The 53,655-nt window shown below is 70.0% G+C and carries 43 protein-coding genes, 2 tRNA genes and 1 pseudogene; 28 read left to right on the top strand and 18 right to left on the bottom strand.

Annotated features, from left to right (window positions below; all coding sequences use genetic code 11):
• The 6 genes and pseudogenes from WDW90_RS19560 to WDW90_RS19535 all read left to right on the top strand — a co-directional run.
• On the top strand, positions 1 to 259 hold a 259-nt coding region (locus WDW90_RS19560; RefSeq protein ID WP_336489125.1), incomplete at its 5' end, for an SDR family oxidoreductase.
• 10 nt (positions 260 to 269) lie between these two features.
• The gene (locus tag WDW90_RS19555) at positions 270 to 1,280 is read left to right on the top strand and encodes an alcohol dehydrogenase catalytic domain-containing protein (protein WP_336489124.1); all 1,011 of its coding nucleotides are present in this window, start codon (positions 270 to 272) and stop codon (positions 1,278 to 1,280) included.
• A 226-nt stretch (positions 1,281 to 1,506) separates the two neighbouring features.
• Positions 1,507 to 2,217 (top strand): ImuA family protein, encoded by a 711-nt coding sequence (locus WDW90_RS19550; RefSeq protein WP_336489123.1) that lies wholly within the window; start codon positions 1,507 to 1,509, stop codon positions 2,215 to 2,217.
• Positions 2,207 to 3,667, top strand: a complete 1,461-nt coding sequence (locus tag WDW90_RS19545) for a Y-family DNA polymerase (protein ID WP_336489122.1) — start codon at positions 2,207 to 2,209, stop codon at positions 3,665 to 3,667. The genes WDW90_RS19550 and WDW90_RS19545 overlap by 11 nt, the downstream gene beginning before the upstream one ends.
• A complete protein-coding gene (locus WDW90_RS19540; protein WP_336489121.1) occupies positions 3,664 to 7,032 on the top strand; it encodes an error-prone DNA polymerase in 3,369 nt (1,122 codons plus the stop codon). Before WDW90_RS19545 ends, WDW90_RS19540 begins: the two co-directional genes overlap by 4 nt.
• Before the next feature lie 167 nt (positions 7,033 to 7,199).
• Positions 7,200 to 7,274, top strand: a pseudogene (locus WDW90_RS19535) (IS5/IS1182 family transposase); the annotation flags it as partial.
• Between the two features lie 402 nt (positions 7,275 to 7,676).
• Here the strand turns inward: WDW90_RS19535 and WDW90_RS19530 are convergent.
• Positions 7,677 to 7,753, bottom strand: a tRNA-Arg gene (locus WDW90_RS19530).
• A 397-nt stretch (positions 7,754 to 8,150) separates the two neighbouring features.
• Here WDW90_RS19530 and WDW90_RS19525 point away from each other — a divergent pair.
• From WDW90_RS19525 to WDW90_RS19515, 3 genes are all read left to right on the top strand, one after another.
• Positions 8,151 to 8,615, top strand: a complete 465-nt coding sequence (locus WDW90_RS19525; protein ID WP_336489126.1) for a MarR family winged helix-turn-helix transcriptional regulator — start codon at positions 8,151 to 8,153, stop codon at positions 8,613 to 8,615.
• Positions 8,616 to 8,931: 316 nt separating this feature from the next.
• Positions 8,932 to 9,390, top strand: a complete 459-nt coding sequence (locus WDW90_RS19520) for an NUDIX hydrolase (protein WP_336489120.1) — start codon at positions 8,932 to 8,934, stop codon at positions 9,388 to 9,390.
• 141 nt (positions 9,391 to 9,531) lie between these two features.
• A tRNA-Thr gene (locus WDW90_RS19515) sits at positions 9,532 to 9,606 on the top strand.
• Between the two features lie 434 nt (positions 9,607 to 10,040).
• Here the strand turns inward: WDW90_RS19515 and WDW90_RS19510 are convergent.
• The 5 genes from WDW90_RS19510 to WDW90_RS19490 all read right to left on the bottom strand — a co-directional run bounded on the left by WDW90_RS19510 (position 10,041) and on the right by WDW90_RS19490 (position 14,317).
• The gene (locus WDW90_RS19510) at positions 10,041 to 11,270 is read right to left on the bottom strand and encodes a molybdopterin molybdotransferase MoeA (RefSeq protein ID WP_336489119.1); all 1,230 of its coding nucleotides are present in this window, start codon (positions 11,268 to 11,270) and stop codon (positions 10,041 to 10,043) included.
• Entirely contained in the window at positions 11,267 to 11,764 is a 498-nt protein-coding gene (gene moaC, locus WDW90_RS19505) for a cyclic pyranopterin monophosphate synthase MoaC (RefSeq protein ID WP_336489118.1), read from the bottom strand. Before moaC ends, WDW90_RS19510 begins: the two co-directional genes overlap by 4 nt.
• Positions 11,765 to 11,787: 23 nt before the next feature.
• Complete coding sequence (gene trpC / locus WDW90_RS19500; RefSeq protein ID WP_336489117.1) at positions 11,788 to 12,618, bottom strand: indole-3-glycerol phosphate synthase TrpC; 831 nt, start codon at positions 12,616 to 12,618, stop codon at positions 11,788 to 11,790.
• Positions 12,619 to 12,627: 9 nt separating this feature from the next.
• A complete protein-coding gene (gene trpD / locus WDW90_RS19495; RefSeq protein ID WP_336489116.1) occupies positions 12,628 to 13,641 on the bottom strand; it encodes an anthranilate phosphoribosyltransferase in 1,014 nt (337 codons plus the stop codon).
• Between the two features lie 61 nt (positions 13,642 to 13,702).
• On the bottom strand, positions 13,703 to 14,317 hold the full coding sequence (locus tag WDW90_RS19490) for an anthranilate synthase component II (RefSeq protein WP_336489115.1): 615 nt from the start codon (positions 14,315 to 14,317) through the stop codon (positions 13,703 to 13,705).
• A gap of 307 nt (positions 14,318 to 14,624) precedes the next feature.
• Between WDW90_RS19490 and WDW90_RS19485 the strand changes: the two genes are divergently transcribed.
• Entirely contained in the window at positions 14,625 to 16,313 is a 1,689-nt protein-coding gene (locus WDW90_RS19485; RefSeq protein WP_336489114.1) for a methyl-accepting chemotaxis protein, read from the top strand.
• A gap of 266 nt (positions 16,314 to 16,579) precedes the next feature.
• Here WDW90_RS19485 and trpE read toward each other — a convergent pair whose 3' ends face one another.
• Both trpE and WDW90_RS19475 read right to left on the bottom strand, forming a co-directional pair.
• Positions 16,580 to 18,094, bottom strand: a complete 1,515-nt coding sequence (gene trpE, locus WDW90_RS19480; RefSeq protein WP_336489113.1) for an anthranilate synthase component I — start codon at positions 18,092 to 18,094, stop codon at positions 16,580 to 16,582.
• A gap of 5 nt (positions 18,095 to 18,099) precedes the next feature.
• Positions 18,100 to 20,001, bottom strand: a complete 1,902-nt coding sequence (locus WDW90_RS19475; protein WP_336489112.1) for a peptidylprolyl isomerase — start codon at positions 19,999 to 20,001, stop codon at positions 18,100 to 18,102.
• Between the two features lie 225 nt (positions 20,002 to 20,226).
• Here WDW90_RS19475 and tpiA point away from each other — a divergent pair, with 225 nt between their 5' ends.
• The 6 genes from tpiA to WDW90_RS19445 all read left to right on the top strand — a co-directional run bounded on the left by tpiA (position 20,227) and on the right by WDW90_RS19445 (position 26,184).
• Positions 20,227 to 20,988, top strand: coding sequence for a triose-phosphate isomerase (tpiA, locus tag WDW90_RS19470; protein WP_336489111.1), 762 nt, complete (start codon positions 20,227 to 20,229; stop codon positions 20,986 to 20,988).
• Between the two features lie 162 nt (positions 20,989 to 21,150).
• Entirely contained in the window at positions 21,151 to 21,594 is a 444-nt protein-coding gene (gene secG / locus WDW90_RS19465; protein ID WP_336489110.1) for a preprotein translocase subunit SecG, read from the top strand.
• Between the two features lie 160 nt (positions 21,595 to 21,754).
• Positions 21,755 to 23,383, top strand: a complete 1,629-nt coding sequence (gene pyrG, locus WDW90_RS19460) for a CTP synthase (RefSeq protein ID WP_336489109.1) — start codon at positions 21,755 to 21,757, stop codon at positions 23,381 to 23,383.
• Positions 23,384 to 23,468: 85 nt separating this feature from the next.
• Positions 23,469 to 23,921 carry a DNA polymerase III subunit chi gene (locus WDW90_RS19455; RefSeq protein WP_336489108.1) on the top strand — a complete coding sequence of 151 codons (453 nt, stop codon included), beginning with the start codon at positions 23,469 to 23,471 and terminating at the stop codon, positions 23,919 to 23,921.
• A gap of 305 nt (positions 23,922 to 24,226) precedes the next feature.
• Entirely contained in the window at positions 24,227 to 25,804 is a 1,578-nt protein-coding gene (locus WDW90_RS19450) for a S10 family peptidase (protein ID WP_336489107.1), read from the top strand.
• 23 nt (positions 25,805 to 25,827) lie between these two features.
• Entirely contained in the window at positions 25,828 to 26,184 is a 357-nt protein-coding gene (locus WDW90_RS19445) for a hypothetical protein (RefSeq protein WP_336489105.1), read from the top strand.
• Between the two features lie 15 nt (positions 26,185 to 26,199).
• Here WDW90_RS19445 and WDW90_RS19440 read toward each other — a convergent pair whose 3' ends face one another.
• A complete protein-coding gene (locus tag WDW90_RS19440) occupies positions 26,200 to 28,014 on the bottom strand; it encodes a hypothetical protein (RefSeq protein ID WP_336489104.1) in 1,815 nt (604 codons plus the stop codon).
• A gap of 215 nt (positions 28,015 to 28,229) precedes the next feature.
• On the opposite strand from WDW90_RS19440, the gene WDW90_RS19435 reads away from it, so the two are divergent.
• The 3 genes from WDW90_RS19435 to WDW90_RS19425 all read left to right on the top strand — a co-directional run bounded on the left by WDW90_RS19435 (position 28,230) and on the right by WDW90_RS19425 (position 31,467).
• The gene (locus tag WDW90_RS19435; RefSeq protein ID WP_336489103.1) at positions 28,230 to 29,738 is read left to right on the top strand and encodes an NAD(P)/FAD-dependent oxidoreductase; all 1,509 of its coding nucleotides are present in this window, start codon (positions 28,230 to 28,232) and stop codon (positions 29,736 to 29,738) included.
• A gap of 108 nt (positions 29,739 to 29,846) precedes the next feature.
• A complete protein-coding gene (locus tag WDW90_RS19430) occupies positions 29,847 to 31,139 on the top strand; it encodes a PQQ-dependent sugar dehydrogenase (protein ID WP_336489102.1) in 1,293 nt (430 codons plus the stop codon).
• A gap of 7 nt (positions 31,140 to 31,146) precedes the next feature.
• Entirely contained in the window at positions 31,147 to 31,467 is a 321-nt protein-coding gene (locus WDW90_RS19425; RefSeq protein WP_336489101.1) for a c-type cytochrome, read from the top strand.
• A gap of 140 nt (positions 31,468 to 31,607) precedes the next feature.
• Here the strand turns inward: WDW90_RS19425 and WDW90_RS19420 are convergent, their stop codons facing one another.
• The 4 genes from WDW90_RS19420 to WDW90_RS19405 form a co-directional block, all read right to left on the bottom strand.
• The gene (locus WDW90_RS19420) at positions 31,608 to 32,747 is read right to left on the bottom strand and encodes a GNAT family N-acetyltransferase (RefSeq protein WP_336489100.1); all 1,140 of its coding nucleotides are present in this window, start codon (positions 32,745 to 32,747) and stop codon (positions 31,608 to 31,610) included.
• Positions 32,744 to 34,093, bottom strand: coding sequence for a lipopolysaccharide biosynthesis protein (locus WDW90_RS19415; protein WP_336489099.1), 1,350 nt, complete (start codon positions 34,091 to 34,093; stop codon positions 32,744 to 32,746). The genes WDW90_RS19420 and WDW90_RS19415 overlap by 4 nt, the downstream gene beginning before the upstream one ends.
• A 343-nt stretch (positions 34,094 to 34,436) precedes the next feature.
• Positions 34,437 to 35,375, bottom strand: coding sequence for an SGNH/GDSL hydrolase family protein (locus tag WDW90_RS19410; RefSeq protein WP_336489098.1), 939 nt, complete (start codon positions 35,373 to 35,375; stop codon positions 34,437 to 34,439).
• Positions 35,372 to 36,463, bottom strand: coding sequence for an OpgC family protein (locus WDW90_RS19405; RefSeq protein ID WP_336489097.1), 1,092 nt, complete (start codon positions 36,461 to 36,463; stop codon positions 35,372 to 35,374). The genes WDW90_RS19410 and WDW90_RS19405 overlap by 4 nt, the downstream gene beginning before the upstream one ends.
• Before the next feature lie 230 nt (positions 36,464 to 36,693).
• Between WDW90_RS19405 and WDW90_RS19400 the strand changes: the two genes are divergently transcribed.
• Together WDW90_RS19400 and WDW90_RS19395 are read left to right on the top strand one after the other, a co-directional pair.
• Positions 36,694 to 37,695: an SDR family oxidoreductase gene (locus WDW90_RS19400; RefSeq protein WP_336489096.1), complete on the top strand. Its 1,002-nt coding sequence runs from the start codon at positions 36,694 to 36,696 to the stop codon at positions 37,693 to 37,695.
• Positions 37,696 to 38,208: 513 nt separating this feature from the next.
• Positions 38,209 to 38,769: a hypothetical protein gene (locus WDW90_RS19395; protein ID WP_336489095.1), complete on the top strand. Its 561-nt coding sequence runs from the start codon at positions 38,209 to 38,211 to the stop codon at positions 38,767 to 38,769.
• Positions 38,770 to 38,803: 34 nt separating this feature from the next.
• Here WDW90_RS19395 and opgC read toward each other — a convergent pair whose 3' ends face one another.
• The 4 genes from opgC to WDW90_RS19375 form a co-directional block, all read right to left on the bottom strand.
• Positions 38,804 to 39,991, bottom strand: coding sequence for an OpgC domain-containing protein (opgC, locus tag WDW90_RS19390; protein WP_336489094.1), 1,188 nt, complete (start codon positions 39,989 to 39,991; stop codon positions 38,804 to 38,806).
• A gap of 93 nt (positions 39,992 to 40,084) precedes the next feature.
• On the bottom strand, positions 40,085 to 41,512 hold the full coding sequence (locus WDW90_RS19385; RefSeq protein ID WP_336489093.1) for an O-antigen ligase family protein: 1,428 nt from the start codon (positions 41,510 to 41,512) through the stop codon (positions 40,085 to 40,087).
• Positions 41,513 to 41,575: 63 nt separating this feature from the next.
• Complete coding sequence (locus tag WDW90_RS19380) at positions 41,576 to 42,325, bottom strand: WecB/TagA/CpsF family glycosyltransferase (protein ID WP_336489092.1); 750 nt, start codon at positions 42,323 to 42,325, stop codon at positions 41,576 to 41,578.
• Between the two features lie 63 nt (positions 42,326 to 42,388).
• Positions 42,389 to 43,426, bottom strand: coding sequence for a Wzz/FepE/Etk N-terminal domain-containing protein (locus WDW90_RS19375; protein ID WP_336489091.1), 1,038 nt, complete (start codon positions 43,424 to 43,426; stop codon positions 42,389 to 42,391).
• An 886-nt stretch (positions 43,427 to 44,312) separates the two neighbouring features.
• Between WDW90_RS19375 and WDW90_RS19370 the strand changes: the two genes are divergently transcribed.
• From WDW90_RS19370 to WDW90_RS19340, 7 genes are all read left to right on the top strand, one after another.
• Positions 44,313 to 45,080, top strand: coding sequence for a sugar transferase (locus tag WDW90_RS19370; RefSeq protein ID WP_336489090.1), 768 nt, complete (start codon positions 44,313 to 44,315; stop codon positions 45,078 to 45,080).
• A 107-nt stretch (positions 45,081 to 45,187) separates the two neighbouring features.
• The gene (locus WDW90_RS19365) at positions 45,188 to 46,444 is read left to right on the top strand and encodes a polysaccharide biosynthesis/export family protein (protein WP_336489089.1); all 1,257 of its coding nucleotides are present in this window, start codon (positions 45,188 to 45,190) and stop codon (positions 46,442 to 46,444) included.
• 8 nt (positions 46,445 to 46,452) lie between these two features.
• Positions 46,453 to 47,598, top strand: a complete 1,146-nt coding sequence (locus WDW90_RS19360) for a glycoside hydrolase family 5 protein (protein WP_336489088.1) — start codon at positions 46,453 to 46,455, stop codon at positions 47,596 to 47,598.
• Between the two features lie 41 nt (positions 47,599 to 47,639).
• Positions 47,640 to 49,091: an oligosaccharide flippase family protein gene (locus WDW90_RS19355; protein ID WP_336489087.1), complete on the top strand. Its 1,452-nt coding sequence runs from the start codon at positions 47,640 to 47,642 to the stop codon at positions 49,089 to 49,091.
• 41 nt (positions 49,092 to 49,132) lie between these two features.
• A complete protein-coding gene (locus WDW90_RS19350) occupies positions 49,133 to 50,002 on the top strand; it encodes a glycosyltransferase family 2 protein (RefSeq protein ID WP_336489086.1) in 870 nt (289 codons plus the stop codon).
• A gap of 49 nt (positions 50,003 to 50,051) precedes the next feature.
• On the top strand, positions 50,052 to 51,029 hold the full coding sequence (locus tag WDW90_RS19345) for a glycosyltransferase family 8 protein (RefSeq protein WP_336489085.1): 978 nt from the start codon (positions 50,052 to 50,054) through the stop codon (positions 51,027 to 51,029).
• A 29-nt stretch (positions 51,030 to 51,058) separates the two neighbouring features.
• Positions 51,059 to 52,018 (top strand): glycosyltransferase family 2 protein, encoded by a 960-nt coding sequence (locus WDW90_RS19340; protein WP_336489084.1) that lies wholly within the window; start codon positions 51,059 to 51,061, stop codon positions 52,016 to 52,018.
• 46 nt (positions 52,019 to 52,064) lie between these two features.
• On the opposite strand, the gene WDW90_RS19335 is transcribed toward WDW90_RS19340, so the two are convergent.
• A partial coding sequence (locus tag WDW90_RS19335) for a carbohydrate-binding domain-containing protein (RefSeq protein ID WP_336489083.1) occupies positions 52,065 to 53,655 on the bottom strand: 1,591 nt, incomplete at its 5' end.

Genomic DNA, 53,655 nt, shown 5'->3' with positions numbered 1-53,655 from the left:
GACGCGCGCCATCGCGGAAGCGTGGTCGTCCCGCGGGGTCACCTGCAACGCGATCGCGCCGGGCTTCTTCCCGACACCGCTTACGCGCGCGGTGTTCGACGATCCCGAGCGCGCGGCGCGCAACGCCGCCCAGACGGCCGCTGGCCGAAACGGGGAACTCGCGGATCTCTACGGCGCGGCGGTCTTCCTGGCCTCGAACGCCTCCGCCTACGTCACCGGGCAGACCCTGCCGGTGGACGGCGGCTTCACGGCCAAATGAGGAGCCCGCAATGAAAGCCCTCGTCTATACAGGCCCGCACGCACTCGCTCTACACGATCTGCCCGTCCCTAGCCCCGTCCCCGGCGAGGCCTTGATCCGAGTCGAGGCGGTGGGGATCTGCGGCTCGGACATGCACGCCTACCACGGCCACGATTCGCGCCGGCCGGCGCCCCTGGTGCTCGGGCACGAGGCCGCCGGTCGGATTGTGGGAGGCCCGCGAGACGGCCGGCGCGTCACCATCAATCCGCTCGTGACCTGCGGCACCTGTGTCGCCTGCACGGCGGGGCGCTCCCATCTCTGCCCGGACCGCCAGATCCTCTCGATGCCGCCGCGGGCGGGGGCGTTTGCCGAGTATGTCTGCGCGCCCGAGAGCAATCTCGTCGAGATCCCCGAGGATCTGCCTATCGTGAAGGCCGCGCTCGCCGAGCCGCTCGCGGTCTCCTACCACGCCGTCAATCTGGGGGCGCGCCTCCTCTGCCGCCCCCTCTCCGGTGCGGATTGCGCCGTCCTCGGCGGCGGTGCGATCGGCCTCGGCGCCGCACTCGTGCTGGCGATGCAGGGCGCTCGGACCGTCAGCCTTGCCGAACCGAATCCTGAGCGGCGCGCCACGATCGCGAGGGCGGCGTCAGGCGTCCGCTGCTACGGCCCGGACGAAGTTGGGCGGCCCGTGGAGGGCAGCGCGGACCTGATCGTCGATGCCGTCGGAAGCCGGGCGACGCGCGCGGCGGCGAGCCGCCTCACCCGGCCGGGCGGCGTGATCGTGCATGTCGGCTTGCTGCCGGGCGACGAGGGCCTGGATATCCGCAAGCTCACCTTGCAGGAGATCGTCGTGTCCGGTTCGTACTGCTACACGGGGCAGGAGTTCCGCGACATCGTTGGGATCATCGCGGCGGGGCGCCTCGGCGCCCTCGACTGGGCGGAGGAGCGGGCCCTGGCCGACGGGGTTGCGGCCTTCGCGGCCATCGACGCGAACACGACCGCATCGCCGAAGATCGTGCTTCGACCCCACGGCGCCCCTTGATAGCCGCGGTCGTCGCGTAGCGGATAGGGCTGCGCCAACGCTGTCCACGCCCTAAACGGCTATGATGTCAGCGATGGGTTGACTCCTCGCACAAGCAAAGCTGCTATAGAACAAATAGGGAACAAAACCTGTGCAGCAGCCTCTTACCCTGCCCGCGTTGCGCCGCGCCATCATGGCTTTGGAGCCTGGCGCCGTCACCTCCGCGAGGATGCCGTTCGAGACCGGTATGCCTGAACTCGACGCGTGGCTTGGAGGCGGTCTGGTTCGTGGCGTCCTGCACGAGATCTATGCCAGTCACGTGCGCCACCCCGCTGCGGCGACTGGCTTCGCTCTGGGCTTGGCGCTCCGGGCCTCGGACCGGCGTCCGCTCGTCTGGATACACCAGGATCGGGTCGAGGCGCGGGTGGGAGGGCTCTACGGCGATGGGCTCGCTGAGTTCGGGCTCGATCCATCGCGTCTCGTCGTGGTGCGGACGCGGGACCCGACCGGAGCCTTGAGGGCCGTGGACGAGGCCGCGCGCTGCACGGGCCTAGGCGCGGCTCTCGTTGAGATCTGGGGCGAACCGAGGATCCTCGATCTCAAGGCAAGCCAGCGGCTGACGCTGGCCGCGCGCGCCTCGGGCGTGACGCTCCTCATGATCCGGCTCGACGCCAGCCCCTGTCCGAGCGCGGCGGCGACCCGCTGGAGGGTCGCGACCGCGGCCTCGATCCCCTTCGAAGCGAAGGCGCCCGGCCGTCCCACTTTCGCTGCCGCCCTGCTGCGTCACCGGGCGGGGCTCAATCCGCGCACTTGGCACCTGGAATGGGACCGTGACAGCCTGTCCTTCTCAAGCGCCGACACACCCGCAGCCGCGCCGCTACCTCGCCCTGTGGTTTCCCTTCCTGTCGTCGGACCGGATCCGGCCGAGGACGATGCGCGATGGCGGCGTGTCGGCTGAGCCCCTCGTCCTCGTCGAGCAGGCCGGGGGCGCCTCGCGGCTCGCGGCCGTCAATCGACAGGCCATGGACCTCGGTCTGCGTCGGGGCCAGACGCTCGCCGATGCCCGCGCTTGCATCCCCGATCTCCAGGCGTTCGATCACGATCCTGCGGCGGATGCGGCGCTGCTCGGCCGCATGGCCGCGTCCTGCGAGCGATGGACGCCTCTCGTCGCCCTCGATCCGCCGGACGGGCTCATCCTCGACGTGACCGGCTGCGATCACCTTGCCGGCGGCGAGGCGGCGCTGCGCGGGGAGAGCCTGGATCGCTTCCGCCGAGCCGGCTTCGCGACACGCGCCACCATCGCCGGCACACCGGATGCCGCGCGCGCCCTCGCTCGGTTCGGCCGCGCTGCGGTGGTGCCGCCGGGGGGCGAGGCAGCCGCTATCCGGCCTCTGCCGGTCGTGGCGCTCGGGCTTCCGGCGGATACCGGAGCGGCGCTGTCGCTGGCCGGCCTGAAGCGCCTCGGCGACCTCGCCGACCTGCCGAGCCTGCCTCTGGCGGCTCGATTCGGCGAGGATTTGGCAACGCGGCTGCGGCGGGTTCAGGGCCGGGAAGACCGCCGCATCACGCCGCTGCGGCCTCGTCCCGCCTGCTGGGCGGATCAAGTCTTCGCCGAGCCCATCGCTCATCGGCCCGCGGTCGAGTTGGCGCTGCAATGGCTGGCCAGCGCGATCACGCGGCAGCTCGAAGCCGCCGGCGAGGGCGGCCGTGCGTTCGAGGCTAGCTTCTTCCGCAGCGACGGTGCGGTGCGGCGGATCGGGGTTCGGACGGGCCGGCCGCAACGCGATGCCGCGACGGTCCTGCGCCTCCTGCGCGAGCGGCTCGACGCGCTCACCGATCCCCTCGATCCCGGTTACGGCTTCGACCGCGTCCGGCTCATCGTCCCTGCCGCTGAGCCGCTCAACCTGCTTCAGCCGCGCCTCGACGGAGGGACGGACTCGGATGACACGGTCTCCGATCTCGTTGACCGGCTCGTGGCGCGCTTGGGCTCCGCTCGCGTGCTCCGCTTCGCCGCGGCAGACACACATGATCCGCTGCGCAGTTCCAGGCTCGTGCCGGCGGCGGATGCACCGGCGCGCCCTATGCCCTGGCCCGTACCGGAGCCGTGCGAGCCTCCGGCGCGGCCGCTTTACCTCTTCGATCCGCCGCAAGTCATCGAAACCCTCGCCGAAGTGCCCGACGGGCCGCCCCTGCGCTTCCGCTGGCAGAGCGTTCTTCACACGATCGTCCATTCCGAGGGTCCCGAGCGCATCGCCCCGGAATGGTGGCGCGAGGCGGGCGACGCGCCGACGCGGGACTATTATCGGGTCGAGGATGCGCAAGGGCACCGCTTCTGGCTCTTCCGCGCCGGGCTCTACGGCCGCGAGAGCGGGCGCCCGCGCTGGTACCTGCACGGTCTGTTCCCGTGAGGGACGCCGTCCCGCCCTATGCGGAGCTTGCGGCCGCGACGAACTTCTCCTTCCTGCGCGGCGCCTCGCACCCGCGGGACATGGTGCTGACCGCCCTCCTGCTCGGCCAGACTGGGATCGGGATCGCCGACCGCAACACCGTCTCTGGCGTAGTGCGGGCCCACAGCGCCCTCAGGGAATTGCGGGCGGAGGGCGCGCCGCCGCCTGGGACAATCCGCGAAGGGTCGGGACCCGGCGAGGTCGCTCGAATCCCGCATCCCGCAACGGCCGGCGATCCAGCCGCGCGGGAGGCGCTCAGGCGTCGCGCGGAAGCGTTCACCCTTGTCGTCGGCGCGCGGCTCGTCTTCGCCGACGGGACACCGGACATCGTCGCCTATCCCACAGACCGCGCCGGCTGGGGGCGTCTGTGCCGCCTCCTCACTCTTGGCAACCGCCGCGCCGGGAAGGGCGCCTGTATCCTTCGCCGCGACGACCTTCTCACGGACCCGGGCGGGCTCCTGCTCGTCGCCCTGCCCGAGCGGCGCCTCGACGGGGTTCCCGCCACTCTCGCGCAGCTCGCGGAGGCCGCGCCCGGCGCCGTCTGGCTCGCCGCGGCCCTGCACCGCCGCGGTGACGATCTCAGGCGGCTCGCCCGGCTCAAGGCCCTGGCGCGCGGCGCGCGCGTTCCGTTGCTGGCCGTCAACGACGCGCTCTACCACGAGCCCGGTGCCAGCGACCTCCAAGACGTCCTCGTTTGCATCCGGGAGGGCGTGACAATCGACGCGGCCGGCCGCTGTCTCGAGGCCAATGCCGAGCGGCACCTCAAGCCCCCGCGGGAGATGGCGCGCCTGTTCCGGGAGGCGCCCGAGGCGCTCGCGGAGACACAGAACCTCATCGCCCGCATCGGATTCACCCTGGCCGAGCTGCGCTACGACTATCCCGATGAGACGGTCCCGCCGGGCTGGAGCGCGCAAGCGTGGCTGGAGGAGCAGACTTGGCGGCGCGGCGCCATCCGCTATCCCGACGGCATTCCCGAGAAGATCGAGGCGCTCCTGCGGGAGGAACTCGCCCTCATCGCCAAGCTCGACTACGCCCGCTACTTCCTGACGATCCTCGACATCGTGCGGGTCGCCGAGGACAAGGGCATCCTCTGTCAGGGGCGGGGCTCGGCGGCCAATTCCGCCGTCTGCTACGCGCTCGGCATCACCGCCGTCGACCCGAACGAGCACGACCTCCTGTTCGCGCGCTTCATCTCGGAGGAGCGGCGCGAGCCGCCCGACATCGACGTCGATTTCGAGCATGAGCGGCGCGAGGAGATCATCCAGCACATCTACTCCCGCTACGGCCGGCACCGGGCCGGCATCGCGGCGACCGTGATCCATTACCGGCCGCGCAGCGCCATGCGCGAGGTCGGCAAGGCGCTCGGCCTGACCGAGGACGTCACCGCCCGCCTCGCCTCGACCCAGTGGGGGAGCTGGGGCTCGCAGATCCGGAACGCGCATGTCCGCCAGGCGGGGCTCGATCCGGACAACCCCTTGATCGCCCGCGCGCTGAGCCTCGCCCGGCGCCTCATCGGCTTCCCGCGCCACCTCTCGCAGCATGTCGGCGGCTTCGTGCTGACGCGCGGGCGCCTCGACGAGACCGTGCCCATCGGCAATGCCGCCATGGCGGAGCGCACCTTCATCGAGTGGGACAAGGATGACATCGACGAGCTCGGCCTGATGAAGGTCGACGTGCTGGCGCTCGGGATGCTGACCTGCATCCGCAAGGCCTTCGACCTGATGCGCGCGCACGGGCTCGGCGATCACGACCTCGCCGGCATCCCGCAAGGGGACAAGGCCGTCTACTCCATGCTGCAGAAGGGGGATTCGGTCGGCGTCTTCCAGGTCGAGAGCCGGGCGCAGATCAACATGCTGCCGCGGCTCAAGCCGGAGACGTTCTACGACCTCGTCGTGCAGGTGGCGATCGTGCGGCCGGGCCCGATCCAGGGCGACATGGTGCATCCCTATCTGCGCCGCCGGGCCAAGCTGGAAGAGGTCTCCTTCCCGTCCCCAGCTCCGGGAAAGGGAGATCCTGACGAACTCCACAAGGTGCTCGAAAAAACCCTCGGCGTGCCCCTGTTCCAGGAGCAGGCGATGCGGCTCGCCATGGTCGCGGCCGAGTTCACGGACGTGGAGGCGAATCGGCTCCGCCGGGCCATGGCGACCTTCCGCAATGTCGGCACCATCGAGACCTTCGAGACGCTGATGGTCGAGCGCATGGTGGCGCGGGGTTACCAGCGGGATTTCGCGCAGGCCTGCTTCGAGCAGATCAAAGGCTTCGGTTCCTATGGATTTCCGGAGAGCCACGCGGCCTCCTTCGCCAAGCTCGTCTACATCTCAGCCTGGCTAAAATGCCATCACCCGGCGGCGTTCGCCTGCGCGCTCCTGAACGCGCAGCCCATGGGCTTCTACGCGCCCGCGCAGATCGTACGGGACGCGGCCGAGCACGGGGTCGAGATCCGCCCGGTCGACGTCAACCACAGCTTTCACGACAACGCGCTGGAGCGCGACGGCGGCGGGGATTTCGCTCTGCGCCTCGGCTTCCGCCAGATCGAGGGTCTCGGCGAGGCGGATGGCCTGCGCCTCGCCGCGGCGCGCGGCGCTCCGTTCGGCGACGTCGAGGATCTTGCCGCCCGCACGCGCCTTCCAAGGCGCGCCCTGGAACAGCTCGCCGCGGCAGACGCGTTCCGGTCCCTGGGGCTTGATCGGCGCGCTGGCCTTTGGGCCGTGCGCCGCTTGGCCGACGGACCGCCCCTGCCCCTGTTCGCCGCGGCGGCGGCGCGCGAACTCGGACCGGAACCAGATGTGCAGCTGCCCGAGATGCCCCTCGGCGCCCATGTGGCGGCCGACTTCCGGGCCCTGCGGCTCTCGCTCAAGGCCCACCCGCTGGCGATCCTGAGGCCAGTCTTCCGGGCCGAGCGGGTGGCGACCTGCGCCGAGGCGGCGGCCCGCCCCGACGGCGCCTTCTGCCGCAACGCCGGCATCGTCCTGGTGCGCCAGCGCCCCGGCGCGGGCAAAGCCATCTTCATCACCCTTGAGGACGAGACCGGCATCACCAACGTGATCCTGTGGGCGCGCACTTTCGAGCGATTCCGCCGCCAGGTCATGGGCGCCCGGCTCCTCCTCGTCGAGGGACGGGTGCAGAAGAGCCGTGAAGGCGTGACGCACCTCCTGGCCGAACGCCTGTTTGATCGCAGCAATGAACTGACACGGCTGTCGGAAGACCACGAACTCGCCGTCCAACGCACGCGCGCGGATGAGTTCACCCACCCCCAGCAACCGCGCGGCCTGCATGGACATCCCCGCACCATGCGTATCCTGCCGAGATCTAGGGATTTCCACTGAAGCTGCGACTTTACATGAAAGCGGTGAGTTCGCAGTTCAGAGGTCTGAGCCGAACCCGGGCGTTGCGGAAGCTGCGTGGAGTGCACCCTGTCTGTCCGGTCAAAACGGGGTGCGGTTCACTGCGGTTTCGTGTTTCAGGGCCACCGTTTTGCAGCAGGGAGGTGGCGATGGCAGACCTGTTCCGGCTCTCGGATGAACAATGGGCGGTGATCGAGCCGTTCATGCCCCGCAGACAGCCTGGAGCCGGGCTTCACGCGCGACGTGTCGTGGGTAGGCCATTTCGGGACCAGCAACCTGCCGATCGCGCTCGCAAGACCTGAGGACTGGAGCGTGCCAAGCTGCTCATCCTGCGCAGTTACGAAGCGTCCTGAGCGGCGGGCCATTCGCGGAAGCAATCGAACGGCAGTCGTCCCAGACCTGGCGTATGAGGGTCATGCATAATCCGAGTGTCAGGAGCAGTTCGGAACATCGAGAAAAGGTCTTGGAGCAGGCGCATAAGTACCTGAGTCACACCACATCTTGCTTCGTGTGCCGCAGCCGACGCGAGAACGGCGCCAAGCACGACACAGGCGCGACCAACGGTGCGCGAAGCACCGATAGCACTGTCGCCACCCCAGCTAAGCTGTTCAGATCACGAAGAAAAGTGGCGCGCCCGAAAGGATTCGAACCTCTGACCCCCAGATTCGTAGTCTGGTGCTCTATCCAGCTGAGCTACGGGCGCGCGGTGGACCGAGGCAATGTGTTCCGCGCCGGTCGGGAGCGGTGTCTAGAGGCTCCGCTCGCCCTTGGCAAGCCCTCCCGAGTAGGATGCACCGATTCGCCGAGTTCTCGGTGGGACACAAGGCGAGACAGGCCGGATCGCTCTAAAATCGGATGTCTGCGCGTTGTCGATTTCCGTTGTCGGGCACCGTCTGGGTACGATGCGCGACAGAGCGCGACCCCCGCCTTTAGCGCCAGCGCCAGGGCAGCCAAAGCCGCATGATCGCGCGGAGCGTGCGGAAGAATTCTGCGTATACCTGACCGCATGGCATCGCGTATCGTGTTATGCAGGAGTGGCCGGATGGACAGGCTCGCGCCAGACGCGTGCGGTCTCGGTGCGGCCGGATGGCATGGTGTTTATGGTGAATGCTCCCAAGAAAGCTGGATCGCTGAGGGATCCGCTGCTGCTCGACAATCAACTCTGCTACGCACTCTATGCAGCCGCGCATCGGATGACGAAATCCTATCGCCCGATGCTGGAGCGAATTGGGCTCACATATCCGCAATACCTCGTGCTGTTGGTTTTATGGGAGACAGATGGCGTTACGGTCTCAGAAATCGGTCGTCGCCTGCGCCTCGACTCCGGCACGTTGACGCCTGTTCTCAAGAGATTGGAAACCGCTGGCCTGCTCGTGCGCAACCGCCGCCAGACCGACGAGCGAGAGGTGGAAATTACCCTGACCGCGCGCGGCCGCGCCTTGAAAGCGGACGCGGCCGACGTGCGGCAGGCCGTCATGTGCCAGCTCAACCTCACCGAACCCGAAGTGCAAGCGATGCGGGCAGATCTCAATCAGCTTATCGAGAGCCTGAGCGCGAACGGTTGAGCGACAGGCTTCCCAGAACCGCCTGCATGCCGATCGAGCGATACCAGCGGTGCCCCGCTCTTCGTTTGCCGGTTAAATTTTCTATTTTGACCAAGCGCTGTTTAGGCCTAATGCGGGAACAGGCACCGCTCGCAGGACGTTCAGGCTCTCCTGAACGGGCTCTTGCTGCAGCATGGCCGCCATCGTTCGTCAGCGCGGGATGCCACAGCCTTGCTGACGTGCGGGCGACAATCGGCCCAAATCAGTGATGCTCATGCGTCTTAAATTTTGGAAGAGCGCTCCGTCCTAATTCGACGCAGGGTCTTATTTTTGCATCATGACGGCAATCCCGGTTGACAGTGAGCGCGAGCCGCGGCGGCAAGTCGGCGCCCTGCCGTTCCGCAGGGGGCCCGACGGGAGTTTCATGGTGATGCTCGTCACGTCGCGGGAAAGCCGGCGATGGGTCATACCCAAAGGCTGGCCTATGAAGGGCCGTAAGCCGTTCGAGGCGGCTGCCCGCGAGGCCTACGAGGAAGCCGGTGTCATCGGGCATGTCGGCAAGCGTCCGCTCGGCTTCTATCTCTACGAGAAGCGCCTCAAGAACCGCGACGCTGTGCTTTGCCAAGTCAAAGTTTTCCCCCTCGAGGTGCGCAAGCATCTGAAGCGCTGGCCCGAGCAGCACGAGCGCGAGATTCGCTGGTTCACGCCGTCCGAGGCGGCGGAAGCCGTCGTCGAGCCGGGTCTTGCCGGAATCATCCGAGCGACTCTCAAGCGCGAGGCGGGCCCTCCGGAGTGAATGGGATGGTGTCGAAGCCCGTGCTCGTCGGATTCGACGATATGACCAAAAGGCTGCATCCGGCGATTGCCAAGCCGACGCCAATCCGCTAATGCCCCACCCGGTCAGACGGAAACGCCCACCGAACCGTCTCCCCGGCCTGCTGCGGTAGCTCAGTGGTAGAGCACCTCATTGGTAATGAGGAGGTCGAGAGTTCAATCCTCTCTCGCAGCACCAGTTTTCTCACTGTTTCATCAGAATGTTTTCTGCCTGGCGGAAGCAATGCTTTCCACAACAGACTAAGCGCTCTCACCTGATATCATCGATGCTTGGTGAAGTTGTCGCAACGGCCACGCAAGATAGCACGACCGAGCGCAGCGACCGCGCACAAGCTGCGCCCTTCCGCGGGTGGCGAGCCAGACCGAGGCAATCTCTTTAGAAGCCATTATGTGTTTGCCTGCGAGCCCCGAAGCCGTTCGCGGTGGTAGGCACAATCGCAACGGGTGTCTGAGGCCGATCGACCCGGATTGAGCGAGATAAAACGCAATCGCCTCTCGATCGTGTCCCGCATGTCCGCGATCGTCGAGATACCCGATCGCGGGCACTCTCGAGCGTCTCTCGATGTTGTCGCACGCCCTTCTCGGGAACAGCGCGCTCGCCTCGGAGAGGGATCAGGTCAGGTTGCGATCAAGCCGGATGATGCGGCAAGGATCACCGGATTTCGCAGCCTTAGCATGCGGCTCTCGAATCAAAAGCGCTTCCGAATGTCCGAGGACGGAGAGCATCGAGGAATCTTGGCGCTCCTCAGGATGGGCGATCGGCACGCGGTCAGATGCTAGGTCGAGACGTGCGCGCATGTAATCCGCGCGACCGTCATTGGCAGCAACAGCCCGGCCCAGCGTCGCCGGTTCGCTTCTGTCCGCGCCGGCGCCGGGATCCCCCAGCATCGCTCGGATTGCCGGCACGACGAACAGAATTCCACAAACGATCGCCGAGACTGGATTTCCGGGGAGGCCGACCACCGACATGCGTCCCAGGTGTCCGTGCATCAGCGGTTTGCCGGGCCTCAACGCTATGCGCCAGAACGCGAGGTCCAGTCCCTCGCGGAGGAGCGCCGATTGCACGAGGTCGTGATCACCGACCGAGGCGCCGCCGAGGGTGACGAGCAGATCGGCGCGCAGATCGCGGGCTCGGCAGATTCCGGCTTCGAGGGCAGGCAGAGAATCGCCTGCGATGCCAAGATCGATCGCCATTCCACCGGCCGATTCGACCAGCACCGAGAGCGCGAGCGCATTCGAGGCGATGATCTGGTCCCACGCGGCCACCGTCCCGGGCGCCACGAGCTCGTCTCCCGTCGCCAGGATGGCAACCCGTGGTCTGCGCCGAACGGCGAGGTGGCCGTGACCGGATGCTGCCGCGAGGGCAAGACGACGCGCGTCGAGCGTCTCTCCGGCTCGGAGCAGCATCTCGCCTTCGCTGAAATCGAGGCCGCGCCTCCGGATGAACCGGCCGGGTACAACGGTCTCGCGAGCGCGGACCTGTGCACCGTCCCGCGTGGCGTCCTCCTGGATCAGGATCGCGTCCGAACCCATGGGTACCGGTGCTCCCGTGAAAATCCGTACAGCTTCGTGCGAGCCGATCGAACCCGGGAATCCATGGCCGGCGGCACTCGTGCCGACGACATGCAGAACTGTTGGGCCTTGGCGGAGATCGACGCTGCGCACGGCGTAGCCGTCCATGGAGGAGGCGGGAAACGGAGGTTGCGTACGCAGGGCCGCAACGTCGGCGGCGAGCGTTCGCCGGCCGGCTTCCGCGACAGATACCTGCTCGGCCTCGACCGGTAACGCCACGCTCGCGAGGATTCGGGAAAGCGCTTCGGCGACCGGCATGAGGTCCCTCACGCTTGCGACCCCGTGAGTTCGTCGGCGCGGAATGTTCCGGAGCGTCCGCCGTCCTTCGCCAGCAAACGGATGCCCTCGATCCGCATGCCGCGATCAACGGCCTTGACCATGTCGTAGACCGTCAAGCATGCGACGGATACCGCCGTGAGCGCTTCCATCTCGACACCGGTGGGGCCCTGGACCTTGACCTCGGCGACGATGCGTAGCCCCGGCAGGGTGTCGTCCGCCTCGCACTCGACATGGACCTTCGCAAGCAACAGCGGATGGCACAGCGGAATCAAGTCATGTGTGCGCTTCGCGGCCATGATTCCAGCAAGCCTCGCAGTGCCGATCACGTCGCCCTTCTTGGCGTCGCCCTCCCGGATGAGGCGAAGCGTCTCGGGCCGCATCAACACCATGCCCGCAGCCCGCGCCGTGCGCGCCGTGACGGGCTTGTCCGTGACGTCGACCATGTTGGCCGAGCCGCTCGCATCGAGATGGGTGAGGCCCGTCATTCCTATTGATCCTGCCAGAAGGCTCAGGCCGCCGCTTCGTCGCCGAAGAGCAGACGTCTCGTCGCCGCGGTGACATCGGCCTGCCGCATCAGGCTCTCGCCGACCAGGATCGCATGCAGCCCAGTCTTGCGAAGCCGCAACACATCGTCGTGATTCGAGATCCCGCTCTCTGCGACCGGAAGGCGGTCCGGCGGAATGCTGGGTGCAAGCCGGATCGCGGTGTCGAACGATACTTCGAAAGTCTTCAAGTTGCGGTTGTTGATCCCGATCAGCCGCGTTCCGAGCGGAAGGGCACGGGCCATTTCCTCGGCGTCGTGCACTTCAACCAAGACGTCCATTTCAAGGTCGTGCGCGGTCTCCACGAGATCGGCGGCCTCCGCGTCGTCGAGGCAGGCCATGATGACGAGGATGCAATCGGCGCCCCAGGCACGGGCCTCGACGACCTGATAGGGCTCGAACAGGAAATCCTTCCGTAACACCGGCAGGCTGCAAGCTTCGCGCGCCGCGCGCAGGTATTCCGGCCGTCCCTGAAAGGACGGTTCGTCGGTCAGTACCGAGAGGCAGGTGGCGCCGCCCGCTTCATAGGCGGCCGCCAGTGCGGCCGGATCGAAATCCGCGCGGATCAGCCCTTTCGAAGGCGACGCCTTCTTTACCTCGGCGATCAAAGCTGGCCGGCCCGCATCGACATGGGCCTTGATGGCATCGGCGAAGCCCCGTGGTCGTGGCATCTTCGCGGCGCGGGCCTCCAGCGTCGCGAGCGGCGTCCGAAGCTTCGCTTCGGCAATCTCGCGGCGCTTGTAGGCTTCGATTCGGGCGAGCACGGTCTGGGCGGCTGTCTCTGCGGTCTCGGACATCGGAAACCCTCACGCGTTCGAGACGGTGACAAGGCGGCCGAGCGTCGCCCTTGCCGCGCCGGAATCGATGGCATTTGAGGCGCGCGCCACGCCGGTGGCAAGCGTGTCGGCTGCCCCGGCGACGACGAGCGCCGCCCCCGCATTCAGAACGGCGATGTCCCGGTAGGCGTTGCGCGCACCGTCGAGAACGGCCTGGAGAGCGCGCGCATTGTACTCCGGATCACCGCCGCGCAGATCTTCCAGTGCCCGGAGCGGTAGGCCGACCTCGCGCGGATCGATCGAGAAGCGCACAATATGTCCATCCTCGAATGCAACCACCGATGTCGGTCCCGTCACCGTTATCTCGTCGAGGCCGTCCGCGCCGTGGACGGTCCAGACGCGGCGGCTGCCCAGTTCCGACAGGACCCGCGTCAGCGGCTCGGCCCAGGCCTCGGCCGAGACGCCGAGCACTTGGTGTTCAACGCCGGCCGGATTGGCCAGGGGGCCGAGCAGGTTGAAGATCGTGCGTACGGGAAGTTGCGTCCGCACGGGCGCGACGTGCCGCATCGCGCCGTGATGCGTCTGCGCGAACATGAAGCACAGGCCGGCCTCCCGCAGGCAGCGGGCAAGGGAGTCCGGGCCGAGACCGAGCCGCACCCCGAGCGCGGCCAGGACGTCGGCGGCGCCGGAGCGGGAGGTCGCGGCGCGGTTGCCGTGCTTGGCCACCGGCACGCCGCAGGCCGCCGTGACGATCGCCGCGAGGGTCGAGACGTTGTAGCTGCCCGAATGGTCTCCGCCCGTGCCGACGATGTCGACCGCCCCGGCGACCGGGGGCACGGGCAGCATCCGCGCCCGCATCGCCTCGACGGCGCCGATGATCTCGTCCTGCGCCTCGCCGCGTACCTTGAGGGCGATCAGGAAGGCCCCGGCCTGGACCGGCGTGACCTCGCCGGACAGGAGGTCGTCGAAGGCGGCGCGCGCCTCTGAGCGGTCCAGCGCGAGACCGGAGGCGACCTTCGCAAGGTACGGCTTGAAGGAATCCATTCGCCCGGCGCGCCTGAAGCGATGAGGGAGGGGCGCGGGGCCGCCCCCCGATACTCACGCGTCAATGCACGTCGGCGGGCCGCTTGTCACGCTCCGCGTTCCAGTCCGCGGCGATCTCGAGGAAGTTGCGCAGGATCCGCGACCCATGATGAGACAGGATGCTCTCGGGGTGGAACTGGACACCGTGGACCGGCAGACGGGTGTGCTCCAGGCCCATGATCAGGCCGTCGGCCTCGGCCGTCACGCTCAGGCTCTCCGGGCAGCGGGCACGGTCCACCACCAGCGAATGGTATCGCGTCGCCTCGAAGGCGTCGTTGAGGCCCCGGAAGATGCCGCCCGAGCGATGCCGGATGGTCGAGACCTTGCCGTGCATCGGGCTCGGCGCCCGCACGACCTCGCCGCCGAAGGCCTGCCCGATCGCCTGCAGCCCCAGGCAGACGCCGAAGATCGGGATCTCGCCGCTCAGCGCCCGCACCGCATCGAGACAGATCCCCGCCTCGTTCGGGGTGCAGGGGCCCGGCGACAGCACGAGAGCGCCGGGCTTGCGCGCCCGGATCTCGGACACCGTGATCGCGTCGTTGCGCGCCACCGAGATCGACCCGCAGAGGGGCCCGATCAGGTGGACGAGGTTCCAGGTGAACGAGTCGTAATTGTCGATGACAAGGACGTCGGGCATCGGCGCGGTTCCCATGGGGCGGGTCTGACCGGAGATGCCGGCCGGGTCAAGGGCAGCGCGCGTCGACGACAACCAGAAATTTCGGCATCGTCCGAGGCTTCCCCGTCGCGCGATGCGGGACGGTCCTCGTCCCTGGAGATTTTCAATTCTTCTTGCGCAAATATGGCTCTGAAATTGGTCGAAAATAGTCTCGAAAACATCTCTTTGGCGATCAGGGAGAGGCGAATTTTAATTTGTTTTTATTCATAGGAAGCAACGATCAAGACGCTGATCCCGGCATTTGGCTCGAATCCAAACGAGACAAACCATGAAATTCCTGCACGATGCGCGCGTCCTCGCCAAGATCGCGATCCCCCTGGCCGTCACCGTGCTGCTCACGATCGGCCTGGTCCTCTACGCGCGCGGCAGGCTCGAGGTGCTGTCCGGCGACGCGCAGCGGATCGTCGACGTCCAGGTCGGCCGCCTGGAGAATCTGATGCGGGCCGCCCTCAACGTCACCGAGGCCACGGTGCTCGATCGGAACATCGTGATCGAGACGCGCGCGGCCGAGATGGCCGGCTTCAAGCAGCGGCAGGACGTGGCCAAGGCCGCGGCCCTCGAGGCCACCGACCGCCTGATCGCGCTCGCCGAGACGCCCGAGCGGCGCGCCGTCATCGAGGGGATGCGCCGGTCGATCGAGGAGTATTTCGCGATCCTGGACCGCTCGACGGCGCTCGGCCTGAAGAACGAGAACGAGGCCGCGATGACGATCACGCGGAGCGAGGGCCAGCCCGCGCGCCGCAAGCTGCGCGAGGCGCTGAACGCGCGCGTCGAGCTGCTGGCCAAGGAGCTGCTGGACGCCAAGGCAACGGCGGCCGAGACGGCCGCGACCGCCGGCGCGACCCTGATCGCGGCCTCCCTCATCGGGCTCCTGATCGCGGTGGCGCTGGCCGGGGCGATCGTGATCCTCGCCATTACCCGCCCGCTCGGCCGCATGACCACCGCCATGGGCCGGCTCGCCGGCGGCGACCTCGATGTCGCGGTCGAGGGCGCGCAGCGGCGGGACGAGGTCGGCCAGCTCGCCCGGGCGCTGTCGGTGTTCAAAAACAACGCCGTCGAGGCGCGCCGGCTCGCCGCTGTCCAGGCCGAGGAGGACGCCGCCAAGATGCGCCGCGCCGAGCGTCTCGACCAGCTCACCCGGACGTTCGAGACGACCGCGACCGGCCTCACCGACGGGCTCGCGGTCGCCGCCACCGAGATGGAGGCCACCGCCCACGCGATGACGGGCATCGCCGATCAGACCAACCATCAGGCCGTCGCCCTCGCCGCGGCCTCCTCGCAGACCTCGGGCAACGTCCAGACCGTGGCCTCGGCCAGCGAGGAGCTGTCGATCTCGATCCAGGAGATCGCCCGGCAGGTCTCCCGCTCGGCCGAGATCGCGGCCGCCGTCGCCAGCGCCCGCGAGACCGACGAGACGATCCAGGCCCTCGCCTCGACCGCCGAGCGCATCGGCGACGTCGTTGCGATGATCTCGAGCATCGCGGGCCAGACGAACCTGCTCGCGCTCAACGCGACCATCGAGGCGGCGCGGGCCGGCGAGGCGGGACGGGGCTTTGCCGTCGTCGCCACCGAGGTCAAGGAGCTCGCCGCCCAGACGAGCCGGGCCACCGACGAGATCTCCGGCCAGATCGGCGCCATCCAGGGCGCCACCCGCGGCGCGGTCGCGGCGGTGCGGAGCATCGGCGAGACCATCGCCACCATGTCCGACATCTCGACGCAGGTCGCGGCCGCGATGGAGCAGCAGGGCGCGGCGACCCGGGAGATCGCCCGCAACGTGCAGGAGGCCGCCCGCGGCACCGAGCAGGTCAGCGGCAACGTCGGCGAGGTCCGGAAGGGCGCGGGCGAGACGGGCTCCGCGGCGAGCCAGGTCCTCGGCGCAGCGCGCGAACTCGCCACCCACTCGGACACGCTGGGCCGGACGGTGCGCAGCTTCCTCGGCGACGTCAAGGCGGCGTGAGCGGGCCTCGCCCGCGACGCTCGCCTCGCGCGGACCGGGGGAGGGCGGGGTCCGAATTCCCTGCCTCATCCCGAGGTGCCGCAGCGGAGCGGAGGCCTCGAAGGAGGGCGCGAGCACGTGCAGGGGCCGCTGGATCTCTCCTTCGAGGCCGCCGACGCGGCACCTCAGGATAAGGTCGCGGGTCGGTGCGCTCACCCGCACCGAAGGGATCGGCCGGCGATGGTATCACCGATGCGCTCTCGCGCACCCTTGGATCCGACGCCCCGCTACTGCCCGCGCCGCGCCTGTGCGGCGAAGCGGACGGCGTCCTCGGCGGCGCGGAACAGGGCCTTGGCCTTGTTGACGCATTCCTGCTGCTCGGCGGCCGGATCCGAATCGTAGACGATGCCGGCGCCTGCCTGGACGTGCATGCGGCCGTCCTTCACGATCGCGGTGCGCAGGACGATGCAGGTATCCATCTCGCCGCGCGCCCCGAAATAGCCGATGCAGCCGCCGTAGGGGCCGCGCTTCTCGCGTTCCAGCTCGTCGATGATCTCCATCGCCCGCACCTTGGGCGCGCCGGAGACCGTGCCGGCCGGAAAGCCGGCCGCCAGCGCCGCGAGGTTGTCGTGAGCCGGGTCGAGATCGCCCTCGACGTTCGAGACGATGTGCATCACCTGGCTGTAATATTCGAGGAAGAACGAGCCCGTGACGGTGACGCTGCCGAGGCGCGAGACGCGCCCGACATCGTTGCGGCCGAGGTCGAGCAGCATCAGGTGCTCGGCCCGCTCCTTCGGGTCGGCCAGCAACTCCTCGGCGAGCGCCCGGTCCTCGGCCGGGGTGGCACCGCGCGGCCGCGTGCCAGCGATCGGCCGGATCGTCACCCGGCTGTCGCGCACCCGCACGAGGATCTCCGGGCTCGAGCAGACCACCTGGAACGCCTCGAAGTCGAGGTAGCACAGGAAGGGCGCCGGGTTGGTGCGCCGGAGCGAGCGGTAGAGCGCGAAGGCCGGCAGGGTGAAGGGCGCCTCGAAGCGCTGCGACAGCACCACCTGGAAAATGTCGCCCGCGACGATGTACTCCTTCGCCCGCGCCACCATGGCGGCGTAGTCGGCGGGCGGCGTGTTCGAGACCGGATCGGGCCGGGCGACGTCCGAGAGGTCGGCCCGCGCCTCGATCGGCAGCGGGCCCTCGAGCGCCGCCGCGACCCGCTCCAGGCGCGCCTGGGCCGCCTCGTAGGCCGCGCGCGCGCCGATCCCGGGGGTCGGCCGCACGGGGCTCACCACCGTGATGAGGTCGCGCACCGCGTCGAACACCACCATCACGCGCGGCCGCACCAGGACCGCGTCCGGCACCCCGAGCGGGTCCGGGTTCGGCTCGGGCAGGCGCTCCATGGCCCGCACCATGTCGTAGCCGAGATAGCCGAACAGGCCCGCCGCCATCGGGGGCAGGTCGGCCGCATCCTCGGGCCCGATCGCGTTCTCGGCGATGAGCGCGCGCAGGCTGTCGAGGGGCGCGCGCGCGTCGGCCTCGAACTGCGCGAGGTCCGCGTCGCGGGCCAGCGCCGGGCGGCCCTCCCGGCAGCGCCAGATCAGGTCGGGGTCGAGGCCGATCATCGAGTAGCGCCCGCGCACGGCGCCGCCCTCGACGGATTCGAGCAGGAAGGCCGGGCCGGCATGGCAGGCCCGCAGCTTCAGGAAGGCCGCGACCGGGGTCTCCAGATCCGCGACGAGGGTCAGGTTGATCAGGGCCGGCCGGCCGGCCTCGTAGCCGGCCGCGAAGCTGTCGTAGGCTGCGTCCATCGGGCTCAGTACTCGCCGCCGATCGCGCGGCGGAAATTCGTCTGGTTGACGCTGACGCCCGCGCTCTTCTGAACCTCCGCGATGAACTCGCCGAGCACGTCGTCGGAGAGCGCGGTGCGGAAGTTCGCCTCGATCGCCTTGTCGGTCTGCGAGCCCGGCACGAAGGCCGGCATCGTCGCGGCCATCACCTTGTAGACGGCGCGCGCGTCGCCGGAGGCGGCCGAGCCTGCCTTGTCGACGTTCGTCGCGAAGATGCGGTTGATGATGTCGGCGGTGAGGTCGCCCTTCGGCTGGTTGCGGGCGAGGTCCTCGGCCTTCTGCACGGCGATCCCGGCCTCGGCGGCGAGCGCGTCGATCGCCTCGCCCTTGTCGAGGCGCTCGGACAGGTCCTTGCCCTTCGCCGCGAGGCGGCGCGCCGTCTCGGCCGACTTCCAGCCCGCCGCCACGGGGTCGCGCACCTCCGCGAGCGGCTTGTCGTGGGCCGGGTCGATCCGGGTCACGTCGTACCAGACGTAGCCGCCGGTCTTGGTGCGCAGGGGCTCGTTGTCGCCGCCGATCTCCGAGCGGAAGGCGGCCGCGAGCGTGGTGTCGGCGTCCGGGATCCCCTCGACGGTCCGGCCCTGCGGATCCTTGCCGAGCGAATCGACGGCGGCGACCGACACGAGCGGGAGGTTGCGCTCCCGCGCGATGTCGGCGAGCGGCTTGGCGCTCGCGCGCTGGTCCTCGACGGCGTCGTGGATCGTGTCGATGCTGTCGCGGGCGCGCTGCAGGGCGAGCTGCTTGCGGATCTCGGGGGCGACCTCGTCGAAGGGCTTCAGGGTCGCGGGCTCGATCGCGGTGACGCGCAGGAGCACCGTTCCGAACCGGCCCTTCACGGGCTGGCTGACCGCGCCCTGCTGCAGGGCGAAGGCGGCGTCCGCCACTGCCGGGTCGAACAGCTCGGCCTTGCTGAGCGTGCCGAGCGAGAGGTCCTTGGCGTCGGTGCCCCGCTCGATCGCCACGGCCTCGAACGGCTTGTCGCCGCCCTCGATCTGCTTGCGGGCGGCTTCCGCCGCGGACTCGTCGGGGAACACGATCTGCTGGATGGTGCGGCGCTCCGGGGCGCCGAAGCGCTCCTTCTGACCCTCGTAGACCTTGCGCACCGCGTCCTCGCCGACCTCCTCGGGCTTGGCCAGCGCGTCGGGATCGAGCACGAGCAGGTTGATGCCGCGGTACTCGGGCGCCCGGTAGGCCGCCGCGTTGCCCTCGTAATAGCTCTTCAGCTCCTCGTCGGTCGGTGCCGGGATCTCGCCCGCCGCGGAGGCCGGCAGCATCAGGTAGGCGGCGGCGCGCCGCTCGGTGGAGTAGCGGTGCACCGCCTCCCGCAGGGCCAGGGGCACCGTGATGTCGGCCGCGACGGCCTCGGCCAGCTGCAGACGGGCGATCACGGCGCGCTGCTCGCGCACGAACATGGCCTCGTTGAGCCCCGCCCGCTGCAGCGTCTGGTAGAAGAGCTGCGGATCGAACCGGCCCTCGGCGTTCTGGAAGCTCTTCTCGTCGTGGATCGCCCGCAGCACCGCGGCGTCCGACACGGCCAGGCCGAGATCGTGCGTCTTCTGGTCGAGGGAGGCTTCCGTCACGAGCTGCGAGAGAACCTGGCGGTCGAGGCCGAGCGCGCGGGCCTGATCGGGGGTGAGATTGCGCTTGAGCTGCTGCTGGTAGCGCTGCAGCTGGTTCTGGTAGGCCGCGCGCACGGCCTCCGCGGAGATCGGCGTCCTGCCGACCGTGGCGACCGCCGTGGAGGAGCCGCCCCGGAAGAATTCCTCGACGCCGAAGATCGCGACGCCCGCGATGAGCAGGGTGAAGACGATCGTCATCACGATCTTGCCGAGCCAGTGCTGGCTGGCGTTGCGCATGTTCTGGAGCATCGGAAGCGCTCGGGCACCAATTATGCGGAGCCGCCCGGGCGGGGCATGGTGCGGGACATCCGCACACCACACATCTCGCCGAGGCGGGACCGGTCGATCAGGGTTGCCCGCGATAGACCATCCGCGCCCCCGCGCAAAGGCCGTGCGGCGGCCCGTGCGGCGTTTGCGCGCCCAAGCTTGCTCTGGTAGGCCGCGGGGCGACGTTTGCGTAGCGATGAGGATGACATGACGAGCGAGGTGCGCCGCCCTCTGGTTGCAGGCAACTGGAAGATGAACGGCACCCGGAGCTCGATATCGGTGGTTGAAGGCGTGCGCCAGGGCCTCTCGCCGGAGCTCGCCGAGCGCATCGACGTGCTGATCTGCCCGCCCTCGACGCTGATCGCCTCCTGCGTCGCGGCGGCCTACGGTTCGGCCATCGCCATCGGCGGCCAGAACCTGCACGCGAAGCCGAACGGCGCCTTCACGGGCTCGATCTCGGCCGAGATGCTGGCCGATCTCGGCGCGCGATACGTCATCGTCGGCCATTCCGAGCGGCGCGCCTATCACCACGAGACCGACGACGGCGTGCACGCCAAGGCGCTGGGCGCCCGCCGCGCGGGCCTGTGCGGCATCATCTGCGTGGGCGAGACCAAGGAGGAGCGCGAGCAGGGCCGCCACCTCGACATCGTGCGCGCGCAGCTCGCGATCGGCGTGCCGAAGGGCGCGACCGCGGGCGACACGGTGATCGCCTACGAGCCGGTCTGGGCGATCGGCACCGGGCTGACCCCAACGCCGCGCGACATCGCGGAGGTGCACGCCTCCCTGCGGGAGATGCTGGACAAGCTCGTCGGCGCCGAGGCCGAGAAGATCCGCATCCTCTATGGCGGCTCGGTGAAGCCCGCCAACGCGCGCGAGCTGATGTCGGTGGAGAACGTCGACGGCGCCCTCGTCGGCGGGGCGAGCCTCGTGGCCGAGGACTTCCTGGGCATCTGCGCGGCCTACGCCTGACGCGGGCCCGCCGCGGCGCCGGCGCGGTTGGCGGCGGGCCGCAACTGGTGTAATGGCCGGCCCGGTACGAGGCCCGCGCTGTTCCCGCCGGGCCCGCCGCACGCGTTCCGTTGCCGTTGGGGTGCTCCTTGGCGACCGCGCGTGCCGTTTTGCGGAATTCCGATGCAGACCGTCCTGATCGTCGTCCATCTCCTCATCGTGCTCGCGCTGATCGCCGTGGTGCTGCTGCAGCGCTCGGAGGGTGGGCTCGGCCTCGGCGGCGGCGGCAGCGGCGGCGTCTCCGGCTTCATGACCGGCCGCGGCCAGGCCAACGCGCTGACCCGCGCCACGGCGATCCTAGCCGCCCTGTTCTTCGCCACCAGCATGACGCTGGCCGTGCTCTCGCACCGCTCGGCGGCCCCGAAGTCGATCCTCGACGGGTCGGGCGCGGCCGGCACCGCGCAGCCGGCCGGCGGCCAGCCCGCCCAGCCCAATGCCGACAACCTCCTCGACACGCTGCGCCAGCAGGGCGGATCGCAGCCCGGGCCCGCCGCGCCGGCGGCTCCTGCGCCGGCTCCCGCCGCCCCGGCCCAGCCCGCCGTGCCCGAGGCCCCGCAATCGCGCTGACCCTCCGCGGCGCGGGGGCGAGCCTCGGCTCGCGTCCGCGCAACGATTTCCGCTTCACCATCAAGGCCGTAACCTTGCGTTGCGCGGTCCACAAGGATCGCGCGGCGCGGGCGTTTTGCGGTTTGGCAAATCACCGAGCATTCGTTAAGGACCGGGGCCCATGACGCGGTACGTCTTCATCACCGGCGGCGTGGTTTCATCGCTCGGCAAGGGCCTCGCCTCGGCGGCGCTCGCGGCGCTCCTGCAGGCGCGGGGCTACAAGGTCCGGCTGCGCAAGCTCGACCCCTACCTCAACGTCGACCCGGGCACGATGAGCCCGACCCAGCACGGCGAGGTCTTCGTCACCGACGACGGCGCCGAGACCGACCTCGACCTCGGCCATTACGAGCGCTTCACGGGCGTGCCGGCGACCCGCGCCGACAACATCACCACGGGCCGGATCTACCTCGACATCATCACGCGCGAGCGGCGCGGCGACTATCTCGGCGCCACCATCCAGGTGATCCCGCACGTCACGAACGCCATCAAGGCCTTCGTGCTGGAGGGCAACGAGGCCTTCGACTTCGTGCTCGTCGAGATCGGCGGGACCGTCGGCGACATCGAGGGCCTGCCCTTCTTCGAGGCGATCCGCCAGCTCGGCCAGGAGCTGCCGAGGGGCTCGACCGCCTTCGTGCACCTGACGCTCCTGCCCTACATCCCCTCGGCCGGCGAGCTGAAGACGAAGCCGACGCAGCACTCGGTCAAGGAGCTGCGCTCGATCGGCATCCAGCCCGACATGCTGCTCTGCCGCTGCGACCGGCCGATCCCGGCCGACGAGCGGCGCAAGCTCGGCCTGTTCTGCAACGTGCGCGAGACGTCCGTCATCGAGGCCCGCGACGTCGAGTCGATCTACGACGTGCCGCTCTCCTACCGGGAGGCCGGGCTCGACCGCGAGGTGCTCGCCCATTTCGGCCTCGATGCCGCCGCCGAGCCGAAGCTCGAGACCTGGCGCACCATCTCGGAGCGCGTGAGGAATCCCGAGGGCGAGGTCTCGATCGCGATCGTGGGCAAGTACACGGGGCTGAAGGACGCCTACAAGTCGCTCACCGAGGCGCTCACACACGGGGGCATCGCCAACCGGGTGAAGGTCAACTTCGAGTGGATCGAGTCCGAGGTGTTCGAGCGCGAGGACCCGGCGCCGTTCCTGGAAGGGCTCAACGGCATCCTGGTGCCGGGCGGCTTCGGCCAGCGCGGCGCCGAGGGCAAGATCCGGGCGGCCCGCTACGCCCGCGAGCGCAGGATCCCGTATTTCGGCATCTGCTTCGGCATGCAGATGGCCGTGATCGAGGCGGCGCGCTCGCTCGCGGGCATCGAGAACGCCAACTCGACCGAGTTCGGCGAGACGCCGGAGCCGGTGGTGGGGCTCCTCACCGAATGGCTGCGCGGCAACGAGCTGGAGCGCCGCGCGGCGGCGGGCGATCTCGGCGGCACGATGCGGCTCGGCGCCTACAAGGCGAGCCTCAGCCCCGATTCGAAGATCGCGCAGATCTACGGCGCCACGGAGATCTCCGAGCGCCACCGGCACCGCTACGAGGTCAACATGGCCTATCGCGAGCGCCTGGAGGCCAAGGGCCTGCGCTTCTCCGGCACCTCGCCGGACGGGCTCCTGCCCGAGACGATCGAGCACGAGGGGCATCCCTGGTTCATCGGCGTGCAGTTCCACCCGGAGCTGAAGTCGCGCCCCTTCGAGCCGCACCCGCTGTTCAAGGGCTTCGTCGCGGCCGCGATCGAGCAGAGCCGGCTCGTCTGAGGGGGGTGCTGCGACGCTCGGTCCGGCGCTCGGGCGGCGGCCTTGCGCTACAATCCGGGCGGGCCAGACCTATCTGTCGGGAACCGTGACCGAGATCCTGTTCTACCACATGCAGCGGCAGCCCCTGGAGAAGGTGTTGCCGAACCTCGTCGAGCGCTCGCTCGAGCGCCGGTGGCGCGCGGCGATCCAGGCCGCGAGCGAGGAGAGGCTGCAGGCGCTCGACGACCACCTCTGGACCTACAGCGACGACAGCTTCCTGCCCCACGGCACCGATCGCGACCCCGACGCCGCGAGCCAGCCGGTGGTCTTGACGCTGCGCGAGGGCAATCCCAACGCCGCCTCGATCCGCTTTCTCGTCGAGGGCGCCGAGCTGCCGCCGGATGCGGGCGATTACGAGCGGATCTGCATCCTGTTCGACGGCAGCGACCAGGACGCCCTCCTGCGCGCCCGCGAGCAGTGGCGCGAGGCCAAGGATAGCGGCCACGCCGTCGCCTACTGGCAGCAGGACGAATCCGGGCGCTGGCAGAAGAAGGCCTGAGCCCGCTCGAGAGGATTCCGATGAGATCGCCTGTCCCAGCTTTCGCCGTGCGGATCCGTCGGTCGGTCGGCGCCGGCCCGTCCCGCGTCCTCGCGGCCTCGGGCCGCGAGGCCCCTGCGGGGCTCGTCGCCTCGGTGGCGGGCGCGACGCGCCCCCTCTCCCGTTCGGGAGAGGGTTGGGGTGAGGGATGCGACCATTCCGGACAGGGCGAACCCCTTACCCGGTCCGCTCCCGCGGGTTCGACCTCTCCCGTCCGGGAGAGGCGGGCGCGGCGCGGATCGGGCGCGCGATCGGCGAAGGCCAGGGTGCTCGCCGCGGCCCTCGCGCTCGTTACGTCCGCTCCGCTCCCGCTCGCCGCGCAAGGGTCCCCGCAGGGTGGTGCCGCGGCCGAGGCGCGGCGGGCGCCGGAGCGCGGCCCCGAGGGACGCAAGCTCCCGCCCGATTCCGTCACCGAGCACAGCGTCGCGCTGCTCGACGGGCGCAAGCTCGACTTCACCGCGACCGCAGGCAGCCTGCCCCTCGTCGACGAGGCCGGCAAGCTCCAGGCCGAGATCGCCTACATCGCCTATACCCGGCCGCCCCGGCAGGGCGAGGCGCAGCGTCCCGTCACCTTCGCGATCAATGGCGGGCCGGGCGCGGCCTCGGCCTACCTCAACATCGGGGCGATCGGCCCGTGGCGGCTCCCGACCGACGGCGGCAGCATCAGCCCGTCGCAGCCCGTCTCCCTCGTCGCGAACGACGGCACCTGGCTCGACTTCACCGACCTCGTCTTCATCGATCCCGTCGGCAGCGGCTACAGCCGGGCGGCGGACGGCGACAACAAGCGCTACTGGTCGATCGACGCCGACGCCTCGGTGCTGGCCGCGGCCATCGCCCGCTACCTGCGCGTCAACGAGCGCATGGGCGCGCCGAAATTCTACGTCGGCGAGAGCTACGGCGGCTTCCGCGGCCCCCTGATCGCCTCGAAGCTGCAGGAGGATGTCGGCGTCGGCTTGTCGGGGCTCGTCCTGCTCTCGCCGGTCCTCGATTTCGGCTGGCTGCAGCCGCCGCGCACCAATCCCTGGGGGCACGTGACGCGGCTGCCCTCTTTCGCGGCGGCGGCGCTGGAGCGGGGCGGGCGGGCGCCGAACCGGGAGACGCTCGCCGATACCGAGCGCTACGCCACGGGCGAGTACCTGGCCGACCTCCTGAAGGGGCCGGGCGACGCGGCCGCGGTGGCGCGGCTGTCCGAGCGCGTCGCGGCGCTCACCGGGCTCGACCCGGCCTTCGTGCGCGCACAGGCCGGGCGTCTCACCGCCCACAGCGTGCAGCGGGAGATCGACCGGGCCGGTGGGCGTGTCGCCAGCGCCTACGACACGGGCGTGACTGGCTGGGACCCGGACCCGACCGCTCCGCATTCGGGCTTCGAGGACCCGCTGCTCACCGCGATCCAGGCGCCGCTGACGAGCGCCATGATCGAGCTCTACGCCCGCGAGCTGAACTGGCGCGTGCCCAACATGCGCTACGAGCTCCTCAACGGCGCGGTCAATCGCGGCTGGAACTGGGGGACCGGCCGCAGCGCGCCCGAGGCGGTCGGCGCGCTGCGCGGCGTGCTCGCCCTCGACGGCAACCTGCGGGTGCTGGTGGCGCACGGCTTCACGGATCTCGTGACGCCCTATTTCGTCTCGAAGCTCCTGATCGACCAGCTCCCCGATTACGGGTCGGACAAGCGCCTCGGCCTGGCCGTATACCCGGGCGGCCACATGTTCTATTCACGCCCCGATTCCCGCGCCGCCTTCCGGCGCGACGTCGCCAACCTCTACGCGGCGGCGCTGAAGTCGCGGCTGGCCATCGAGCCGAAGGCCGGCGCGCCGCGGACCGAGAGCCCCAGGGACATGCCGTGACCGCAAGAGTTCCTCCCATCCCGATGCGCGCCGCGGCCATCCTCGTCGTCGCGGGCCTCGGTGCCTGCACCGGCACCGAGGAGAGGCGGGCGCCGGTCGCGACCGCGGTCAGGCCCGCGCCGCCGCCGGCGGCCCCGGCCTATACCGGGCCAGTGCTCGGGCCGGACGGCAGCTGCACGGGGCCCGCGCCGACCGGCGCCGCGGCGATCGAGCCCGGCATCGGCGAGTGCGACCTCGTTCGGCTCAAGGGCAAGCCGCCGACCGACGTCCTCGTCGGCGAGGGCCGGGCGGGCCGCGAGGTGCAGGTGCTCTACAACGAGCCCGGCGCCAAGGAGCTGTACTTCTTCGTCAACAACCGCCTCGACCGCGTGGTGAAGTAGGCGCCGGCCCGCGGGTCAGCGGAGCGGCTCGGCTGCCTCAACCCGCGTCGGTTCAAGAACCCGCCAGATCTTCAGATTCGTGCCCGCCACGGGCACGGGCTCGAGCCAGTCCGCCGCCGCCGTGCCCGCCGCGAGGCGGGTGGCGAAGGCCGGCTCGGCCCCGAGATCGGCGGCCGGGTGCCCCGGGCAGGCGACGAGGTAGGTGGCGCCGCGCGCGGCGACGTGGCGACGCAGGTCCGCCTCGCTCCCGCCGAGGCCCTCGATCGCGGCGCGCAAGCCGGCGCTCGCCCGGTGATAGGGTGCGGCGACCACGCTGTGCGGCGTGTGCAGGAGGATCGCCGGGCCCATGCGCACCAGCGCCAGCACGGTGCCGGGCGGCAGGGCGGCCAGCGGCGCCACGGCGGCGTGGGACTGGCAGGCCGAGCCGTCGGGCGCGGCCTCGGGCTCTCCGATCAGCGCGGCGGCGCTCACCGCAGCCACCCAGGCCGGGCTCAGCAGGGAGGCGGCGAGGAGGCAGCCGCCGATCCGCGCCCGCAGGGCGGCCTGGGCCGAGGCGAGGCCTGCGGCGGCGCGCTCGAGCGCCGGGCCGGCCACGAGCGGGACGAAGCCCGAGGCGAGATAGGTCCCGCGGAACTGCACCCAGCCGAGGACGAGGCCCGGCCATAGGAACAGGCAGGCGACGAGCGCGAAGCGGCGGGTTTCCGCCGGGCCCCGCCAGGCGGCCCAGGCTGCCGCCAGGGCGGCGGCGGCGAGCGGCCCGTAGAAGGCCAGCACCTCCCATTGCCCCCGGGCGAGGTAGGCCGGGACGGGGATCATCTCGTTGACGGTCAGCAGCCACCGCTCGCGCACCAGATCCGGCATGTCCGGGAAGGGCCCCCCGAGGCAGGACGGGAAGAGGACCGCGAAGCCGAGGCCGATGCCGGCGCCGAGGAGAGCCGCAAGTCCGAGCCGGGAGCCGGGACCGGACAGCCGGGCGTCGAGCAACGCGCAGGCCAGGGCCGCCGAGAGGCCGCCGCCCGCGAGCCAGAGCCAGGGCGGCGAGAGCGCGTCGCAGGCGCTCGCCGTCCACAGCGCGGGTGCCGTCTGGGCCGCGAACAGGAGCGGCGCCGCGAGGCCGAGCCCGAGACCGAAGCCGACGAGCGCCGGCAGCGCGGCGCGGCCGCGCAGCACCCAGTCGGCCACGAGGAACAGGGCCGCCGGGCCGAGATAGGGCAGGCCTTCGAGGCCGATCGCGAGCGAGATCGCGGCGAGCACGCCCGCGAGGGCGCCGGCGCGGGCGCCCCCCCGCAGGATGCAGAAGCCGAGACCGAGCATCGCCACGAGCTGGAGGTTGTGATGGTCGACCCGGCCGGGTGCGAACTGGACGGTGACGCCGATGGTCTGCAGGCCCGCCAGGACCGCGCATGCCGCCGCGCGCGGGCCGAGGCTTCCCCGCATTCCGGCGTGGAGGATGAGGGCGTAGGCGCCGAGCAGGACGGGCGGCCAGAACGCCGCCGTCAGCCCTTCCGCTAAGTGGCGCCCGACCAGCGGCGTCAGCGCGAGGATGAGGCCGGCCAGCGGCGCGTCGACGAGGCGCGACCAGTGGCTCGGCACGCCGGCGGGCGGCAGGAAGCGGTGCTGCGTGTTGTCGAACCAGCCCTGTCCGGCCATGAGGTCGCGCACGCCCGCGAGCCGCATGGCGTCGTCGGGGTCGCGCACGCGCAGGTGGTCGATCGTGCCGAGAATGTCCGCGAGCGGGAACAGGGTCGCGGCCGAGACGGCGACGGCCAGCCACAGCACGACGCGCGGATCGATGCGCGAGGCCGGGACGGCGGGCGAGCGGGCGCTCACGATCGCACGCCTCCGGCGGCTCCCGCGCGCCCGCTCGCCTTCCCGCCCATCGCATCTCTCCGAGATCGGGGGCCAAGCTTGTCGGGATGCGGTTAAGGATGGGTCAAGCGCGGCCGGGCGCGGCTGGAGCGCTTCCTTAACCATCCGCGGGGCAGAATTTCCTCGCGCGGGCCTCACGATAGGGCCAGGCGCCGCGTTGCGAGCCGGAGCGGCGGATGAGTTACCACACCGAGACGCTGGTTATCGGCGCAGGCCCGGCCGGGCTCACGGCCGGATACCTGCTGTCGAAGCACGGCCGCGATGTCCTGGTGCTGGAGCGCGATCCCACCCAGGTCGGCGGCATCAGCCGCACGGTGGCGCATAACGGCTACCTGTTCGACATCGGCGGCCACCGCTTCTTCTCGAAGTCGAAGGCCGTGGTCGACCTCTGGGACGAGATTCTGCCCGACGATTTCATCGAGCGCCCGCGCCTGTCGCGGATCTACTACAAGGGCAAGTACTACGCCTATCCGCTCAAGGCCTTCGAGGCGCTCGGCAATCTCGGCATCCTGCAGAGCGCGGCCTGCGTGCTCTCCTACCTCTACGCCCGCGCCCGTCCGATCCCGGAGGCGAGGAGCTTCCACGACTGGGTGCGCAACCAGTTCGGCGAGCGCCTGTTCTCGATCTTCTTCAAGACCTACACCGAGAAGGTGTGGGGCATGTCCTGCGACGCGATCTCGGCCGACTGGGCCGCGCAACGCATCAAGGGGCTCGACCTCGGCGCCGCGATCCGCGACGCGCTCACGCGCTCGCTCGGGCTGAAGGGCAGGGCGGGGCGCAAGCCCGGCGAGCCGGTGATCAAGACGCTGATCGAATCCTTCCGCTACCCGCGCCGCGGCCCCGGCATGATGTGGGAGGCCGCCGCCGCGCGGATCGCCGACCAGGGCGGGCGCGTTCTCCTCGACCGGGGCGTGGACGGGCTGAGCTACGATTCCGGCACCGGCATCTGGACCGTCTCGGTCATCCGCGGCGACGGCTCGCGCGAGACCTACACGGCCCGGAACCTCGTCTCCTCCGCCCCCGTGCGCGACCTCGTGGACGCCATCAAGCCGCGGCCGCTCAGCACCTTCAACGCCCGCGCCCTGCAATACCGCGACTTCCTCACCGTGGCGCTGATCGCGCGGTCGCGGGCGGACTTCCCCGACAACTGGATCTACATCCACGACCCCTCCGTCATGGTCGGGCGCGTGCAGAACTTCCGCTCGTGGTCGCCCGAGATGGTGCCGGAGGAGGGCTTCACCTGCCTCGGGCTCGAGTATTTCTGCTTCGAGGGCGACGGACTCTGGGCCTCGTCCGACGCCGACCTCGTGGCGCTGGCCAAGGCGGAGATCGGCCGGATCGGTCTGATCGCGCCGGAGGAGGTGGTCGACGCCTGCGTGGTGCGCCAGCCGAAGGCCTATCCGGTCTACGACGATGCCTACCGGGACAACGTCGCGACCGTGCGGCTCGAGCTCGAGCGGGACTTCCCGACGCTGCACCTCGTCGGCCGCAACGGCATGCACAAGTACAACAACCAGGACCATGCCATGATGACGGCGATGCTCACCGTCGAGAACATCCTCGCGGGGCACCGCCGCCACGACGTCTGGCGGGTCAACGAGGATGCCGAGTACACGGAAGCCGGCGTGTCCGGGGCCGACGAGGCGCTGGCGAGCGAGCGCCTGGTGCCGCGCAAGGTGGCCTGACGAAAAGTTCAGCCCGCCGCGTCACCCGCGGCCCTTGCCGCTCCGCTTGCGCGGCCTATCACTCCCCGGGACCGCCCGGCCTCCAAGGGCGGCCTCGGGAGGATCTCCATGCGATTGCCAGCCCTCGCCGCGCTCCTCGCCGGCGCCGCCCTCGCGCCCTGCCTCGCGGCGCCCGCCCTCGCGCAGGGAGCGGCCCCGGCCGCCACGAAGGCCAAGGCCGACGACCTCGAGAAGCTGCAGAACTTCCAGAGCACCGGCACCGCCGCCGCGCCCGAGATCCCGCAGACGGGCAAGCGCGCCGACGCGATCCGGCGCATCCTCGGCAAGGTGAAGCTGCCCGAGGGCTTCAAGATCGACCTCTACGCCATCGTGCCGGACGCCCGCGCCCTGGCGATCGGCCCGAATGCCGGCGTCGTGTTCGTGGGCACCCGCAAGACCAAGGTCTACACGGTGACCGACCGCGACAAGGACAGGGTCGCCGACGAGGTGCGGGCCTTCGCGCCGGGCATCGACTTCAAGGTGCCGAACGGGGTCTGCTTCTCGCGCGACGGCGTGCTCACGGTCGTCGAGCAGAACCGGGTCCTGGCCTTCCCGGCCGCGGAGTTCTTCTACGAGAACCCGGACGTCGCGGCGGGCGTGCTGGTCAAGCAGGGCGAGCTGATCCCGGCTTCCGAGGAGAGCTACAACCACACCGCCCGGGTCTGCCGGGTCGGGCCCGACGGCAAGACCTACATCGCGCTCGGCCAGCCCTACAACGTGCCGCCCCAGGACAAGCTCGAGCTCTACGCCCGGACCGGCGTCGGCGGCATCATCCGGATGGATGCGGACGGCAAGAACCGCGAGGTCTACGCCACCGGCGTGCGCAACTCCGTCGGCATGGATTTCAGTGCCGCCGACAAGGCGCTCTGGTTCACCGACAACCAGGTCGACGGGATGGGCGACGACAAGCCGCCGGGCGAGCTGAACCGCGCCACCAAGGCGGGCGAGAATTTCGGCTTCCCCTGGTTCGGCGGCGGCCACGTCCGCACCACCGAGTACAAGGACGCGACGCCGCCGAACAACGTCGTGTTCCCGCAGGCCGAGCTGCCGCCGCACGCGGCCGATCTCGGCATGACCTTCTACAACGGCAAGATGTTCCCCGAGAAATACCGCGGCGGCATCTTCACGGCCGAGCACGGTTCCTGGAACCGCACCCAGCCGATCGGCGCCCGCATCATGTTCGCGCCCGTCAACAAGGACGGCACGGCCGGCCAGCCGGTGCCCTTCGCGGAAGGCTGGCTGACGGGCGACGGCGAGTATCTCGGCCGCCCGGTCGACGTGGCGGTGCTGCTCGACGGCTCGCTCCTCGTCTCCGACGATACAGCGGGGGCGATCTACCGCATCTCCTACGAGGGGAAGTGATCCCGCGATGCTGCGCGCCGCCTGCCTGAGCCTCGCCCTCCTCCTCGCCGCCGGCGCCGCCCGGGCGGGCGACGCGGCGGCAGGCCGCAAGCGGGCGGTCGCCTGCCAGACCTGCCACGGGATGGACGGGCTCTCGAAGCTGCCCGAGGCGCCGAACCTCGCGGGCCAAGTCGAGCCCTACCTCGTCAAGGCGCTGACCGAGTACCGCGACGGCACCCGCAGGAACGAGATCATGAACGTGGTGGCGAAGGAGCTCTCCGACGCCGACATCGCGAATCTCGCGGCCTATTACGGCGGCCTGCAGATCGAGGTGCTGCCGCCGGGGTGAGAGGACGCGGCGGCGAGCCGATCCGCCTTTGATCATGCTGCGTTCCGACCGGATCGGCGAAAACGCAGAAAACATGACCGGTTCAATCAGTTAGAGCATGCTCTGAGCGAGAAGCCGTTGCCGCTTTCTCGCAGCATGCTCTAGCGCCGCCGCAGCACGCGCTTCGCCTCCGCGCGGGCCGCGTGCTCGAATCGGGCGAGGCGCAGGCGGCGATCGAGCGGGAGAGCATTGCCCGGCGGCACCGCGATCACCTCCGCGATCATCTCGCGCTCGCGGTAGAGGCCTTCGAGGACCGAACCCGACAGGGTGGCGGAGTCGAGGCGGTCGGCGAAGGCGGTCTCGTGCAGCGCCCGCACGATGCCGGCCTCGAGGATGAGGCCCGGGGCCTGCGCCCGCTGGCTCTCGTCGAACGCGGTCTTCAACAGCGTCGCGGTGCCGCCCGCCACGAGCGCGAGGCTGACGGCGATCGGCCGGCCGTCGAGCCGCAGGATGTCCGCGCGGGGGCTCACCGGGCCGCCCGCCTGCGCGAAGAGCGCGCGGGCGAGCGCCGCGCTCTCCGGCCGGCAGGCCATGGCGGTGCCGGCCGCACCCTTCCAGCCCGCCCGCTCCAGGGCCAGGAAATCCTCGACCGCGCCCGCGAGCGCGTCGCCGCTCGTCGCCGTCTCGAAGGCGACCTGGCCGGCCTCGGCGAGGCGCCGCTCGCGGCGGCGCAGATCCTTGAAGCGCGACCGGTGCGGATGCCCGTCGAGGAAGGCGTCGTGGCTCGCCCGGCGCTCCAGGATGGGGCGCCCGAACGCGGCCACGCGTCCGCAGGTCCAGCCGGCCTCCCGCATCGCTGCGAGGAGGGCCTGCCCGAGCCGCGTCTCGACCGGCAGGAGCCGCCAGCGCCAGGCACGGCCGCCGGATGCGGCGGCGAGGCCGGCGACCAGGGCGGCGAGGGTGGCCGCAAGGTCCTCGTCGTCCGCCACGAGGGGCGGCGTCGCGGTCACGAAGGGCGACAGGAAGGGCTGCGCGACGAGCCCGCCGAGGCCGCTCAGATCGCGGCGCAGGCGGTAGGGCAGGGCGGCAGCGAGCCTGCCGCCGCGCCGCACGGTGACGATCCGCAGGTCGTCCGGTGCCAGCCCCGCCGCCCGATGCGCCGCGATCGCGCGCCGGCTGAAATGCGGGTGCGGGTCGCAGGCCCGGGCGACAAGCCCGTCCCAGGCGTCGGCCTCGCGGGCAAGGGCATCCGCCTCGACGATCTCGACCTGCGCGGATGCGGCGCGGGGCAGCGCAATCATCGCGCGGCCCCGATCGATTGGCGGGACCAGACCGGCGTGGCGAGACCATGGACCGCTCTCGCGGCGACGGCCGTCGCGAGCCCGCGCAGGATTGTCGCGCCGGCGAGCGCGAGCGCGGCGCCGACGAGCCCCAGCCAGGGGACCAGGACCGCACAGGCCGCGGCGGCCAGGGCCAGCATGCCGGCGGTGATGCCGGCGCAGAGGCGCTCGCCGCCGAGCATCGTCAGGAGATCCTCGCCGGGCCCGAACAGGCTGGCGACGATGCTGCCGGTGATGAGGATGGCGAGGATCGGCAAGCTCTGCTCGAACTCGGGCCCGAACAGGGCGAGCAGCCACGGGCCGGTCAGCATCGCCGCGAGGCCGACCAGGGCGGTTGCCAGGAAGGTGGCCTGAGCCTGCCGGCGCACGAGTTGCTGCAGCCCGCCCCGGTCGCCGCGGGCATGCAGGGCGCTGAAGCGCTGGGCCGTGGCGGCGGAGGCGGCGAAATGCACGAAGACGACGAGTTGCTGGATGCGGGTCGCGGCGAAGTAGATGCCGACGGCGGCGGCCGGCATCAGGAAGCTCAGCACGATCACGTCGACGAACAGGAAGCCCGCGCTCGCCAGGTCACCCGCGGCGATGGGCAGGCAGGCGCCGAGCCAGGTCCGCCAGCGGAACTGGCGGGGCCCGCGCGGCAGCGTCCGGCGCAGGCCCGCCAGCACCGCGACGCCCTGCATCAGGGCAGTTCCGGCCGTGGCGAGCAGCGTGCAGACGACCGCGACCCAGGCTTCCGGCGGGGCGCCGAGAAGGACCGCCGTCGCCATCAGGACCATGATCAGGCCCTGCCGGATCAGGTAGGGCGGCGCGATGGCGAGAACGGCCCAGTTCTGGCTGCGGGCGACGCCTTCGAGATAATCCTGCACGGCGAAGAGCGGCAGAAGCAGCGCCGCGATGAGGATCGCGGACCCGTAGGGCGAGGCCAGGACCGTGCCCAGCCCCCAGACGACGGCGAGGCCGGCCAGCGTGACGAGGATCGCGGTCGCGAGCGTCACCAGCGCGCCGGCGGCCAGGAAGCCGCGGGCGGCGGCGAGGTCGCCGTGCTGCTGATGCGCCGGCAGGAAGCGGCAGGCGCCCTGCGACAGGCCGAGCGTCGAGGAATGTCCGATGATGGCGGTCCAGACCCAGACGGTCGCGAAGATGCCGTACTCGGTCTTCCCCATCAGGCGCGCCATCAGAACCTGCGCGGCGTAGGCGAAGGCCGCCCCGGCGATCCGGATGGCGAAGACCGCCAGGGCCGCCCGCGCCGCGCTCGTGCGCATCACCCTGAGGCGGCCGAGCGCTCTGCCGAGAGTCAAACCCGCTGCCATGATGGCCCCGTGCGGATTCTCCCAACGAGAAATTCGCAGGCAGCCCGACGCCCATCCTTATCGGCGGCACACTTGCGAGAGCGTAAACGCCTCACGGGGGCTCGTATTGCGCCCGCCGGGCGACCGCTCTCCGGCCGGACGGCGAGCCTCCGGGCTCGCTGCGCGGCGATGAAACGCCCGCGCGCGGTTCGAGAGCGTGGTCTGTTCGAACACTCGTCTTTCCGCGCCGCGGCGTGCGCGGCCGATGATCGGGAATGCCGCGCGGCTTCAGCCTGGCCCCGTGCGCGCCACGGATGGGTCTTCCCGCGTCACGGCGCGGGCATGGCGGGCGATCGAGCGCGGCTCAGTGCGCGTCGGGCGTCGGGTTCACCTGCGGTCCATTTCCGGGGGCCGCCCGCGCCGCACCCTCGCGCGTGGGGGCGGCTGAGGCGTCCGGCTTGAGCACGGCGCCGGCCGAGCCCGTGGTGTCGGGCTGCAGCAGAGACAGGGTGATGGCGCGGGTGACGTGCTCGGCCATGCAGCGCAGGCCGAGGTCGTTCAGGCGGAACTGCCGGCCGAGCATGTGGCCCTCGCTCTTCTCCGCCCGGCCGGAGAGATAGCGCATGGCCTCGTAGCGCTGCACCAGCGGCACGCCCTCGCGGGCCGCGATCTCCTGCACCTTGCGCACGATGCTGCTGTAGTAGACGTCGTCGGCGAGGCTCGCGGTGTAGAGCGGATCGACCAGGACCACGTCCATGTCGTGCGACTTGATCCACTTCACGGTCTCGTCGAGGGCGTCCCCGAAGGCGTCGAGCTCGACCCGGGCGAGGGCGTCGTGCGTGCCGACCTGCCAGACCACGAGGTCGGGCTCGACATCCGCCACCATGGTGCGCAGGCGCTCGGCCGCGCCGGAGGCGATCTCGCCCTGCAGGCCGCGGGCCTCCACCACGACGTCGACGTCGGGCAGCGAGCGCTCCAGCGCGGTCTCGAGCTTCATCGGGTAGGTGGCGGAGGCTCCGGGGCCCGCCGAGGTCGAGCCGACCGCCAGCACCCGTACCGGCCGGTTCTCCTTGAGCGCGGCCTTGACGGCCTTGAGCTTGGCGAGCGTGTAGAGCTTCGAGCCCGGAACGCGGCATTCGGGGGAGAGGCTCGGATCGAGGGCCTCCGTCCCGGGCGCCGCGGCCGCGGTCGGCGGCGAGACGATGGTGGGCTTGGCCTGGGCCGGGGCCTCCTGCGCGCCCGACGGGCCGAGGCCGAGCGCCAGCAGCGCCGCGGCCGCGCCGAGCCTCCTCGACCATCTCATGCCCGGGCCCGTGGCTTTCGGGAGCGCCATTCGACGAACCATGCGACGAAACCCAAGGCGAGTACGCCGGAACTGATGACCAGAATATCAACCAACAGGCCGCCGCCCGTCCAGAAGCGCAAGAGCTGGCCGCCCAGGCTGAGTACCGACCCCATCGAGAACACCGCGAGCGAGTTTCGCCCGAGCCTGGATAAGTAGTTCACCACCGGCCCGATCCGCGGTGCAAGAACCGGATACACGGCGTGAAAGGCGAGCAGCACCCCGATGAAGTGAATCAGGCGTGCCGGTGAGAGATAAGTCTTGTCGAAGGTGAAAATAAGGCGCGGCTCGGGGACCGAGAGCGGGTCGGGACGCAGGTCGAGCACCGAGAGCACGATGCCGACGATCACGATCACGATGCCCGCCGGGATCAGGCGCCGCGCCCACAGCGTCAGGGTGCCCGATTGCCGGCTCCAGTCCTGCAGCACGAAGCCGAGGACGAGGAGGAGCTGCCAGCAGAGCGGATCGAAGAACCAGTCGCCCTGGCCCGGCCAGGACGGCAGGTTCCATTCCTCGACGAGACTCAGGAGGTAGAGTCCGCCCGAGAGCGCCAGCGCCGCGATCCGGCTCACGCGCGCCAGCAGGATGAAGACCGGGGCGATGCCCAGCAGCACCACGTAGAGGGGCAGGATGTTGAAGAAGCCGAGCTGGTGGGTCAGCAGCACCACGCCGACCACGGTCTGGATCGGGTCGGCGAAGAAGGTGCCCGCATTGTGCCATTCGAGGATGAGCGGGTTGTCGAGCAGCAAGGCCGTGCCGGCGATCATCGCGAGCGCCATCAGCATCACGGTGAGCTGGGCGCGGTAGACCTCGATGGTGCGCGACAGGAGGCGCAGCACGGATTTGAGGCGCGGCTCCGGCATCCCGTCTCGCCCGCGCGTCGCGATGCCGATCGACCAGCCGGCCAGGAACACGAACAGCTCGGCCGCGTCCGAGATCCCGTACTGCGAGTAGGTGTAGCGCTCGAACGTGTTTCCCGGGATGTGATTGACGAAGATCGTCACCAGGGCGAGCCCGCGCCAGAAATCGATCGCGTTCGGTTCCCGCATCGGGGGGGACAGCTCCGGACTTGAGGGCGGGCGGCGGGCGTTTCGAATCGGGGGCGCGCCCTGATACGGCGCCGGCTGCCGAACTGCAAAGGTCCCCATTCGGGGGATGCGGCCGGCTCCGGCCCGCCGCTGCCGCAATGGTCGCAGATGCCTTTTGCAACTTGCGAGCAAGTTCCGGGTTGCCGGAGCGGCCCGGGACCTCCCGGCTCCCTCCGCCGGAGATCTCGCGCGTGCATGCCAAGAAGCCTCTCAGCGAGCAAGTCATCGTCGTCACGGGCGCGTCGAGTGGCATCGGGCTGACGACGGCGCAGATGGCGGCCGAGCGCGGCGCGCGCGTGGTGCTCGCCGCCCGCAACGGCGCCGCGCTCGCCGAGGTCGAGGCCGCGATCACCGCGAAGGGCGGATCGGCCGTCCACGTGATCGCGGACGTGGGCGAGCGGGCGGACGTGGAGCGGATCGCCGCCCGCGCCGTCGCGGCCTTCGGCGGCATCGACACCTGGGTCAACAATGCGGGGCTGACGATCTACGGGCGCCTCACCGACGTCCCCGATGCCGACCACGAGCGGCTCCTGCGCACGAACCTCTGGGGCACCGTGCTCGGCTCGCTCGTCGCGGTGGAGCAGATGAAGGCGCGGGGCGGCGCTCTCGTCAACGTCGCGAGCGTCGCCGCCGACCTCGCCTTCCCGCTGCAGGGCATGTACTGCGCGAGCAAGCACGCGATCCAGGGCTTCAGCGACACGCTCAGGATGGAGCTCCTCGAGGCCGGTACGCCCGTGAGCGTCACGCTGATCAAGCCCGCCTCGATCGATACGCCGCTGCCGCAGCATGCCCGCAACTACACCGACCGCGAGCCGAAGCTGCCGCCGCCCGTATACCCGCCGGCCGAGGTCGCGGAGGCGATCCTCAGCGCGGCCGTGAACCCGCGGCGCGAGATCTACGTGGGCGGCGCCGCGCGCGCGATGTCGGCCTTCAAGTCGCTGGCGCCCAATACCTACGACCGCCTCGGCCCGGCCATCTCCGCCCTGCAGCGCCGCAGCGAGAGGCCGCGCGATCCCGAGGGCGCGCTCTACGCCACCAAGCCGGACGGGCGGGCGCGCGGCGACCATCCGGGCTACGTGATGCGGCGCAGCGCCTACACGCGCGGCAGCCTGCACCCATTGCCGACCGCCATCCTGGCGGCCGGCCTGAGCGCGGCCGCCGCGATGATCCTGCGGCGCGGCCCGCGGCGCTGACGATGAAGCCGGCCGGGGCCGGCGCCATGGTCCGGATCTGTACTGAAAATGATGTCTTGGCCGGTGTGTCGCGGGCGGCTCACACTGTAGTCGACGGACCTCGCCGTCATGCAACGACGAAGGTCGGCACGCCGCGCACGAAGCAGTCAGTGAATCCCCGTCCCGTGGCGTGAGTGAAATTCCTTTGCACTGCTCGCTTACTTCGTGAAGGAAAGACTTCTTTCGTCGACGGTGCGATCGCCAGCAAATCGACGCTCGGATTACTCCGAAAGTGTTCGGACGCATCCGATGATTGCGCGTCTGCGCAGACTGACTTCTCGCACGCATCACTTTGCGGGATGCAATCCCGGTGACTGTGCATTATCATATGTGCACGATCGAGCGGCGGAGATCACCGGTCGAATCGCGCCGAGTACCGCACGGTGTGCCGGCCGTCACTCTGCGGAATCGAGGAGATCCCGCTCGGCGACGGGCGATGGTCCGTTCGGCCGGCCGGAGAGCGAGAGGACATCCATGGCAGTCCCGCGTCGCGATGAGGGGGCGGGTCCGCATTCGCGGGCCGAACCGTCGCGGTCTCGCACCTTCCTGGGCTGGCCGGTCTTCGGCGGCTGGTTGCCCATGATCGCGTTCTACGATCCGCCCTGCCAGGCGGACGGACGGCCCTGGAACGGCGTGAAGGACCCGGGCTACCGCATCACTATCCTGGCGCTCGGCTGGCTGAACCACGGCTTCTCGGTGACGGTCGGGGCGCCGCGCCCGGCGGGCGGCCCGGGCCGGGACAGGGAGGCCGCCCTGAACGAGGCCGTCGCGGCCCTCGACCGGCGCCTCGACTTCGCGCGAGACCTGCGCGCCGCGGATGCGCCGCAGGTGGCGTGGAAGATCATGGACGTGGCTCCGCGCGGCCATGGCAGCCCGCCGATCCTGGCCTTCTGCCCCGGCGCCGATGGGGACGAGCAGATCCAGATCGTCCGGTGGAGCGCCTCGGGCGCGGGCCCGGGCTGGTGCGACGCCAAGGGGCGGCCGGTGCGGCCCGTCCGCTGGGCTGCGCTGCCGGACGCGCCCGCCGATCTCTGAGGGACGGAAGCCGGACCCGTCCGGCCGTCCCGGCTCACATCGCGGGAAACGTCCGTTGCAGGGGCAACGGGCGTCCGCCCCCTGCGTCCCGCCTGGCCTGCGGTGCCTCCGATGGCACGCGGTCGGCGGCACGGCCCCGCCGAGGCGCGAAGGCGTCCGTGAAGGCGACCCAGGCGAACATGAAGCCCAGGAGCAGGGCCTCGGCCGCGACGTAGACCGCGACGAGCCCCGTCTGCTGCCAGGCGAGGGCGACCCCGTAGAGACCGACATTGCTCGCGCAGAAGGCCGCGAGCGAATGGCGGCCGAGAAGGGTGAAGAGGCGGCCGATCCGGGTGTCGACGAGCTCGAACCGGCGCGACACCCAGATCATCAGGACGAGCAGGCTCAGGAAGCTCAGCACCCGCACCGGCCCGAGCGTGGCGCGGTCGGCGGACGGGATCGTCCAGAGCGGCCCCGGGAAGCCGAGCCAGTGCGCGTAGCGCTGCCCGATCGTCAGCACCATCAGCACGGCGACGACGAGGCCCGCCGCCCAGACGACGGCCGGCCTGCGCAGGATCGTGCCGGCGATCGGGCCGTAAGCCCGTCCGGCGCCCAGGATCATGCCGCCGAAGAAGAGGCTCTGCCACGACCACAGGTTGATCGCGATCGTCTCGTCATGCGCGAACCCGATCGTGTGCTCGAGAACCTGCATGCCGAGCCATGTCGCTGCGAGCCACCCGACGGCGAGGGGAGGGCGCCAGAACATCACGGCGGCGAAGGCCGGCGCGAGCATCAGGAAGACGATGTAGACCTGCAGGACGTCGAGACCGAAGGGAGCGGTCTGGAGAAGCATGAAATCGAGCAGGCCGCCGAACGGGTCGGTCGCGATCCGCCCGAAGCGGCTGGCCTCGATCAGGACCGGCTGCGCCCAGTGAAGCGCGGCCGCGATGACCACCAGCGTCACGGCGTTGTAGGCGTAAAGCTGCCAGGCGCGATACCAGGAATCCCGCACGATCTGCCGGTTGAAGGCCTCGGCCTGCGCGAGCCGCGCGTGCCCGAACAGGTACCCGCTGAGCAGGAAGAAGAGTTCCGCCGTCGACGAGGGCAGGAATTGCGAGAGGGTGACGACGCTCGGCGAGGCCCTGCCCATCAACCGCGTCAGCGAAGTCCCATGGTCGAGCGCCATGCTGGCGAGCATGAATCCCCTGATCAGGTCCAACTCGGTGATGCGCTGACGTTCCATGGTCCCCCCCGATGGCCGGCAGGATTTCGCGGCTGATCCGCGTCGCGGTCATCGCCTCCGATGCGGAGACGCGCCTGCGACGCGCCCCGTCCCTCACGCGGGGACCCCGCCCGGATCGTCGAAGCGGAACGGCGAGCGGCTCGCCCGGGGCCCCGCCGGTTTCGGCCGCCCCTGCCGGCGGGCCAGGGACAGGAAGGCGATCGAGAAGAAGCTGATCGGCAGGTAGGCGACGAGGCCGCCGATCGTGGGCTCGGTGAGCCCGTAGATGAGGACGAAGATCAGCAGGGCGATGATCGCGTGGGCGCGCTCGCTCCAGAGTCGTCGCAGCGTCGCGCCGAGGCTGAGCATGAAGAGCACCAGGCCGATGGCGCCGCCCGCGAACAGGATGTTGAGGTAGAGGTTGTGCGCGTGCGCGGCGGCCGCGAACAGGAGCGGGTGATGCGGCAGGATGAACTTCGCCGAGCCGGCGCCGTATCCGAAGAGGGGCTGTTCGGTCCAGAGCTCGAGCACCACCGCCCAGATCCGGGTTCGGCCCGTGCCGCTCGTGATCTCCTCCGCGGAGCCGGAGCGGGAGACGCTGCTGAGCAGGGCGTCGCCGAAGCTCGCGAAGACGAGGAGGCCGATCGACGCCACCAGCAGACCGACCGTGAGCTTCGCCCCGACCTGCCCGCGGACGAGGTAGACGTACGCGAAGGCGAGCCCCATCGCCACGAGGGACATGCGGTTGTTGCTCATGACGAGGCAGAACGCGAAGGGCAGGACGAGCACCCAGAACAGGGGCCGCCGCCACGGGATCCCGGACAGCAGCGCGGTGAGCAGGATGCCGATCGCGGCCGCGGCGCCCGCGCCGTTGGCGGTGCCGAGCACGCCCTGAAGACGGGAGGTCGGCACGAAGGCGCCGTTCACCCAGTCGCTCATGCGGCCGAGCTGCGGCACCAGGAAATAGGCCGCGATCGAGACGACGCAGAGGATGAAGCAGGCCGCGATCAGCGCCTTGACGAGGTTGTCGGCGCCGAGCAGCCTAGCGAAATGGTATAGGAACAGGAACGCCGCCAGATTCGAGAACGTCTCGACCAGTGCAGTCTGAGGCTGCAGCGAGATGAAGCTCGTCAGGATCTGATAGATCAGGAACAGCACCCAGAGGACGATATCCGCGGGCTGCCTGACCGGGGCACGCTTCAGCATGCCGGTCGCCGCCATGACGGTCATCAGCGCGATGCAGGCGAGCTTGATGAGGATCTGCCCGTCGATCGACTTGTCGTCGATGTCGCGAACCCGCAGGTTGGCGCATTGCAGGACGATGACGGCGATGCCGAGATAGAAGGCGTAGCGGCCGTTCCAATTCAGCGCCTGAAGCGTCGCGAAGATCGCGACGGGAAGCGGCAGGGTCGCCAGGACGATGGCGAGCGCCGCGTAATCCTGCTCGATCCAGGCGCCGACGCAGAGCGCTGCCGCGACGGCCGCGAGGCTGATCGTGGCGAGCGTCGGCATCAGGGGCTGACGCGCGGCTGTCCCGGTCATGCTCATCCTGCCTGCACCTGACGCTGCCTCCTGCCGCGATACCGCCCTGTCACCACGCCGCCCTCAGCCCTCCTGGAACCGCCCGAGGCGGACGCGCGCGAGACCGAGGCGCGCCAGGAACAGGAGGTTGCCGACGAGGTAGCGGCTCGCCAGCCGTCGCGGCTCGATGCACAGGCGGTAGATCCACTCCAGGCGGGCGCGGCGGATCCAGCCGGGCGCCCGCGGCACCGTGCCGGTGATGAAGTCGAACCACGCGCCGACGGCCATCGCGCAGAGGCACACGCCCGGGACGTTGTCGGCGATCCAGCGTTCCTGACGGGGATTGCCCATGCCGACGAGGATCAGATCGGGCCGCGCCGCGGCGATCGTCCGGCGCAGCGAGGCCTCGTCGGCCGCGTCGAGGAAGCCGTTATGCGTGCCCACCACCGTGTGGCGCGGCCATCGCTCCTGAACGATCGCGCCGGCCTTCTCGACGACGTCGGGCCTGGCGCCGAGCAGGAAGAGCCGCAGATCGTGGCTCGTGCGGTCGAGATAGGCGGTGACGAAATCCGTCCCGTTCAGGTTCTCCGGGAAAGCGCGCCCGTGCAGGACGCGGCGGGCGATGTCGACGCCGACGCCGTCGTTCAGCACGAGGAACTGGCCGAGCCGGTTCCGCAGGGCTTCGTTGCCCGAGCAGACATTCGACAGATGCGCGTTCAGGAATGCGACCCGCGTCGCGTCGCGCTGCTCGACGCGCTCGTCGATGTGATCGACCACGTTGTGCACCGGGCCCGACTGGACCCACACACCGAGGATGTCGACGCCATTCAGCATTCCGCGGTCTCCACGCTTGAATCGATGTGGCGCGGGCGGCAGGGCGCCGCCCGTGCGGCGGCGTCAGGCACGCAGGCCCATCGCGTGCCGCTCCAGGATGATCGCCCGCAGCACGCCGAGCGCGATGCCGATGAACAGGGAGGCGGCCAGGATGAGGAGGGTCTTCGGCGAACTCTTCGATAGCGGCGGGTAGGCGGCGCTCGCGACCTGGGCATCCGGCAGGGATAGGAATTGCTGCTGCCACGTCTCCGCGTAGCGCTCGAGGAACTTGTCGTGCAGCACCCGATAGGTCTGGGCCGAGCTTTCCAGGTTCTTCAGCGTGACGCGGGCGGAGGCCGAGCTCTCGCCCTCGAGGGATCCCGAGAACTTCAGCTGCTCGACGGCGCGCTCGGCCTTCTGGGCCTGCGACTGCAACTCGTCGGTGCGTTCCTGCAGCATCTTGCTGAGGCGCCGCGCCGTCTCCTCGCGCAGCCGCATCTGGTCGTCGATATAGGCCGCCGCGTAGGCGTTCGTGACCCGCGCCGCCTGGACCGGATCGGGCAGGATCGTCGAGATCTCAACGACGTAGGTCAGGCCGAGCCGTTTGGCCGAGGTGAGCTTCTGCAGGGCCCGCGCGGCGGCGATGACCTTGGGGTCCTCGCCCGGCATCGTCGGGATCGGCCGCTTCCAGAACTTGACCCTATCCATCACCTCGGCGATGGCGCGCTCGACCGGGCCGCCCATGAGGGCAGGGTCGTCGGCGAGATTTTCGCTCTCCACCACCCGCCGCATGATGCGCTCGGACTTCAGGATCTCGACCTGGCTCTCGATGTTGGCCGATTCCACGTTGGCATCGGTCAGCGTCGGCGCGTTGCGCAGGTTAGCGTTGCTCTTGGTATCGATCAGGACGAGCGCGCTCGCGGTGAATTGCGGCGAGGCCAGCACCAGGTAGGCGCCGGCGGCCGCGAGCGTGAGCGCCGTGATCGCGACGATCGACCGCCAATGCTTGCGCAGGCTCGGGCCGAGGGCCGCGAGCGGCGGATTCGGCGCCGGCGCCTCGACGAAGACATCGGTGCGGTCGATGCTGCGGATCGTCGCCTCGTTCCACTGGAATTCTCGCATTCCGCGTAGCCTCCAAGCCGAACGGCACCGGTGTGCCGCCCGCCATTGATCATGCCCGCCATCGGCTTTTCGCATGTGCGAACGGTTCTGATGGCCGCTCGTCTCTGCGTTGCTTCGTCGCGGTCCAGGCGCCCACAGCATCGGCGGCGGCTGACCTTTCGAATGCCCGCGCTCTACATCGCATTCGAGCGATGCGCGACGTCCTGCCACGGCACGATCCGTGCCAAGAGACGCGATGGCTGAGCTGTTTCAACACGTGCCTTGCCAAAATGCACGCTCAAATGTTGTTCGACGTCTCGCTGCGTTGCAACAAAAATAGCCATTTGCGGTCAAACATCAGCGCATTATCGCCGCATTTCCTTTGGGACTGCAGGACAACACGTTCGTTCTGAGTTCGAATACGTTCAGGCAGGCTCTCCAAAGGCCCGATTTGCAATTTCGTTTCTGGCCGTCGCGATGTTCTGATCGACGGCGGTGGGAGGGCCAAAAATCTTCGGGAACCATCTCGCAGCTGCGTTGTTAACGCGCGCCTGCCCGTGCCTTATAGTGATCTCGTCCGCGGGCCCGAGCGATCGGCCGTACAGATTGCGACGATCTCCAAAGCATAGTTCGGTCGACATCGTCGGATTTGGCGGGCGCATCTCGCGCGTGAGAATAATATCATAGCAAGGTTCCTCTCAAATCCGTGACTAGTCGGCGAATTAGAGCCTCATTCACCGTCCGAGTCTCTGTCACGTGATAGAAATGTGTGCAAAACGCGCTGTTTTGACGCAAATTAACGCACGAAAACGTACCGTCAAGCGCATGCTGCGGCGCAAAAACGATTGACGGGGACCGCTCCCGCCCTCTAGTGGTTAACCATCGCTCAACGCTTGAGGGCCAACCGATGTCCGTGCCGCCTTCAGTCGCGCGTATACGCTCGCTGTCGTCCGCTACGCAGTTCGCAAGCTCAGATCGCTCAAGTTTTTCTGGTGCCATACACGCTGACAATGATCGCTTCTGTCCTGAACGCATTCGAATACAGGCCGTCCACGCACATGCGGATTACGTCAGTCCGTACTTAAATTCGCGCACGAAGCGGATGTTCGATGTAATCGTTGCTTTTTCTCTGCTGTTTCTCTTGTTGCCGTTGCTGCTTATTGTGGCGACGCTGGTTCGCGTGACGTCACGAGGCCCGGTCCTGTTCAAACAATCCCGCACCGGCGCGGACGGCGTGCCGTTCCTGGTCTTCAAGTTCCGCTCGATGTACGCGGCCAGCTGCCAGGAACGGACCGTGCAGCAGGCGACGCGCACGGATCCGCGGATCACGCCGCTCGGACGCTTCATACGCCGCACCAGCATCGACGAGCTGCCGCAGCTCCTCAATGTCCTGCAGGGGCATATGTCGCTGATCGGGCCGCGCCCGCACGCGATGGCGCACGATGCCTATTACGCGGCGCAGATCCCCCATTACACCAAGCGCTTCGCAGCCCGCCCAGGCCTGTCCGGTCTCGCTCAGGTCCGCGGCTCGCGCGGCGAGACGCCCCTGACGTCGGACATGGAACGGCGGATCTCGTTCGACCTCGACTACATCCGAACGGCCTCCTTTGCCCTGGACTGCCGCCTGATGCTGGCGACCGCGCGCGAGACGATCTTCAGCTCGGCCGCCTACTGACACGGGCCGCCCGCCCGGCCGAGCCGGGCGGGCGGCACTCGGATCAACGCGAATACGGGGCATTGCCCGCGGCGCCGACCGCATCCGCCACCACGAAGGGATCTCCGATGAGAACGTCGATCGAGCGGAGCCTCTGCAGCCTCGCGGCGGGGCTCTGCCTGCTCGCGCTGCCGACGCGGGCCTGCGCCGAGTACCGGATCCAGGCCGGCGACGTCCTCGAGGTCGCGGTCGCCGGTCTGCCCGACCTGAAGCAGCGAAGCCTCGTCAGTCGCGACGGCGAGGTGACCCTTCCGATGATCCGGCCGGTAAAGGTCGCAGGCCTCGATCTCGCCGGCGCCCAGAAGCTCGTGAAGGATCAGCTCTCGCAGAAGCTCGTCCAGCAGCGCGCCCCGGACGGGCGCGAGGCGGTGACGGCGATCGCTCCCGACGCCGTGACGCTCACCATTGCGGAGTATCGCCCCGTCTACCTCAACGGGGACGTGACCAAGCCCGGCGAGCAGACCTACCGGCCCGGCCTCACGGTGCGGCAGGCGGTGGCGCTGGCGGGCGGCTACGAGATCATGCGCTTCCGGATGAACAATCCGTTCCTGGAAGGGGCCGACCTGCGCAACGACTACCAGTCGCTGTGGATGCAGTACGTCAAGGAGCAGGGCCGGATCTGGCGGCTCAAGTCGCAGATGAACCAGGCCGGCCTGCAGCCGCTCGAGAAGATGACGCAGGCACCCCTGCCCAAGGAGGCGCTCGACGAGGTCCGGGCCAATGCGCGCCAGCAGCTCGGCCTCGCCAACGAGCGCCTGCAGGCCGAGCGGGCCTACCTGCAGAAGGCCGTGAAGGTCGCCGACGACCAGATCGCGCTCTTGAGGGCGCGCCAGGGCCGTGACGACGAGAACGTCCAGACCGACACCAACGACTACAACAAGCTCAAGGAATTCTCCGAGCGCGGCAACCTGCCGATGACGCGCCTCTCCGAGGCGCGCCGGCTGTTCCTGTTCTCGGCGACGCAATCCCTGCAGACCGGCGTGCAGCTCACGAACACCGTGCGCGAGCGCGACGAGGCGCAGCGCAAGATCGGGCGTCTCGACGAGGAACGCCGCGCCGACATCCTGAAGGATCTCGAGGAGGCGACCATCAACCTCGACGGCATCCGCTCGCGCCTCCAGGCGGTCGGCGAGAAGATCACCTACACGGGCGTGATCCGCTCGCAGCTCGCCCGCGGCGGCGGCGCCAAGCCCGCGATCCGGATCGTGCGGGCGGCCTCGAACGGCGGCGGCAACGAGTCCGCCACCGAGGACACCGAGGTGATGCCGGGCGACACGATCGAGGTCGCGCTGCACACCGAGGTGCCGGCGCTCCCGACGGATTGAGCGTGCACATGTCTCCCTCTCCCTCCCACCCCGATCGCCGCGGCGTCGTCGCGGGTCTGACCGGCCTTGCCGCCGCGGCCCTCGCCCCGGGTCGAGCCCGCGCGCAGGCGCGGCCGGGGCCGCTCGCGCGCGGCATCAACCTGTCGCACTGGTTCGCCCAGAGCAGCCACGGCTACGGCGCCGCTCATCTCGCGGGCTTCGTGACACCGGCCGAGCTCGGGCGGATCGCCGCGGCGGGCTTTGACCATGTCCGCCTCAGCGTCGAGCCCGCCATCCTGTTCGCCAAGGACGGCCCGCCGGCCCTGGTCGAGCCCGTCCTCGCGCAGCTCGCCGGCGCTCTGGACCGGATCGCCGCGGCGGGGCTCGCCGTCGTCGTCGATCTCCATCCGGTCGGCAACGCCAAGGACGGCCTGCTGACGCGGGGCGGCGCCGACGACTTCGTGGCGCGTTGGCGGCTCCTCGCCGGCGCGCTCGCACCCCGCGATCCCGACCGGACGATCATCGAGATCCTCAACGAGCCCGAGCCGCTGAAGGGCGAGGCCTGGTGGGATCTGCAGGGGCGGGCGCTCGCCGCGATCCGGGAGGCCGGCGCTCGGCAGGCCGTGATCGTCAACGGCGGCGCCTGGAGCGGCATCGACGACCTCGTCGCGCGCGAGCCCTATCCGGATCGCCGGCTCGTCTACACGATCCACCATTACGCACCCCTCCTGTTCACGCATCAGGCGACGACGTGGAGCTGGGACGTGGCGCGCCGCGTCTCCGGCCTCGGCTGGCCCGTCGCCGCCGACCAGGCCGAGGCCGCCGCCGCGGCCGCGACGCGGGATGCGGAGGCGCACGGCTTCGTGCGCGACCAGATCGCGCAAGGGCAGTTCAGCCGCGCGGCGCTCGAGGCGCAGTTCGACCGGCTCTCCCTCTGGCAATCGCGGCATGGCGGGCTGCCCGTCTATGTCGGCGAGTTCGGCGTCTACGTGCGGGCCGCCCCGCTCGAGGCGCGGCTCGCCTGGGTCCGGGCCGCCCGCGAGAGCTTCGAGCGCCGCGGCTGGGGCTGGGCCCTGTGGGACAATTCAGCCGAGTTCGGCTTCCTCGCGGCGACGAACGACCGGCGCAGCCTCGACCCGCTCATGCTGCGCGCCCTCGGAGTCCAGGCCTCGTGAGCGGCTCGGGTCCGGCAGGGGCAGGGAGCGCGGGCGGACGCATGGCCGAGACCTTGGCCGAGACCTCGGCCGAGAACTCGCAGGGCAAGCTCCGCTCGAGCGGTCCGCTGCTCGCGGCGAACCTCCTCGAGGCTCTGCTGCCCTTCGCGCGCAACATCGCTCTCGCGCGCCTGATCTCACCCGAGGAGTTCGGCCTCGCCGTCTCGCTCTCGGTCGTGATGGGGATAATCGAGGTCCTGACCGATTTCGGCCTGCCGATCTTCGCGGTCCGCAAGACCACGCCGGTTCCGCCGACCGTCCTGATGGGCACCCTGCAGAGCCTCGCGCTCGTCCGGGCGAGCGTGCTCGCGCTGATCCTCGTCGCGATCTCGCCCTTCGTGGCGCGCGCCTTCCACGCCGGGGATTCGGCGGGCATCTACGCCCTTCTCGGCCTGATCGCCTTCCTCCGCGGCTTCGAGAATTTCGGCGTGAAGGAGATGATGCGCCGCTACGTGTTCTGGCGCGAGGCGGTGGTGCTCGGGAGCGCGCAGGTCGTGGGCGTCGCCGTGACGGTGGCGATCGCGGCAGCGGCCGGGGGCTTCGCCTGCATGATCTGGGGCATGCTGGCCACCACCCTGACCACGGTCCTCCTGTCCCACCTGCTGTCGCCGCTGCCCTACCGGCTCGCCTGGAACCGGGCGGCGGCCCGCGACGCCGCGTCCTTCGGCCGGCCCCTCGTCGTCAACGGCATGGCCGTCGCGCTGGGCCTCAGCGACCGTGTCCTCGTCGGCAGCGTTCTCGGGCCGACGCTCCTCGCCTTCTACAACGTGGCCTACGGGACCGCGACGCTGCCCCGCACGGTGCTCGCCAAGTTCCTCACGAGCGCGTTCCTGCCGCTGTTCGTGGAGCACCGGGAGCGCGGCGGCGCATCCAGTCTGTTCGACACCTGGGCCTGGTGCCTGTCGTGCCTCGCCTTCACCTACGGTCTCGGCCTCAGCCTCGTCGGCGATCGGATCCTGGCGCTCGTGTTCAGCGCCGCCTACCAGCCCTCGCGCCTCTTCATGTGCCTTGCCGGCATGAGCGTGTGCGTGAAGTTCCTGATGCTGCTGCCCGTGCCGGCGGCCTACGCCTCCGGCAATACCCGGCTCGTCACCTGCGGCTCGGTGCTCTCCGCGCTGTCGATCGTGCCGGGAGCCGCCTGCCTGGCCTGGCAGCGGAACCTCGACCTCTTCCTCCTGGCCGTCACGCTCACCGAGTTCGCCGCGCTCATCCTGTACGGCACGATGGCGATGCGCGAGCAGGCCTTCACGCGGACGGCCGCCTGGCTCGCCATCGCGGTTCCGGTGACGCTTCTCGCCGCGCTCGCCGCCACGACCCTGGCGCAGCCGCAGCTCACGCCCGGCGCATGGTTCCTCGCCTGCGGGCTGGCGCTCCTCGTCTCCGTCGCCGCCTACGGCGCGATGATCCTCAGATTCCGGATCGGGCTGCGCGTCCTGATCTCGAACTCGGCCTGAGCGGCCCATTCGTCGCGCGACGCGGAGCCTGGAACGGAACGATGGCCATCATCCTGATCTCGACGACCGACATGAGAGGCCCGCGCGGACCCGAATTCGCGCGCCTCCTCGACTCGATCGAGCGCAACGCCAGCGCGTCCCTGCCGGTGCGCGCCTACATCCTCCTGCAGAACTGCACGCAGGACGAGCTCGAGCGCGTCCGGGCCGCGGCACCGGCATGCTGCGCGCTCGCGGCGGTGCCCGGCCGCCTCTCGATCTCGGCCGCGCGCAACCGCCTGATCGAGACGGTCTTGTCCGAGGCTGCGGTCGGGCCGGACGACGTCGTCGGCTTCCCCGACGACGATTGCTGGCTGCCCGACGCGGTCCTGGCGCGGCTCGCGACGGTGTTCTCCGAGCGCCCCGATCTCGACGTGCTGATCTGCCGGGTCTCCCTCGATCCCGATCCGAGGCCCTTCGACGCGGCCTCCGTCGCGCCGGCCTCGGCCCGCCAGATCGTGCGGGTCTCGACGTCGAACAACATGTTCTTCCGCGGCTCGCTCATCGGCCGCGTCGGCCCCTTCGATCCGGAGCTCGGCCTCGGCACGCCGAACGGCGGAGGCGAGGACACCGACTACGTCATCCGGGCCTTCCTGCGTGCCGAGGGCGCCGGCATCATCGACCGGGCTCTCGTCGGCCATCCCGAGCCCGACAAGGACTGCGCCGCGAAGTACTTCCGGGGCGCCCTGGTCGTGCTCGCGCGCCATGCCCGGCTAAGGCCCGCGCTGATGCGCGAGTTCCTGCGCAAGCCCCTCGTCGGGCTCTACTTCGTGGGGCGCGGCAAACTGTCGTGGAGCGCCTATCGCGCGGCCCTCGCCGAGGGCGGACGCTCGTTCCTGAAATCGCGCCCTACGGCGCGAGCCGCCTCGGCCTGAGGCGCCCTCCGGCGAGCAAGCCCGCGCCCGGCAGGCAAGGAGACAAGGCATGCCCCAATCGCCCGAGACGCCGATCCGAGTGCTCTACTGCCTCGACAACAACTACCTGCGCCAGCTCGGCATCAGCCTCGCGTCGATGCTCCGAAGCAACCCGGCATCGCGCTTCGAGGTCCATATCGCGATGCTCGCGCGCGACCGCGTGCTCTCGAACCGCGTGATGGACGCGGTCACGGCGGCGTTCGGCAACGTCCGGATCGCCTATCACGATCTCGACGAGACGCTGTTCGACGCATTCCCGGTCACCCAGTCCATCTCCAAGAGCACCTATATCCGCATCATTCTCGGCCGGTTCGTCCCGCGCGACTGCGAGCGGATCCTCTATCTCGATGCGGACACGATCGTCCGCGCCGACGTTCGGCCGCTCTGGCGCACGCCCCTGGACGGGGCGGTGCTCGCGGCCGTGCGCGATCATTTCAGCCTGGATGCCGAGGCGATCTCGTTCGCGCCCGACGAGCCGTACTTCAATGCCGGCGTCCTCCTGATCGATATGAATCGCTGGCGCGCGCTCGACATCGAGGGGCGCGTGCTCGCCTATCTCGGCGAGCACGCGAACCGCCTGCCCTGGATGGACCAGGACGCGCTGAACGCCGTGCTCCGCGGCCACGTGCGCTACGTCGGGCTCGAATGGAACTTCCAGCCGCGCTGCGCCGATGTCCCTGCGGAATTCCTGGGCCTGGACGAGGCCACCTACGCGCGGCTGCGCGCGCATCCGAGCCTCGTGCACTACACGACGTCCTTCAAGCCCTGGAATGCCGCCCATCGGGTTCATTACAGCGGCCTCTTCTACGAGGCTGCGCGCCTCCTCCCGTCCTCTCCGGACCTCGTCCCGCAGCCGCCCGGCGCCGGCAGATTCCGGGACCGCCTGATGGGCCTGAAGACCACGCTCCGCTGGCATTTCCCGCGTGCCTTCCGTCGAATCCGGCAGATCCTGAAGCCGAGCGAAGCCGCACTCATGTACCGGGCCTGATGGTGCCTCGCGACAGGGAGACGTGCCCCTTGAACGCGCCGCGGATTTCCTTCGTCATGGCCGCCTTCGACGCCGCGCCCTACGTCGAGGCGGCGATCCGCTCGGCCCTCGGCCAGACCGGGCTCGCCGTGGAGGTGATCGTCGTCGACGATGCCTCGCGCGACGACACCGCGGCGCGGGTCGCGGCCCTGGCGGCGTCGGATCCGCGGGTCCGGCTTCTGCGCCGCGCCTGCGGGGGAGGGCCCTCGGCCGCCCGCAATCTCGCGATCGCTCAGGCGCGGGGCGATTGGATCGCGATCCTCGATGCCGACGACCTCGTCGAGCCGGAGCGCGGCGCGCGGCTCGTCGCGCTGGCCGAGGAATCCGGCTGCGCCGTTGCCGCCGATAATGCCCTGCGCTTCCTCGACGCCGATCCCGCCGTCGCCTGGCCGCTCCTGCCGCGCCGGCGCCCGGACGAGATCCGCCGCTTCGGGGTATCCGAGTACCTCCGACGAAACCGCATGATGCGGGGCGACGGCAATCTCGGGTATCTTAAGCCGATCTTCAGCCGCGCCTTCCTGACGGCGCACGGTATCGCCTATGACGAGCGCCTGCGCATCGGCGAGGATTTCAACTTCTGCCTCCGCTGCCTCGCGGCCGGCGCGGAACTCGTCGTGACCACCGAGCCGCTCTACCGGTACCGCGTCCTGCGCGGTTCGCTGTCGCGGCGGCTCGAACGCCGGGATGTCGCCGCCATGCTGGCGGCCCACGCCGATGTGCACGGGATGAGCCGAGACCGCAGGGTCCGCGATGCCGACCGACGGTACCGCCGCTCCCTTGCCGACGCGATCGTCTACATCGATTTCCGATCGGCCCTGCGCCAGCGGGACTGGGCCGGCACGATCGCGCTGTCCCGGCGGCCGCGCCTCTGGCTCACGGTCGCCGAGGTCGCGTGGAGCGCCGCGAAGCGCCGGCTCGCCGGCCGCGGCCTCCGGGCCGCGACCACCTGACTTGCCCGACCGCGGAGGTGCGGCCCCGATCGTCCGGCCCCTCGGGTCAGAGGTGCCAGTCGGTCGTGCTCTGGTGGAAGATGAGGGAGCCGCTGGAATAGAGGCCGGCCACGCCGCCGTTGTTCCAGCCGGCCGAGTTCTCGCCCGCCGAGCCCGCGAAGCTGTGCCCGTTCAGCGTCAGGCTATGCACGTATAGGTTGCGATCGGTGTCCGCCGAACCGCCATAGAGATCGTCGATGAAGGCGACCCTCACCTCGCCCGGGTTCGCTCCGAAGTCGCCGGTGAGCGTGATCGTCTCGGTCTGGCCGGCGGCGTGGGAGGCATGCGCCGTCTGGGTGTCCCCGACCTGCCGACCGTCGACGTAGACGACGAAGTGGGCGTCGCCCTTGTAGGCGTCCTCCGAGACCGTCAGGGCGAGGCTGTTCCTGGCGCTGTCGCCGACCCTGAACAGGGCCGAGCCGTTGTAGTAGAGCCCCGCCTCGCTCGCCGAGTTGACGCCGGCGTAGTTCGCGGCGGCGTTGCCCGCGACGCCGTGACCGTTCACCGTAATGCTCTCGACGTAGAGGTTGCGGTCGGCGCCCGCCGAGCCGCCGCTGAGGTCGTTGACGAACTGCACCGTGACGAGACTCGGATTCGCCCCGAAATCCCCGAGCAGGACGATGTCCTCGTGCTGCCCGGCGGCGTGCGAGGCGTGCGCCGTCTGCACGCCGCCGACCTGCTTGCCGTCGACCGTGACGCGGAACTGGGCGTCGCCCTGGTACGCGTCCTCCGAGACGCGCAGGACAAGGCTGCCGGGCGCGGTCGGCGCGTCGCCGACCGTGACGGCCGTGCCGCCGCGCCCGTCGCTCGTCACGCCGAAGATGCGGTCGCCGTAGCTGCCGGCGAGGTGGAGCGTGGCGAGCGTCGCGCCGTCCGCGGCGTGGATCGTGAGGAGACCGCGGCTGTCGTCGAACACGGCGTCGCGGGCGGCGCCGACGCCGAGGAGATCGATCCTGTGCCCGGTGGAGAAGCCCGTGATCGCGTTGGCGAGATCGTGCGTGCCGGTTCCCTGCAACGCCGAGGCGGTCAGCGAGAGCGTGGCGGCCGCGCCCGGATCGAAGGTGATCGCGCCGGTCCCGGCCGCGCCGAGGCTCGCGAGTTCCAGTTCGCCGCCGTGGAGATGCGTGCCGCCCGAGTAGGTGTTGGCTGCCGACAGGACGAGGAGGCCGTCCCCGGTCTTCTCGACGATGCCGGCGGCCTCGCCCGCCATGTCGACGATCCGGCCGGCCAGCGTCGCGGTCTCGCCCTTCGCGACGCTGAAGGTCGGGTCGCCCGCGATCGTGAAATTCGTCGAGACGACGTGGTCGCCGTCGAACGTGACGGTGCTGCCGTTCGGCAGCGCCACGGTCAGGCTCGCATCCGGCTGATCGGCCGTGATCAGCAGGTCCCCATTGGCGAAGGCCTGTTTGAAGGCTTGTGCGGATTGGGGTTTGCTTCCGTCTCGGAAGGCGCCGTCGTAGTTGGCGTAGTCGCTTTCCCAGTAGTTCTGGTAGAGCATACCGTGGTCGGCGAACCACTTGGCGGCGGCGGCGATGTAGGCTCCGGCGCCGTCGGTCTGGACGCCCCATTCGGAGATGGCGGTGGCCTTGCCGTGGGCG

The organism is Methylobacterium nigriterrae (genome assembly GCF_037106235.1).
Taxonomy (GTDB): domain Bacteria; phylum Pseudomonadota; class Alphaproteobacteria; order Rhizobiales; family Beijerinckiaceae; genus Methylobacterium; species Methylobacterium nigriterrae.
This window is presented reverse-complemented; position numbering and strand designations above follow the sequence as displayed.

Coding starts and splice junctions, on each gene's coding strand:
- WDW90_RS19555 (WP_336489124.1), top strand. CDS start 270: ATGAAAGCCCTCGTCTATACAGGCCCGCACGCACTCGCTCTACACGAT.
- WDW90_RS19550 (WP_336489123.1), top strand. CDS start 1,507: ATGCCTGAACTCGACGCGTGGCTTGGAGGCGGTCTGGTTCGTGGCGTC.
- WDW90_RS19525 (WP_336489126.1), top strand. CDS start 8,151: ATGGTGAATGCTCCCAAGAAAGCTGGATCGCTGAGGGATCCGCTGCTG.
- WDW90_RS19520 (WP_336489120.1), top strand. CDS start 8,932: ATGACGGCAATCCCGGTTGACAGTGAGCGCGAGCCGCGGCGGCAAGTC.
- moaC (WP_336489118.1), bottom strand. CDS start 11,764: ATGACGGGCCTCACCCATCTCGATGCGAGCGGCTCGGCCAACATGGTC.
- trpC (WP_336489117.1), bottom strand. CDS start 12,618: ATGTCCGAGACCGCAGAGACAGCCGCCCAGACCGTGCTCGCCCGAATC.
- trpD (WP_336489116.1), bottom strand. CDS start 13,641: ATGGATTCCTTCAAGCCGTACCTTGCGAAGGTCGCCTCCGGTCTCGCG.
- WDW90_RS19490 (WP_336489115.1), bottom strand. CDS start 14,317: ATGCCCGACGTCCTTGTCATCGACAATTACGACTCGTTCACCTGGAAC.
- WDW90_RS19485 (WP_336489114.1), top strand. CDS start 14,625: ATGAAATTCCTGCACGATGCGCGCGTCCTCGCCAAGATCGCGATCCCC.
- trpE (WP_336489113.1), bottom strand. CDS start 18,094: ATGGACGCAGCCTACGACAGCTTCGCGGCCGGCTACGAGGCCGGCCGG.
- WDW90_RS19475 (WP_336489112.1), bottom strand. CDS start 20,001: ATGCTCCAGAACATGCGCAACGCCAGCCAGCACTGGCTCGGCAAGATC.
- tpiA (WP_336489111.1), top strand. CDS start 20,227: ATGACGAGCGAGGTGCGCCGCCCTCTGGTTGCAGGCAACTGGAAGATG.
- secG (WP_336489110.1), top strand. CDS start 21,151: ATGCAGACCGTCCTGATCGTCGTCCATCTCCTCATCGTGCTCGCGCTG.
- pyrG (WP_336489109.1), top strand. CDS start 21,755: ATGACGCGGTACGTCTTCATCACCGGCGGCGTGGTTTCATCGCTCGGC.
- WDW90_RS19445 (WP_336489105.1), top strand. CDS start 25,828: ATGCGCGCCGCGGCCATCCTCGTCGTCGCGGGCCTCGGTGCCTGCACC.
- WDW90_RS19435 (WP_336489103.1), top strand. CDS start 28,230: ATGAGTTACCACACCGAGACGCTGGTTATCGGCGCAGGCCCGGCCGGG.
- WDW90_RS19430 (WP_336489102.1), top strand. CDS start 29,847: ATGCGATTGCCAGCCCTCGCCGCGCTCCTCGCCGGCGCCGCCCTCGCG.
- WDW90_RS19425 (WP_336489101.1), top strand. CDS start 31,147: ATGCTGCGCGCCGCCTGCCTGAGCCTCGCCCTCCTCCTCGCCGCCGGC.
- WDW90_RS19420 (WP_336489100.1), bottom strand. CDS start 32,747: ATGATTGCGCTGCCCCGCGCCGCATCCGCGCAGGTCGAGATCGTCGAG.
- WDW90_RS19415 (WP_336489099.1), bottom strand. CDS start 34,093: ATGGCAGCGGGTTTGACTCTCGGCAGAGCGCTCGGCCGCCTCAGGGTG.
- WDW90_RS19410 (WP_336489098.1), bottom strand. CDS start 35,375: ATGAGATGGTCGAGGAGGCTCGGCGCGGCCGCGGCGCTGCTGGCGCTC.
- WDW90_RS19405 (WP_336489097.1), bottom strand. CDS start 36,463: ATGCGGGAACCGAACGCGATCGATTTCTGGCGCGGGCTCGCCCTGGTG.
- WDW90_RS19395 (WP_336489095.1), top strand. CDS start 38,209: ATGGCAGTCCCGCGTCGCGATGAGGGGGCGGGTCCGCATTCGCGGGCC.
- opgC (WP_336489094.1), bottom strand. CDS start 39,991: ATGGAACGTCAGCGCATCACCGAGTTGGACCTGATCAGGGGATTCATG.
- WDW90_RS19385 (WP_336489093.1), bottom strand. CDS start 41,512: ATGACCGGGACAGCCGCGCGTCAGCCCCTGATGCCGACGCTCGCCACG.
- WDW90_RS19380 (WP_336489092.1), bottom strand. CDS start 42,325: ATGCTGAATGGCGTCGACATCCTCGGTGTGTGGGTCCAGTCGGGCCCG.
- WDW90_RS19375 (WP_336489091.1), bottom strand. CDS start 43,426: ATGCGAGAATTCCAGTGGAACGAGGCGACGATCCGCAGCATCGACCGC.
- WDW90_RS19370 (WP_336489090.1), top strand. CDS start 44,313: ATGTCCGTGCCGCCTTCAGTCGCGCGTATACGCTCGCTGTCGTCCGCT.
- WDW90_RS19365 (WP_336489089.1), top strand. CDS start 45,188: ATGAGAACGTCGATCGAGCGGAGCCTCTGCAGCCTCGCGGCGGGGCTC.
- WDW90_RS19360 (WP_336489088.1), top strand. CDS start 46,453: ATGTCTCCCTCTCCCTCCCACCCCGATCGCCGCGGCGTCGTCGCGGGT.
- WDW90_RS19355 (WP_336489087.1), top strand. CDS start 47,640: ATGGCCGAGACCTTGGCCGAGACCTCGGCCGAGAACTCGCAGGGCAAG.
- WDW90_RS19350 (WP_336489086.1), top strand. CDS start 49,133: ATGGCCATCATCCTGATCTCGACGACCGACATGAGAGGCCCGCGCGGA.
- WDW90_RS19345 (WP_336489085.1), top strand. CDS start 50,052: ATGCCCCAATCGCCCGAGACGCCGATCCGAGTGCTCTACTGCCTCGAC.